Below are 55,785 nucleotides of genomic sequence, written 5' to 3' on the forward strand. Positions count from 1 at the left end.
GGAGCTGGCCAGGGCCGAAGCCGACAAGAAGAAGGCCGACGACGCCAAGCGCGAGGCCGACAGGCAGAAGAAGGCCGAGGCCGAGCGCGTGGCCCGTATCGAGGCGGACCGCGAGAAGCAGCTCAAGCGCATCATGGGCGAGGCCGGTGCCACCGGCGCGCCGGGCAGCACCGGGACCGCGGCGCAGACCGCCGGGCCCTCGGCCAGCTACGCGGGCCGCATCAAGGCGAAGATCATGCCCAACATCGTCTTCGCCGACGAGGTGAGCGGCAACCCGCTGGCCTCGGTCGAGGTGAAGGTCGCACCGGACGGCACGATCGTCGGCCGCCGGCTCGTCAAGAGCAGCGGTGTCGCGGCCTGGGACGACGCGGTGCTGCGCGCGATCGACAAGACCGAGGTCCTGCCGCGCGACACCGACGGCCGCGTGCCGCCGGCGATGGTGATCGACTTCAGGCCGCGCGACTTCTAGCCGTAGCACCCATCGCCGGGCCGGCGCCGCCCGACAGCTTCGGCCACAGCCACGCGTCGACAGCCAGCTTGCCCGGCCCCCACAGCACCACCGCCGCCAGCAGGCAGCCCCACAGCTCGTGCTGGGCCAGCGCGGCCGGCGCGATCTCCTCGAGGCTCAGCACCGCGATCACGTTGACGACCGACAGGCCCAGCGCGCCGAAGCGGCCGAACAGGCCCAGCACCAGCAGCACCGGCAGCACCAGCTCGCCGCCCGTGCCCATCAGCGCGGCGACGTGGGGCGACAGCAGCGGCACCTTGTACTCGTCCTGGAACAGCGCGAGCGTCGTCTCCCAGTCGGCGATCTTGGTCAGGCCCGACCGGAAGAAGGCCGCGCCGACGTAGAGCCGCGCCGCCAGCAGCGCCACGGGTTGCAGGGCGTCGAGCGCGCGCGTCGCCAGCCGCGCCAGGGACAGCGGCGCTTCGAGCCAGGTCGGGGTCATGATGGGTTCTCCTCGGGGGATTCGTCGATGGGCTCGGCCTTCCACAGCCAGCCTTGTTGCAGGGCCCGGACCAGCCAGGCGTTGAAATCGAAGTCGTCGCCGGCCGCGGCCAGCGCGACGGCCACCGACCGGCCATCGTGCAAGGCGCGCATCCAGGCGTGGGACGCGGCGTCGAGCGCGCTGACCTGGGCGCGCCAGCCGGCCCGCGCCACCACCACCGACTCGCCGCGTCCGGCGGCCAAGGCCTCGCGCACCGGCGCGAAGGCATCGTCGCCGGTGGCGTCGCCGCGATCCTGGTGGGCGGCATGCAGGGTCGCGATCGGCCAGTCGCTCGCCAGCAACTGCAGCGACGGCACGAAGCGCAGCCGCAGCGACTCGGGCGGGCGTTCGGCCAGCAGCGCCAGCGTCTCGCGCTGCAGGTCGGCATCGGCCGCGGACTCGCAGCGCTGCACGGCAGCGTCGAGCCGCGCGCAGTCGCCAAGATAGGGCCAGGGGTCGAAGTCGCGCTCGGCCTCGATGAAGGCCGGCAGGTCCTGGCCCCATTGCGCCAGGTCGCCGCGCGGCGGCGGCGAGGCGCGCCACAGCGCGCGGGCCAGCACGGCGAAATCTTCCACGCCCACCAGCGCCTGCACCGTCGGGTGGGCCGCGGCCAGCGCCCGTTCGGCGATGCCGGCGGCGTTGGCGCGGTAGGCACCGAGGCCGCGCTGCAGGCGGTGGTCGCGCTCGCGCAGGTCCGTCGCCAGCACGGCGACCGCCGGATCGACAGCCAGCAGCGCGCCCAGCAGGCGGCTCTGGCGCTCGGCCTCGCGCAAGGCCGTCATGCGGCCGCCTTCCGCGGCGACGCTTCGCGCTGCACGGCCGCAGCGCGTTGCGCCTCGTCCAGCAGCACCTCGAGCGCCGGCACGTCGGTGTCCCACTCGATCAGCGTCGGCACGCGGCCGAGCCGTTGCACGGCATGGCGATAGACGGCCCACACCGGCTCGTGGACGCGGCTGCCGTGGTCGTCGATCACCAGGTCGCCGGTGTCGCAGTAGCCGGCGAGATGGATCTCGCCGATCGCCGCCGCCGGCAGCGCATCGACAAAGGCGCAGGCCGCGGCGACCGGCTCGCCGGCCGATGCGTCGGCGCGCTGCGCATTGATCGCATTGACGACGAGGTTGTTGACGTCGAGCAGCAGGCCGCAGCCGGTGCGGCGGGTCAACGCGGCCAGGAACTCGGGCTCGGCCATCGCGTCGGCGTCATCGAAGCTGAGGTAGGCGGACAGGTTCTCGACGAGCAGCGGCCGCCGCAGCCGCTCCTGCACGCGCTGCACGTTGGCGCACAGGATGTCCAACGAGGCCGGCGTGAAGGCGATCGGCAGCAGGTCGGCGCCGTGCACGACCGTGGTCGACCCGGGCAGCGGCGCGCGCGCGAAGCAGGCGTGGTCCGAGACGCGGACCGGCTCGACGCGGTCGACCAGGCGCGCCAGGCGCTCCAGGTGCCAGTCGTCGATGCCGACGACCGAGCCGAGCGCCAGGCCCACGCCGTGCACGCTGACGGCATGCGTCTCGCGCACGCCCGACAGCACCGCCAGCGCGGCCCCGCCGTCGGCGAAGAAATTCTCGGAATGGACCTCGACGAAGCCGAGCGCCGGTCGGCGCCCGGCCCAGTCGCGGTAATGCGGCTGACGCAGGCCGATGCCCACGTCGATGCCGGCTCCGGAAGCGGGCGAGTTCATCGCGAGCCCGTCAGCGTCCGGTACGCCGCATCACTGCCTGGATCACTTCTTGGTCTTGGCCTTGGCTTCGGCAGCGCTCAGGCCGCCGGCGGCCTTGCAGGTGCCCTTGGCGACGTACTTCCACTCGCCGGAGTCGTTGTCGGCCTTGGACTGGCCGGCGCACGAGTGCGAGCCCGACAGGTTGGCGCAGTCGTTCTGCCCCGCCTTGGCGATGCCGTAGCACTTTTCCTTGCCCGAGTCCTGGGCGGCGGCCGGGCCGATCAGGCCGAGCGCGAGGATGGAAGCAAGGGCGGACGATGCGATCAGACGTTGGCTCATGGGTCACTCCTTTGAGGTTGCGCGCCGCGACATGGGCGACAGCAGTCTGTCGGACGTGCCGAAAGATTCTTACACTGCGCGTCCATGACCGACCTGCCCGCCCTGCTGGAAACGCTGCGCCCGCAACTGCTGCGCTACGCGCAGCTGCAGTTGCGCAACCCGGCCTGGGCCGAGGACGCGGTGTCGGAGACGATGCTGGCGGCCCTGGAGAAGCCCGAGTCCTTTGCCGGCCGCGCGCAGCCCAAGACCTGGCTGATCGGCATCCTCAAGCACAAGCTCGTGGACCAGGTGCGCAAGCACTCGCGCGAGGTCCAGGTCAGCATCGACGACGACGACGGCCAGGCGCTCGAGGACGGCCTGTTCGACGAAGGCGGCCACTTCCGCGAGACGCCGGCCGAGTGGGGCGACCCGCAGGCCGTGGTCGGGCAGACCCAGTTCATCAAGGTGCTCGACGCCTGCGTGGAAAAGTTGCCCAATCAGCTGGGTCGCGTCTTCCTGATGCGCGAGTGGCTGGAACTCGACACCGACGAGATCTGTAAGGAGCTGTCGGTCACGCCGACGAACCTGTGGGTCATGCTGCATCGAGCCCGGTTGCGGCTGCGGGAATGCCTGCAGATCAACTGGTTCGGCCAGCCTGCCCTTGCACCATCAGCCCCAGCCAAGCCGAAGACCCGATGAAGATCTTCCTTCGCCGCACCTGCCGGGAAGCAGCGTACCTGACCACCTCGCGGCGCGACCGCGAGCTGGCGCTGGCCGACCGCGTCGCCCTGCGGCTGCACCTGATGGCTTGCAAGGCCTGCCCGCGCTTCGAGCGGCAGATCAAGCTGATGGACAGCGCGATGGGCAGCTGGCGCGGCTACGTCGAGGGTGACGGGCGCTTGTGACCCTCGGGGCAGCTCGGTCCCGCTCACCGCTCCCGCGCGGCTTCGCTTCCGATTCGTTGGATCGGCGACAGCAGGTACTCTCCCTGACTAGTACTTGGCTTGAGGACTCGCTCGACAAAGCTCGCGGTCTTGTAGGTTTGAGCTGCAAACGCCGGGCCGGATAGAAGGCGTGGGCGAGAGGCAATCGGCGGACAGGAGTGCTCGGCCGCTTCGAGCCAGGGTGAACGCCCGCCCGAGATGTTTCCCTGACCGCGGTCCATCATGTAGCCCACCCGCTCGGCGATCACTTCCCTGGTCTGCAGGTCGATCACCTTGAGAGAGCTACCGGCTATCCAGTGCTCGCGCTCGCCGCGCGTGGAGATGTCGTCGTAGGTCACGCCATAGCGCGGCGTGGCACTTGACCCTGGCACCTTGCTAACGACGAACTCCGTCCTCTTGAACTTCTCGCCATTGCCTCCGACCAGTGGGCTTGCGACCGATTCGTACTCCTGAACGGACCCCGTGTACCTGTACCTCTGGCCGTCCGCGACGTCGATAGCGTCTACGTAACGGTAGCCCTTCAAAGGGGGTGGTGCGCCAGCGACCGGAAGTCCCTTGCTTGCAGCCTCTCTGTGGCTGCCGGCCAAAAACGTCTGGATGTAGCCCACACCGCCGAGGTCCCGGCCATAGGGATCGTCCAAAGCGAACTGCCGTTCTTGGCTGTGTCCAAAGTTGATCGTGTTCGGCCGCAGCTTGAGGAGAAAGATGCCTTCGACGTTGTCCACTGTCCGATGGATGAACTCCCCAGCCTTCTTGCAGCGCTCCGCGAACATCGCCTCGGCCCGGGCCAGGCGCTCCTTCCCCTGGGCACCTGGGCCGCTGCTGCAGGCCGTGAGCCAGGGCAAGGCGAGGCAGGCCAGCAGCCACGGCCATCGGGGCCGGCATCCGCCTCCTGCGCTCATGCCGCGCCGTAGCCGCCGCCGCCCGGCGTCTCGATCACGAACACGTCGCCCGGCTGCATCTCGACCGAGCCGATGTGCGCCAGCGGCTCGACTCGGCCGTCCGCCCGCTCCACGCGGTTGATGCCGACCGCGCCCGGCAGGCCGCCGGCCATGCCGAAGGCCGGCACGATGCGGCCGTTGGACAGGATCGAGGCGGTCATCGGCTCGAGGAAACGCACGCGCCGCACGCCGCCGTCGCCGCCGCGGTGCGCGCCGGCGCCGCCGGAGCCGGCGCGGATCGCGTAGCTGTCCAGACGCACCGGGAAGCGGAACTCCAGCACCTCGGGGTCGGTGAGGCGCGAGTTGGTCATGTGGGTCTGCACGACGCTCGTGCCGTCGAAGTCCTGGCCCGCCCCGCTGCCGCCGGAGATGGTCTCGTAGTACTGGTGGCGCGCGTTGCCGAAGGTGAAGTTGTTCATCGTGCACTGGCTGGCCGCCATCACGCCCAGCGCGCCGTAGAGCGCATTGGTGATGCAGGTCGAGGTCTCGACGTTGCCGGCCACCACCGACGCCGGCGGCCGCGGGTTGAGCATCGAGCCTTCGGGGATGATGACGCGCAAAGGCTTCAGGCAACCGGCGTTGAGCGGGATGTCGTCGCCGACCAGCGTGCGGAAGACATACAGCACCGCCGCCATGCACACCGCGGTGGGCGCGTTGAAGTTGTTCTCCAGCTGCGCACTGGTGCCGCTGAAGTCGATCTCGGCGCTGCGGGCGGCGGCGTCGACGCGGATCGCGACGCTGATGCGTGCGCCGTTGTCCAGCGGCAGCGTGAACGCGCCGTCCTTCAGCTTCGTGATGACGCGGCGCACCGACTCCTCGGCGTTGTCCTGCACGTGGCCCATGTAGGCCTGCACGACGTCGAGCCCGAACTGCGCGACCATGCGGCGCAGCTCCTGCACGCCTTTCTCGTTGGCGGCGATCTGCGCCTTCAGGTCCGCCAGGTTCTGTTGCGGGTTGCGCGACGGATGAGGCCCGCTGGACAGCAAAGCGAGGATCTCGGCCTCGCGCAGTCGGCCGGCCTGCACCAGCTGGACGTTGTCGATCTGCACGCCCTCCTCCTCGATGCGCGTCGAGAACGGTGGCATCGAGCCGGGCGTCACGCCGCCGATGTCGGCGTGGTGGCCTCGGCTGCCGACGTAGAACAGGATGGCCTGCCCGGCTTCGTCGAAGACCGGAGTGACGACGGTCACGTCGGGCAGGTGGGTGCCGCCGTGGTAGGGGTCGTTGAGCGCGTAGACGTCGCCCGGCTGCATGCGCCCGGCGTTGCCGGCGATCACCGTCTTGATCGACTCGCTCATCGAGCCCAGGTGCACCGGCATGTGCGGCGCGTTGGCGATCAGCTGGCCCTGGGCGTCGAACAGCGCGCAGGAGAAGTCCAGCCGCTCCTTGATGTTCACCGAGTAGGCGGTGTTCTGCAGCTGCAGGCCCATCTGCTCGGCGATGTTCATGAACAGGTTGTTGAAGACCTCCAGCATCACCGGGTCGACCGTCGTGCCGATCGCGAGTCGCTGCTCGCGCGGCTGCACGCGCTCGAGCACCAGGTGGTCGAGCGCGGTGACCCGCGCGCGCCAGCCGGGCTCGACGACCGTGGTGGCGTTCTTCTCCGCGATGATCGCCGGGCCGTCGACGAAGAGGCCCGGCCCGGCCTGCTCGCGGACGACCAGCGCCGCGTCGTGCCAGCGGCCGCCGCTGAAGAGCTTCACCGTCTGGGCCACCGGGGCCGCGGCCGGCGGCGCCATGGCCTGCGCGGCCTCGGACGGCAGCTCGCCGGCACCGACGGCCTCGACCGACACCGCCTCGACGACCAGCGCGCGCTCGGCCATCAGGAAGGCGAAGCGCCGCCGGTAGGCCGCCTCGAAGGCCGCGCGCAGGTCGTCGGGGGCGCCGAAGGGCACGACCAGCGCCGAGTCCGTGCCCTCGTAGCGCAGGTGCACGCGGCGATGCGTGCGCACGGCGCCGCTGCCGATGCCCTGGCGGCGCAGTTCGGCCTCGGCCTCGCCGGCCAGCGCGTCGAGCCGCTGCACGACGGCGGGAAGCGCGTCCGCCAGGCGCTGCTCGACGGCGGCCTCGCGCATCACGCTCTGGTCGGCCAGGCCCATGCCGTAGGCCGACAGCACGCCGGCCAGCGGGTGCGCGAACACCCGGTCCATGCCCAGCGCATCGGCCACCCGGCAGGCATGCTGCCCGCCGGCGCCGCCAAAGCACTGCAGCGTGTAGCGCGTGACGTCGTAGCCGCGCGCCACCGAGATCTTCTTGATCGCATTCGCCATCGCGCCGACCGCGATGTCGATGTAGCCCTCGGCCACTTCTTCCGGCGCGCGCTTCGTGCCGGTGGCCTGCTCGATCCGCGCCGCCAGCTCGGTGAACTGCCGGACCACGACCTCGCGGTCCAGCGGCGCGTCGGCCGCCGGGCCGAAGACCTTGGGAAAGTAGGCCGGCTGGAGCTTGCCGACCATGACGTTCGCGTCGGTCACGGCCAGCGGCCCGCCGCGCCGGTAGCAGGCCGGGCCCGGATTGGCGCCGGCGCTCTGCGGCCCGGCCCGCAAGCGCGCGCCGTCGAACGACAGGATGGACCCGCCGCCGGCCGCAACCGTGTGGATGCTCATCATCGGCGCGCGCATGCGCACGCCGGCCACCTGGGTCTCGAAGGCGCGCTCGAACTCGCCGGCGTAGTGGCTGACGTCGGTCGAGGTGCCGCCCATGTCGAACCCGATCACGCGGTCGAACTCAGCCAGCTGCGCCGTGCGCACCATGCCGACGATGCCGCCGGCCGGGCCCGAGAGGATCGCGTCCTTGCCCTGGAAGGCGTGCGCGTCGGTCAGGCCGCCGGACGACTGCATGAACAGCAGCCGCACGCCCGGCATCTCGCCCGCCACCTGGTCGACGTAGCGGCGCAGGATGGGCGAGAGGTAGGCGTCGACCACCGTCGTGTCGCCGCGACCCACCAGCTTCATCAGCGGACTGACCTGGTGCGACACGCTGACCTGCGTGAAACCCGCCTCGCGTGCCAGCCGCGCCGCCGCTTCCTCGTGCGCCGTGTAGCGGTAGCCGTGCATGAAGACGATCGCCACGCTGCGCAGGCCGGCGTCGAAGGCGGCCCAGAGGCGCTCGCGCAGGTGGGCTTCGTCTAGAGGCATCACCACGCTGCCGTCGGCGGCCAGCCGCTCCTGCGCCTCGATCACGCGGCAGTACAGCAGCTCGGGCAGCACGATGTGGCGGTCGAAGAGGCGCGGCCGGTCCTGGTAGGCGATGCGCAGTGCATCACGGAAACCCCGGGTCGTGACCAGCAGCGTCGGCTCGCCGCGGCGCTCGAGCAGCGCGTTGGTGGCGACGGTGGTGCCCATCTTCACGCACTCGACCCGGTCCGGCGTGATCGGCTCGGCGGGCTTCAGGCCCAGCAGGTGGCGGATGCCGGCGAGCGCCGCGTCGCGGTACTGCTCGGGGTTCTCGGACAGCAGCTTGTGGGTCACGAGGCTGCCGTCCGGGCGCTTGCCGACCACGTCGGTGAAGGTGCCCCCGCGGTCGATCCAGAACTGCCAGCGCGTCGTCGCTTCCATGCTGCGCACTCTACTAGCGGCTGAAGACCCCGCAATTCCGGCTTTCGGCGCGGGCCGCCGCTCCTAGCATCGCCGCCATGACCGACCTGTCGTCCCCGCCGCTGACCCTGGTGAACCTGCCGGGCGCCGACCCGCGCCCGGACGATGCGTCGACCTCGTCGACAAAAACGCGCCACGCCCCGTTCTGCTGGCCGACGCCGCCGTTCGCCGCCTACCCGCAGACCGGCGAGCAGACCCAGGCCCAGCCCTGCACCATCGAGGGCCTGAACGGCAAGCTGGTCCACGGCCGGCTGATCCAGTTCGTGCCCGAGGAGAGCGTCGCCAACGTGCAGGTGCCGCCGGCCCGCACGACGCTGCCGCTGCAGTTCGGCCAGTTCCGCAGCCTCGCGCTGACCGAGCCGCTGCAGCCCACCGCGTCGCACGGCGACGACCCCCACGCCGCGATGCTGGGCCACCGGCCCCGCACGCGATTCCGCCTGATGCTGAAGGCCGGTGCGCCGCTGGAAGGCGAGACCATCGGCCATGTCGAGACCGCCTTCGGCCTGTTCCTGTTTCCGCCCGCCGACGACAGCGACGCGGTGATCCGCCTCTTCGTGCCGGCCGAGGCGCTGGTCGCCACCGAGATCGGCCCGCGCCTGGGCGAGCTGCTGATCGAGAGCCGCGCTGCCACACCCGAGCAGGTGCAGGAGGCCGCGCAGATGCAGCAGCAGCTGCGCAGCCAGAAGCTGGGCGACATCCTGGTCACCCAGCGCATCGTGACGTCGGACCAGCTGCTGGCCGCGATCGCGCAGCAGAAGCAGATGCCGATGGTGCGCATCGGCGAGGCGCTGATCGCGCTGAAGCTGATCAACGCCGCGCAGCTGGACGAGGCGCTGGAGCAGCAGAAGGCCGACCGCAGCGTGCCGATCGGCGAGCTGCTGATCCGCCTGGGTCGCGTCTCGCGCACCGATCTGCAGACCGCGCTGGCGCGCAAGATGGGCTATCCGCTGGTCGACGTCGGCGCCTTCCCGATCGAGGCCGATGCGCTGCGCAAGCTGCCGCATCCGGTGGCCGAGCGCCTGAACGCGCTGCCGCTGCTGCTGCGCGAGGGCACGCTGGTCGTCGCCGTCGAAGACCCGTCGCGGCGCGCCGCGATCGACGAGATCGAGTTCGCGAGCCAGTGCAAGGTCGCGCCGGTGCTGGCGCGTCCGCACGACATCGAGGCCGCGCTGCGCGAGGCCTACGCACGCATCGGCATCGAGATCGCCGGCCACAGCGCGCCGATCGACGCCGGCGGGTTCGACTTCGGGCCGGCCGACACCAACAAGCTGCTCGAGAGCCTGGAGCGCGAGAACGCCGACCAGCAGAAGCGCGAGCTCGGCGAGAAGCAGATCGAGCAGAGCGACAACTCGCTGGTGCGCCTGATCCACACGATGATCATCGAGGCGCACAACCAGGGCGTCTCCGACATCCACATCGAGAACTACCCCGGCAAGGACAAGCTCAAGATCCGCTTCCGCAAGGACGGCCTGCTGCGTCCCTACCTGGAGCTGCCGCACACCTATCGCAACGCGATGATCGGGCGCATCAAGATCATGTGCGACCTCGACATCTCCGAGCGCCGCAAGCCGCAGGACGGCAAGATCAACTTCGCCAAGTTCTCGGCCGGCCACAAGCTCGAGCTGCGCGTCGCCACCATCCCCACCAACAACGGCCTCGAGGACGTGGTGATGCGCCTGCTGGCGTCGGCGCGGCCGGTGCCGGTCGACAAGCTGGGCCTGAGCGCACGCCACCTGGCGCAGCTCAAGGACGCGATGGAGCGGCCCTACGGCCTGGTGCTGTGCGTCGGCCCGACCGGCTCGGGCAAGACGACCACGCTGCACTCGGCGCTTTCACACATCAACGTGCCCGAGCGCAAGATCTGGACCGCCGAGGACCCGATCGAGATCACCCAGCCCGGCCTGCGCCAGGTGCAGGTCAACCCCAAGATCGACTGGACCTTCGCGAAGGCGCTGCGCGCCTTCCTGCGCGCCGACCCGGACGTCATCATGGTCGGCGAGGTGCGCGACGAGGAGACCGCGCGCATCGCGATCGAGGCCTCGCTGACCGGTCACCTGGTGCTGTCCACGCTGCACACCAACAGCGCGCCCGAGACCGTGACGCGCCTGCTCGACATGGGCATGGACCCGTTCAACTTTGCCGACTCGCTGCTGCTGGTCGCGGCGCAGCGCCTGGTGCGCCGCCTGTGTGCCGACTGCCGCAGCAGCCGCCCGATGAGCGACGAGGAGGTCGAGGAACTGCTCGACGACCACCTGTTCGTGCAGCATCCGCAGGATCCGGTGGCCGCGCGCACCGCGCTGCGCGAGGGCTGGCTGGGCCGCTACGGCCGCGACGGGCGGCTCACGCACTTCCACAGCCCGGGCTGCCACGCCTGCGGCCACACCGGCTACCGCGGCCGCTGCGGCATCCACGAGCTGATGCCGATCTCGCGCGAGCTGCGCCGCCTGATCCAGACCGGCGCGCGCGCCGAGGAGCTGCAGCAGGTCGCCCTCACCGAGGGCATGCACACGCTGCGCCAGGACGGCATCGAGAAGGTACTGCAGGGCCTGACCTCGATCGACGAGGTCCGGGCCACCAGCAACGTCTAGCGCCGGCTCAGGCGGCGGCTGCGCGCGTGCCCTGGCCGCGCAGCCAGCGCAGCTGCAGCACCAGGCCGACCACGTAGATCAGCATCAGCGTCCCGTAGATCGGCTTGAACTCCGGCGCCTCAGCGTTGGGCAGCACGGGCGCGCCCAGCGGCACGCGCGTCAGCGTCTCGGTGAAGGCCGGGATCATGTGGAACAGCATCGTCGACGTGTAGGCGATCGCCTGGGCCTGGCGCGACCACGCGCCCAGCAGGCCCTTCAGCTCGATCGCCGCGCCCGCGGCCAGCGCCAGGATCGTCAGGATGGACAGCACGTGCGGCGGTCCGAAGCCGCCGTGCTGGAAGATGCCCAGGCCGGTCAGCGCCGTCAGCAGCGTGGTCACGACATAGGTTTTGCCGGGCGGTCTGGCGAGCGCGATCTCCTTGTGGCGCGCCAGGGCCCACACACCGGTCGCGACGGCGACCAGGCTGATCAGCGTGTGCACGATGCCGAGGGAAGTCAGTCCGAACATCGAAGGCTCCTCGCGAGAGTGGACAAACGGACCCGCTGCAGGAAGACGCGGCTAGACCGGCACCAGGAAGTCCCTGCTGATGCCGACGCCCAGGTCGCCGACGCGGTCGAGGAACTGCGTCAGGAAGGCGTGCAGGCCGGTGGCCAGGATCTCGTCGATGCGACCGAAGCTCAGGTCGGCGCGCAGGCGGCCGGCGCGGCGCAGGGTCTCGTCGCTCTGCTCGTTGGCCACCATCTTGAGGTTGCCGACGAGCTCGTTCATGCAGGCCGCCAGCGAGCGCGGCATGTCGGCGCGCAGGATCAGCAGCTCGGCGACCTTGTCGGGCCGGATCACGTTGCGGTAGACCTTGCGGTAGACCTCGAAGCCGGACACGGTGCGCAGGATCGCGCTCCAGTAGTAGAAGTCGACCTCGACCGGCTCGCGCTGCTCGCGCACGCCGAAGAACTCGCTCTGGGCGCCATGGAACTTGACGTCCAGCAGCCGCGCCGTGTTGTCGGCGCGTTCGAGGAAGGTGCCGATGCGCAGGAAGTGGAAGCTCTCGTCCTGCAGCATCGTGCCCAGCGTCACGCCGCGCGACAGGTGCGAGCGGAACTTGACCCACTCGAACAGCTCCGACGGGTCGCGGTGGAAGTCGCCGCCCGCCACCAGGCGCTTGAACTCGAGCCAGGTGGTGTTGGCGGTCTCCCAGACCTCGGTGGTCAGCGTGCCGCGCACGGCGCGCGCGTTCTCGCGCGCGGCGCTGAGGCAGGAGTAGATGCTCGAGGCGTTGGTCTCGTCGCGCACCATGTAGTCCATCACCTCGCGCGCGTTCACGCTGGTGTGCTTGCGGTGGTAGTCGCGCGTCAGCTCGCTGATCGACAGCAGGCCGCGCCAGCCCTGCTCGGTGGCCTCGCTGGATTGCGGCAGCAGCGAGGTCTGGTAGTTGACGTCGAGCATGCGGGCGGTGTTCTCGGCGCGCTCGGTGTAGCGGGCCATCCAGAACAGGTGGTCGGCGGTGCGGGACAGCATGGTTCTCTCCTCCCTCAGGCCTCGAGCATCCACGTATCTTTGGTGCCGCCGCCCTGCGAGGAGTTGACGACCAGCGACCCCTCCTTCAGCGCGACGCGCGTCAGCCCGCCGGGCACCATCTGCACCGTCTTGCCCGACAGCACGAAGGGCCGCAGGTCGATGTGGCGCGGTGCGACGCCGCTCTCCACGTAGGTCGGGCAGGTCGACAGCGCGAGCGTGGGCTGGGCGATGTAGTTGCTGGGGTTGGCCAGCAGCTGCGCACGGAAGGCCTCGACCTCGGCCCGGCTGGCGGCCGGCCCGACCAGCATGCCGTAGCCGCCGGCACCGTGCACTTCCTTCACGACCAGCTCGGACAGATGCGCCAGCACGTACTTCAGGTCCTCGGCGTCGCGGCAGAGGTAGGTCGGCACGTTGTTCAGGATGGGCTTCTCGCCGAGGTAGAACTCGATCATCTTCGGCACGTAGGGGTAGATCGACTTGTCGTCCGCGACCCCGGTGCCGACCGCGTTGGACAGGTTGACGTTGCCGGCACGGTAGACGTCCAGCAGGCCGGCGCAGCCGAGCGTGGAGTCGGGCCGGAACACCTTGGGGTCGAGGAAGTCGTCGTCGACGCGGCGGTAGATCACGTCGACGCGCCGCGGCCCCTGGGTCGTGCGCATGTACAGGTAGTGGTCCTTGACGAACAGGTCCTTGCCCTCGACCAGCTCGACGCCCATCTGCTGCGCCAGGAAGGCATGCTCGAAGTAGGCGCTGTTGTACATGCCCGGCGTGAGCACGACGACGGTCGGCTCGTTGACGCCGCTGGGCGCCACCGCCCGCAGCGTGTCGAGCAGCAGGTCGGGGTAGTGCGCCACCGGCGCCACGCGGTGCAGGCTGAACAGCTCGGGGAAGAGCCGCATCATCATCTTGCGGTTCTCGAGCATGTAGCTCACGCCGCTGGGCACGCGCAGGTTGTCCTCGAGCACGTAGTAGCTGCCGCTGCCGTCCGGGTTGGCGGCGCGGACGATGTCGATGCCGGCGATGTGCGAGTACACGTCGCCGGGCACCGAGACGCCCATCATCTCGGGCCGGAACTGCGCGTTCTTGAAGACCTGCTCGCCGGGCACGATGCCGGCCTTGATGATCTCCTGGTCGTGGTAGACGTCGTGGATGAAGCGGTTGAGCGCGTTGACGCGCTGCTTCAGGCCCTTCTCCATCTCGCGCCATTCCTGCGCGGGGATGATGCGCGGGATCAGGTCGAAGGGGATGAGCCGCTCGGTGCCCGAGCCGTCCTCGTCCTTGGCGCCGTAGACGGCGAAGGTGATGCCGACGCGGCGGAAGATCATCTCCGCCTCTTCGCGGCGCGCCTTCATGGCCTCGGCCGGCTGCTGCGCGAGCCAGCGGTCGTAGCCAGCGTAGTGCGCCCGCACGGCACGGTCCGCAGCGTGCATCTCGTCGTACTTCGTCATCGTGTCTCCCACGCGCCGAGGTTTAGCAGGGATTGTGCCAAGCGGTCCTCTGCCGGTGATGGTGTCAGGCCGGGCGCGTGGAGACGCGCACGGTGAGTGTGTGCCGTCCGCCGCCGCGGATCACGCCGCTCAGGGGCGTGACGTCGCGGTAGTCGCGGCCATGGGCCACCCGCACGTGGCCGGTCCCGGCCACGCAGTCATTGGTGGGGTCGAGTTCCAGCCAGTCGCTGCCGCTGCCGTCGGCGCGCGGCAGCGCCACCGCCACCCAGGCATGCGAGGCGTCGGCGCCCTGCAGGCGCGGCTGGCCCGGCGGCGGGTCGGTCAGCAGGTAGCCGCTGACGTAGCGCGCCGCCAGCCCCAGCGAGCGCAGCGCGCCGATCATCACGTGGGCGAAGTCCTGGCAGACGCCGCGCTTCTGCTCGAAGGCCTGCAGCATCGGCGTGTCGACCTCGGTGCTGGCCGGCTCGTAGGTGAACTCCTCGTGCAGCCGGTGCATCAGCGCGCAGGCGGCTTCGTCCAGCGGCCGGCCCGCGACGAAGGACGGCGCCGCCCAGGCCTGCAGCACGGCAGCCCGCCCCACCAGGCCGGAGTCGTAGACGAACTCCGCCGCCGCATCGAGCGGCCGGCCGGCCTGGTAGCGCCAGTGCTCGCGCGCGGCCTCCCAGGGCATCGCCGGCGGCAGCGGCGGCGACGGCGCGAGCCGGACGCGGCTGACGGCGCGCACGCACAGCGACTCGTGCGGCACCGTCAGCGAGAAGTGGCCGAGCGCATTGCCCCAGGTGTCGACGCGCTGCTGCACGCGTGCCGGAGCCGGGTCGATGTGCAGGGCGAAGTCCAGCAGCTCCTGGGCGCCGTCGCCGCGCGGCTCGAGCATCGCGATGTGATGGGCCAGCTCGACCGCACTGCCGTAGGCGTAGGTGGTCTCGTGCTCGACGATCAGTTCGGCCGGCCCGGCCCCGGCCGGTGTCGGCGCCGGGGCTTCCGTCGCCTCAGACCGCAAGATGCTGTTCATGCGATCCGGCCAGCGCGAAGTAGCGCCGGCCCACCTCGTCGGACAGCCGCATGCCGGCATCGGCCAGGCGGTCGGCCAGCGCCACCACGCGCGCGTCGTCGACCTGGGTCTCGTCGCCGCCCTGGTGGGCCTGCTCGCACAGCTCGACCAGCGTCGCGCCGGCGCCCGCCGCCGGCAGCAGGGCCAGCAGGCCCGCGGCGGCTTGCGGGCCGCCGGGCAGCTTGCCGATCTCGGTGCGCAGGCGCCGCAGCACGCAGCCCAGCGCCCGCGGGTTGGCCTCGTCGATCACCAGCAGGTCCAGCAGCGCCAGCGCCTCCTGGCGGCCGGGATAGCGGGCGCGGTAGGTGATGCTGCTGTCGAACAGGCGCAGCAGCAGGTCGAAGCCGTGCGTGGTGTGCACCGCGCCGCCCTCGAAGAAGGCCCCGAGCGCACCGCCCATCGCGATCAGGCGCTCGGCCAGGCGGCCGATGGTCAGCAGGCGCCAGCCGTCGTCGCGGGTCATGCGGTCGCTCTGCGCGCCGGTCACCGCCGCGAGCTGCTGCGCCAGGCGCTCCAGCGCGGCCTGCAGTTCGTCGCTGGCGAAACCGACGCCGGTCGGCTCGGGGCCGGGCGCGATGCCGGCCCACAGCATGCGCGCGTTGAAGTCCTCGGCCATCGCGCGCACCAGGGCGGCGTGCTCGGGCGACAGCCGGTCGCGCAGCGCGCCGACGGCGCGGTCCAGCGCGGCCAGGTTGTAGGCGATGCTCTGCTGCTCGTGCGCGTCGGCCAGCCCGGCCACGACGGCGCGCTCGAACACGCGCGGCGACTGCGTCAGCGAGGGCACGCCCCAGGGCGCCAGGCCGCTCAGCTGCGCCAGCAGCGACATCGCGTCGAGCACCGGTGCCGGCGTGTCGTCGTCCTCCTCGACCAGCGTGACGCTGGCCAGCGCGATGCGCACCAGGTGTTCGGTGCGCTCGGTGTAGCGGCCCATCCAGAACAGGTTCTCGGCGGTGCGGCTCGACACGGCGCGGCGGTGGCCGGCGATCTCGTCGGGCCTGAGGCGCTGCGGCAGCATCGAGTAGGTGTCGACCGGGCCGTCGCGCAGCACCCAGGTGTCGAGGCTGGCGCCGCCCTGCTGCATGGACACCGCATGCGGGTCGCGCGCCGCGATGCGCGTCATGCCGCCGGGCAGCACGCGCCAGCCGCCGCGGCCGTCGGCGATGGCGTAGACGCGCAGCATCGCCGTGCGCGGCCGCAGCGCGCCGCCCTGCCACCACGGGGTCTGCGAGAACGGCAGGTAGCGCTGCAGCGTGTGCAGGTCGGGGTCGGCCTCGATGCGCGCGCGCCAGGCCTCCAGCTGGTCGTCCGACAGCGTCGATCCGATCGCCGGCTCGAAGTCGCGGCCCGGCACGCCGGGGAAGGTCGGACGGATGACGCGCGCGGCCAGCTCGTCCTGCGTGGCCTGCCAGGCGGCGTCCTCGCCGCACCACCAGGTCGGCAGCGCCGGCAGCGCGAGCGGCTCGCCGAGCAGCCGCTCGGCCAGCGCCGGCAGGAAGCCCTGCAGGCCGGGCGACTCGAGGAAGCTCGCACCCAGCGCATTGGCCATCGCCAGCTTGCCGGCGCGCAGCACCTGCAGCAGTCCGGGCACGCCGAGCGCGGAGTCGGGCCGCAGCTCGAGCGGGTCGCACCAGGGGTCGTCCAGTCGCCGCAGCAGGCCGTGCACCGGCTCCAGTCCCTGCACGGTCTTGAGGTAGAGCCGCTCGTCGCGCACCGTCAGGTCGCCGCCCTCGACCAGCGACAGGCCGAGGTAGCGCGCCAGGTAGGCCTGCTCGAAGTAGGTCTCGTTGTACGGCCCCGGCGTCAGCAGCGCGAGCCGCGGCGAGGCGCAGCCGTCGGCCGCGGCGATGGCCTGGGCCGGCAGCAGCAGGCTGTCGACGAGGCAGCGGTAGCTGGACGCGATGTGCTCGACCTGCAGCTCGCGGAAGGCCTCGGGGAACTGGCGCGAGACGATCAGCCGGTTCTCCAGCACGTAGCCCAGGCCCGACGGCGCCTGGCTGCGCTGCGAGACGATGGACCAGCTGCCGTCGGGGCCGCGCGCGATGTCGAAGGCCTGCACGTGCAGGCGCACGCCGCTGGCGGGCTCGATGCCCTGCACCGCGCGCAGGTAGCCGGGATGCCCCAGCACCAGCGCAGCCGGCAGCAGGCCTTCGCGCAGCAGCCGCCGCTCGCCGTAGCAGTCGGCCAGCACTGCCTCGAGCAGGCGCGCGCGCTGCGCGATGCCGGCCTCGATCTGCCGCCAGTCGGCCGGCTCGATCAGCAGCGGCAGCGGCCCCAGCGACCAGGGCCGCTGGCTGGAGCCGCCCTCGCCGAGGGCCTGGTAGACGTTGTAGGTGACGCCGTCGCGGTGGATCTGCTGGGCGATCTGCTCGACGCGGCGGTCGAAGCCCTCGAGGCCCTCGTCGCCGATCAGCCCGAAGAAGCGTTGCCAGGGTTCGCGCAGATGCTCGCCCTTGGGGTCCAGCAACTCGTCGTAGTGGCCGCTCTCGGCCGGCATCGCGGCCCAGAGCACGCCCTTCGCCACCGCGGCCCTGGCGTCCGCGGTGTCGGCTTCTGGCGAGGACTGCGGCACCGCAGCGGCGGGGATGGCGTTCAGAGCTGGCGCAGGTCGAGGGTGAACGGGAACTCGAGGCTCGGCGGGACCGCGGCCACCTGCATCCTGCCCGGCGTGTGGCCGAGCTTGAAGAAGCGCGCCAGCCGCCGGCTTTCGGCCTCGTAGGCGTTGACCGGGAAGCTGTCGTGGTTGCGACCGCCGGGATGCGCCACATGATAGCGACAGCCCCCGAGCGAACGGCCCACCCAGGTGTCGACGATGTCGAAGGACAGCGGCGCGTGGGTCGGGATCGTCGGGTGCAGCGCCGAGGCCGGCGCCCAGGCCTTGTAGCGCACGCCGGCCACGTGCTCGGCGACGCGCCCGGTCGGGTGCAGCGGCAGCGGCGCGCCGTTGACGGTGACGACGTGGCGGTTGCCGTTCAGGCCGCCGGCCTTGACCTCCAGGCGCTCGAGCGACGAGTCGACGTAGCGCACCGTGCCGCCCGGCGCGCCCTCCTCGCCCATCACGTGCCAGGGCTCGAGCGCGGTCCGCAGCGTCAGGTGGATGCCGGCCACCGAGACCTCGCCGATCATCGGGAAGCGGAACTCGAAGTGCGGCGCGAACCACGCGGCGTCGAAGCCGAAGCCCTGGTCGCGCAGTTCGGCCAGCACGTCGTTGAAGTCCATCTGCACGAAGCTCGGCAGCAGGAAGCGGTCGTGCAGCTCGGTGCCCCAGCGCGTCAGGCGCGTCGTGCCGCGGCCCGTGTACGGCGTCTTCCAGAACCAGGCCACCAGCGCGCGCAGCAGCAGCTGCTGCACCAGGCTCATGCGGGCATGCGGCGGCATCTCGAAGGCGCGCAGCTCCAGCAGGCCCAGGCGGCCGGTCGGCCCGTCGGGCGAGTAGAGCTTGTCGACGCAGAACTCCGCGCGGTGGGTGTTGCCGGTGACGTCGATCAGGATGTTGCGCAGCGTGCGGTCGACGAGCCAGGGCGGGATCTGGCCGGGCTGGCCGTAGGTCGCGGTCTGGCGCTCGATCTCCTGCAGCGCGATCTCGAGCTCGTAGACCTGGTCGTTGCGCGCCTCGTCGATGCGCGGCGCCTGGCTGGTCGGCCCGATGAACATGCCGCTGAACAGGTAGCTCAGCGACGGGTGGTTGTGCCAGTAGGTCAGCAGGCTGGCCAGCAGGTCCGGCCGGCGCAGGAAGGGGCTGTCGGCCGGCGTCGCGCCGCCGAGCACGAAGTGGTTGCCGCCGCCGGTGCCGGTGTGGCGACCGTCGAGCATGAACTTCTCGGTCGACAGCCGCGTCTCGTGAGCGGCCTCGTACAGGAATTCGGTGTGGTCGACCAGCTCGTCCCAGCTGGACGCCGGGTGGATGTTGACCTCGATGACGCCGGGATCGGGCGTGACCTGCAGCATCTTCAGGCGCGCGTCGCGCGGCGGCGGGTAGCCCTCGAGCACGATCTTCACGCCCAGCGACGCGGCGGTGGCCTCGACGGCGGCCAGCAAGTCGAGGTAGTCGTCCAGCACGGCCAGCGGCGGCATGAAGACGTAGAGGATGCCGCCGCGCGCCTCGACGCACATCGCGGTGCGGGTGATCCAGTGCGCCGACTCGAAGCGGTCGGGCATGTGCGTGAGGCCACGCGCCGCGGCGCCCCGGCCGTTGCCGTCACCGCCCGCGCGGCCCGCGGCCGCACCGCTGCCCGCGTTCGCAGCCTCGCCGGCCGCCGGCCGCAGCGCGTGACTCCCGTACTGCGCGCGCAAGGCCGCCACCGAGCGCAGCCGCCCGGCCGGCGCGAAGGGGTCGGTCTCGATCAGGTAGGGGTAGTCGGCCTTCGACACCCAGGGCAGCGAGTCCAGCGGCAGCCGGTAGCCCATCGGCGAGTCGCCGGGGAAGAGGTACATCCGTTCGTCGCGGAAGAACCAGGGTCCGGTGGTCCAGCTCGGGCCGGCGAGGCCCGGTGCGCCGTTCTCCCGCTTGATCGGCAGCATGTAGCCGACGACCTTGGTCAGGCCCTGGTCGAAGACCTTGCGCAGCCGTGCGCGCTCCATCTCGTCGTCGAGCCGCGCGTCGAAGGGATCGACGTTGACCGGCAGGCGCCGCTCGCGCCACAGGTAGTACCAGGTGTCCTCGTAGCCGGCCTGGATGTAGTCGGTCGCGAGGCCGAGCTTGGACGACAGCCGCTCGATGAAGGCCTTGGCGTCGACCTCGGTGCACGACGAGGGCTGGCGCTCGTCGGCGAACAGCGTCGGGTCGATCCAGCAGGGCTCGCCGTCGGCGCGCCAGAAGATGCTGAGCGCCCAGCGCGGCAGCTGCTCGCCCGGGTACCACTTGCCCTGGCCGAAGTGCAGGAAGCCGCCGGCGCCGTAGCGCGCGCGCAGCTTCTGCACCAGCTCGTTGGCGTAGCCGCGCTTGGTCGGCCCCAGCGCGGCGGTGTTCCATTCGGCGCCGTCGCGGTCGGTCACCGAGACGAAGGTCGGCTCGCCACCCTGGGTGAGCCGCACGTCGCCGGCCGCCAGCCGCGCGTCGACCGTCTTGCCGAGCGCCACCACGCCGGCCCATTGCGCGTCGGTGTAGGGCTTGGTGACGCGCGGCGATTCGAAGATGCGCGTGACGCCCATCGTGTGGGTGAACTCGACCTCGCTCTTGTCGACCGCGCCGGTCACCGGTGCGGCGCTCGACGGCTCGGGGGTGCAGGCGACCGGGATGTGGCCCTCGCCGGCCATCAGGCCCGAGGTCGGGTCCAGGCCGATCCAGCCGGCGCCCGGCAGGTAGACCTCGCACCAGGCGTGCAGGTCGGTGAAGTCGGTCTCGGCGCCGGAGGGACCGTCGAGCGCCTTCACGTCGGGCTTGAGCTGGATCAGGTAGCCCGACACGAAGCGCGCCGCCAGACCCAGGTGGCGCAGCGCCTGCACCAGCAGCCAGCCGGTGTCGCGGCACGAGCCGGCGGCCGTCTCCAGCGTCTGCTCGGGGGTCTGCACGCCGGGCTCCATGCGGATCAGGTAGCGGATGTCCTGCTGCAGCCGCTGGTTGATGCCGACGAGGAAGTCGATGGTGCGCTGCGTCTTCAGCGGCACGCTGTCGAGGAAGGCCTTGAACCGGGGCGTCAGCTCGCCCTTCACCAGGTAGGGCGCGAGTTCGCGCTTGAGGCCGTCGTCGTAGACGAAGGGAAAGTTCTCGGCGCTGGGCTCGAGGAAGAAATCGAAGGGGTTGTAGACCGCCATCTCGGCGACCAGGTCCACGGTGATCTTGAACTCGGTCGTCTTGTCGGGGAACACCAGCCGCGCCAGGTAGTTGGCGAACGGATCCTGCTGCCAGTTGATGAAGTGGCCGACCGGCTCGATGCGCAGCGAATAGCTCAGGATCGGCGTGCGGCAGTGCGGCGCCGGGCGCAAGCGCACGACCTGCGGCCCGAGCGCGATGCGCCGGTCGTAGCGGTAGTGCGTGACGTGGTTCAGCGCGACATGGATGGACAAGAGGCTCTCCTTCGGGACGGCGGCCCCGAACCGGCCTGCTCAGTCGGACGGTTCGGACTCGGCGGGAATAGCAACTTCCACGCCATTGTCAGGGCGATCCGTGTGCTGCCAGTAGCGTCTGCGCGTCTCGCGCCAGCAGGTCGATCCGTCCGGGCCGTGTCGCCAGGCGCCGCAGCGCGGGCTGTCGATCACCGCGATGCCGCGCTCGCGCAAGCGTGCCATCACCTCGGCCGCCGGATGCCCGAAGCGGTTGCGATAGCCGGCCTGCAGCACCGCCACGCGCGGCGCGACGGCGTCGAGCAAGGCCGCGCTCGACGAGGTCTTGCTGCCGTGGTGCGGCACCAGCAGCACGTCGCTGGCGAGGGCCGCCGGCGGCAGCGTGGCCAGCCGCAGTTCCTGCTCGCGCTCCAGGTCGCCGGTCAGCAGCACGCGCCGCTCGATGCCGCCCCAGCGGCCGACGACGCGCAGCACGCAGCTCAGGGTGTTGGGCTTGATGCGTTCGTGCTCGGCGCGGTCCAGCATCGCGGCCGGCGGGTGCAGCAGCTCGAAGGACACGCCGTCCCAGTCCCAGCGCTGGCCGGCGGCGCAGGCATCGACCGGCACGCCCTGCTGCCGCGCCAGCGCCAGCAGCGGGTGGGCGCGCTCCAGCGAGCCGGACAGCCGCGCCACCGGCAGGCCGCGCAGCAGGGCCGCGGCGCCGCCGACATGGTCGGTGTCGCGATGGCTCAGCATCAGCGTGTCGATGCGACGTTCGCCGAGCGCACGCAACAGCGGCAGCAGCACGCGTTCGCCGGCGTCGGTCTCGCGCGAGTACTGCGGGCCGGCGTCGTACAGCAGCGTGTGGCGTGCGGTGCGCAGCAGCACCGCGGTGCCCTGCCCCACGTCGACCGCGGTCAGCTCGAAGGCGCCCTCCGGCGGCCGCGGCACCTGCGGCCACAGCAGCGGCAGCAGCAGGGGCAAGGCCAGCGCCCGCACGCGCCAGGGCAGCGGCAGCAGGGCCACGGCCGCGCCGAGCAGGCCGCTGGCCACGGCCCAGGGCGCTGCAGCCGGCACGGTCCACGACGACCAGGCCGGCGCCGCCAGCACCTGCAGGCCGGCGTTGAGCGCGGCAACGATCCACGCGCCCGCGCTCCACAGCACCGGCAGCACGGCGCCCAGCAAGGCCAGCGGCGTGACCAGCAGCGTCACGACCGGGATCGCCGCCAGATTGGCCGCGAAGCCGACCAGCGACAGCTGCTGGAAGAACACCAGCGTCAGCGGCGCGAGCCCCAGCGTCGCGACGACCTGGGTGCGCAGCGCGCCGCCCAGCAGCGGCCCGAGGCCGGCCAGCCACTCGCGCCAGCGCGGCCGGTCGGCGACGGCGTCGAGGCCGCTCGACGCGCCGACCAGCGCGCGCGCCTCGCCCGACGCCATCAGCAGGCCCACCGCGACGAAGGACAGCCAGAAGCCCGGCTGCAGCAGCGCCCAGGGGTCGATGGCGGTCACGACGACCATCGCGCTGCCCCACACCAGCGGCCAGCTCCAGCGCAGCCCGGCTGCGCCGACCACCGTGACCGTCGCGAGCATCAGCAGCGTCCGCTGCGCCGGCACGCCCCAGCCCGCGAACACCGCGTAGGCAGCGGCCGCCGCCAGGCCGCCCCAGCGCGCAGCCAGCGGCGCCGGGCAGCGCAGCATCAGCCACGCGCTGCGGCGCCACAGGGCGCCGAGGCCCAGTCCGGCGAGCCACGCGAACATCGTGACGTGCAGACCGCTGATCGACATCAGGTGGGCGACGCCGGTGGCGCGGTACAGCGCCCAGTCCTCGCGCTCGATCGCGGCCTGGTCGCCGACCGCCAGCGCGGCCAGCACACCGGCAGCCGACGCGTCGGGCACGCGTGCGGCGATCGCGTCGCGCACCGTCTGGCGCGCCCGATCCACCGCGTGGCCGGCGTCGTCGCCCAGCAGCCGGTGAGCGCCGGGGCGTGCCGCGCGCACGTAGCCGGTCGCGCGCACGCCCTGCTCGAAGAGATGCAGTTCGTAGTCGAAGCCCTGCGGGTTGGCCAGGCCGTGCGGTCGCTTGAGCCGCAGCGTCAGTTGCCAGCGCTGACCGGCGCGCAGCGCGGGCAGCGCCTCGGTGCCGGACGCGTACCAGCCCAGCGACAGCCGCGGCGGCAGCGCGATGGGTGTGTCGCCGAGCCGCGCCGACTCGACCTCGAAGCGAAAGCGCCAGGCTTCGGGCGAGCGCTGCGGCAGGCTCGCGACGACGCCGACCACGGCGAGGTCGCGGCCCTCGAGTTCGGGCGCCAGCGGTGCCGCCAGCCGTGCCCCGGCGCGCCATCCGGTGCTGCCGAAGGCACAGGCGGCGCAGGCCGCCACCAGCACGATCAGCGCGGCGGCGCCGCGTCGGCGCCCTGCCAGCACGAGCGCCAGCCCCAGCACCCCGGCGCCGACCAGCGCCGCGTAGCCGGGCACCGGCCACAGCGCGCCCTGCTGCAACTGCAGGGCGGCCCCCAGCACCCAGCCGAGGCCGGCGGCCAGCCCTGTCGTCCCCGCCGTCGCCGCTGTGCCGCGCATCGATCCAGTGTAGGAAGCGACGCCGCCGGCCGCATCCTCGCGCGGTAGGATGCCGGCCACTTCCACGGCGCCTGCGGAGCCTCTCCATCATGTCGATACAGCAACGCCTCCAGGACCTCGGCATCGTGCTGCCGCCGGTCGCCGTGCCGGCCGCGGCCTACGTGCCCTTCGTGCGGACCGGCTCGCTGGTCTTCGTGTCCGGCCACATCGCGCGGCGCGACGGCAAGCCGGTGGTCGGCCAGCTCGGCAAGGACATGGACACCGAGACCGGCAAGGCCGCGGCGCGCGGCGTCGCGATCGACCTGCTGGGCACGCTGAACGCGGCGGTCGGCGGCGACCTCGAGCGCGTGAAGCGCATCGTCAAGCTGCTGAGCCTGGTCAACAGCACGCCGGCCTACACCGAGCACCACCTGGTGACCAACGGCGCCTCCGAGCTGATCGGGCAGGTCTTCGGCGAGCGCGGCGCCCACGCGCGCAGCGCCTTCGGCGTGGCGCAGCTGCCGATGGGCGCCTGCGTCGAGATCGAGTTGATCGCAGAGATCGCGTGAAGGCGACGAGCCGCCCGACCAGCGTCTTCCACCGCATGCCGCGCGGCGTGCTGGCGCTGGTGGCGCTGCTGTCGCTGGCCGCGGTCGGCAGCGCGCTGGTGTCGCAGCATGTCTTCGGCATGCTGCCCTGCCCGTGGTGCATCTTCCAGCGCGTGCTCTACCTGGTGATCGCCATCGTGGCGCTCGCCGGCTGGCTGGCGGGCGCCCGGCCGGTGACCCTGCTCACGACGCTGGGCGTGCTGGCGCTGGCGCTCGGCGGCATCGCCTCGGCGGTGTTCCAGCACCAGGTCGCGGCGCGCGACAGCAGCTGCGCGTTCACGCTGGCCGACCGCTTTCTGAACGCGACGGGCCTGGAGACCGCGGTGCCCTGGCTGTTCCAGGTCACGGCGACCTGCATGGAGGCCGCGTCCTACCGCCTGCTCGGCCTGCCTTTCGAGATCTGGAGCGGCCTGCTGTTCACGCTGATCGCCGCCGCGTCGCTGCTGCTGCTGTGGCATTGGAAGGCCCGCGCCTGACCGGGGTCAAGACCGCGACACGCGAGAGGACTAAGCTGTGGCCCGAGACACCGGCGAGGTGTCGTAGGAGACGGCCATGACCCCCTGGCACCGCTTCTGGTTCCCCCACGGCGACGAGACCCCGGCCGCGACGCGCGATGCCGCGCTGTGGACGCCGCAGGCGATCGCGGAGACGCAGCGCGCACTGTGGCAGCACGCCGCGCAGGCGGCCGAGGACTGGTGGCGCTACTGGCGCACCGCCTGGCCCGGCGTGCCGCTGCAGCCGCCGGTCGGCGTCGTCGTGCCGCCGCCGGCCAAGCCGGCCGAAGAGCTGGCCGTGGAACACGCGCCCCGCAAGGCGGCGCGCAGCAAGGCGCGGCCCGCCCCGGCCAAGGCCGCCGCGGCAGGCGCGGGCGGACGGCGTCCGCAGCGCGCGGCGCGCGGCAAGTAGCTCGGCGCCTCAGGCGCGCAGCAGCAGCGTCGGCTTGAGACCCAGGTCGGCCGCCTTGCCCTTGCGCGCCCGCGCGCCCTTGTAGGACGACAGCGCGGCCGCGCCGAACACCTCGTCCTTCGGCTTGCCGCCGCGCAGCGCGGTGCCGACGACGCGCAGGGTCTTGTCGAAGGCCGCCACGCTCACCAGCGCGTCCTTCGCATCGAGGTCCATGAGCGTCAGCCCGCGCCCGCCCTTGGGCTGCAGCTTCAGGTCGGCCAGCGCGAACACCAGCAGTCGACCGGACAGGCTGAGGCAGGCGATCTGCTGCGCGCCGTCGGCACGGCTCGGCGGCAGCGGCTTCTCGCCCTCGGCCAGCGCGAGGAAACTCTTGCCGCCGCGCTGACGCGAGACCAGGTCGCCGGCCTGGGCCAGCAGGCCGTAGCCGCCGGTGTTGGCCAGCAGCAGCGTCGCGTCGGCCGGGCCGGCGAAGTAGTGCTGCGGCTGCGTGCCGGACTCGAGTTCGATCATCGAGGTGATGGGCTGGCCGTCGCCGCGTGCCCCGGGCAGGCCGCTGACGCCAACGCTGTAGACGCGCCCGTTGCTGCCGAAGACCAGCAGCGTGTCCACCGTGCGGCACTCGAAGGTCCCGTAGAGCGCGTCGCCGGCCTTGAAGGCGAAGCTCGCCGCATCGTGGCCGTGGCCCTGGCGGGCGCGCACCCAGCCCTTGCCGCTGATCACCACCGTGACCGGCTCGTCGACCACCTTGACCTCGGCCACCGCCCGCTTCTCGGCCTGGATCAGCGTGCGGCGTTCGTCGCCGTAGGCCTTGGCGTCGGCCTCGATCTCCTTGACCATCGTGCGCTTCAGCGAGGCCGGGCTGTCCAGGATGTCCTGCAGCTTCGCCTGGTCCTCGCGCAGCTCCTTGAGCTGCTGCTCGATCCGGATCGCCTCCAGCCGCGCCAGCTGGCGCAGCCGGATCTCGAGGATGTCCTCGGCCTGCCGCTCGCTCAGGCGGAAGCGCTCGATCAGCGCCGGCTTGGGCTCGTCGGCGTTGCGGATGATGCGGATCACCTCGTCGATGTTCAGCAGCACCAGCTGCCGGCCCTCGAGGATGTGGATGCGGTCCAGCACCTTGTCCAGGCGATGGCGCGTGCGCCGCTCGACCGTGAGCCGGCGGAAGGCGATCCACTCCTGCAGCATCTGCCGCAGCGACTTCTGCGTCGGCCGGCCGTCGGCGCCGACCATCGTCAGGTTGACCGGCGCCGAGCTCTCCAGGCTGGTGTGCGCGAGCAGCACGTTGATCAGCTCCTGCTGCTCGACCGTGCGCGTCTTGGGTTCGAACACCAGGCGCACCGCGGCGTCCTTGCCGGACTCGTCGCGCACCGCGTCCAGCACCGCCAGCAGCGTGGTCTTCAGCTGGGTCTGGTCGGCCGTCAGCGCCTTCTTGCCGGCCTTGACCTTGGGGTTGGTCAGCTCCTCGATCTCTTCCAGCACCTTCTGCGCGCTGGTGCCCGGCGGCAGCTCGGTCGCGACCAGCTGCCACTGGCCGCGCGCCAGGTCCTCGATCTTCCAGCGCGCACGCAGCTTCAGCGACCCGCGGCCCGTGCGGTAGGCCTCCTGGATGTCGACCTCGGCACTGATGATCTGGCCGCCGCCGGGGTAGTCGGGGCCGGGCAGCAGCGCGAACAGGTCCTCGTCGGCGAGCTTCTCGTTCTTCAGCAGCGCGACCGCCGCAGCCGCGACTTCGCGCAGGTTGTGGCTGGGCACCTCGGTCGCCAGGCCGACCGCGATGCCGCTGGCGCCGTTGAGCAGCACGAAGGGCAGGCGCGCCGGCAACTGCTTGGGCTCGGAGGTCGAGCCGTCGTAGTTGGCCGCGAAGTCGACCGTGCCTTCGTCGATCTCGTCGAGCAGCAGGCGCGTGATCGGCGCGAGGCGCGCTTCCGTGTAGCGCATCGCCGCGGCGCCGTCGCCGTCGCGCGAGCCGAAGTTGCCCTGGCCGTCGATCAGCGGGTAGCGCTGGCTGAAGTCCTGCGCCATCCGCACCATCGCGTCGTAGGCGGCCTGGTCGCCGTGCGGGTGGTAGCGGCCCAGCACGTCGCCGACGACGCGCGCGCTCTTCATCGCCTTCGGGCCGGACGCGGTCGTGAAGGCCAGGCCCAGGCGCTCCATCGCGTAGAGGATGCGGCGCTGCACCGGCTTCTGGCCGTCGCAGACGTCGGGCAGCGCGCGGCCCTTGACGACCGACAGCGCGTACTCGAGGTAGGCGCGCTCCGCGTAGTGGGCGAGCGTGATCGCGTCGCCGCCGTCGCCGCCCATCGCGGCGCTCAGTTCCAGTTGATCCATTCGTTTCTCGGAAGCGAGGGGCGGCTCACGCGGCCGCTTCCTCCGTGCCCGCCTCCAGGCGGGCGTGGTACTCGGTCTCCAGCATCGACATCACGATCAGCGAGTCGTAGCCGGCGTCGGTCTTCACGCACTCGCGCAGCCGCCCTTCCTCGACGAAGCCCTCGCTGTCGTAAAGAGCCTTGGCGCGCGTGTTGTAGGCCTTCACGTCGAGCCAGAAGCGGTGGGCATGCAGGTCGCGGAAGGCCATGCGCTTGAGCTGCCGCAGGCAGGCGCGGCCCAGGCCCTGCCCCTGGGTCTTGATCACCATGCGCTTGAGCTCCACTGACCGGTGCCGGCTGCGGCAGCCCTGCAGGATCACGAAGCCCACCGCCTCGGTGCCGGCACCGGCCTCGACGATGAAGTGGCGGAAGTCCGGGAAGCGCACCGCGCCTTCGTGCTGGGTACGCTCCCAGGGCGTGATGTAAGGGCGGCAGGCCGGGTCTTCCTCGACGCTGAGCACGAAGTCGAGGTCGGAGAGCATCGTGGGGCGCAGGCGCACGCCGGCGACGGCCGCGCTCACACGTCCACCTCGATCGTGTCGCCGTGGATTTCCATCAGCTCGCGCCGCGCCGCCGCTTCGCCCTTGCCCATCAGCTTGTTGAACGAGCCTTCGGTCGCGGCGATATCGACCTGGCCCCAGGCCACGGGCAGCAGCCGGCGGGTGTCCGGGTTGAGCGTCGTGTCCCACAGCTGCTCGGCGCTCATCTCGCCCAGGCCCTTGAAGCGGCTGATGGTCCAGGCGTTCTCGCGCGCGCCTTCCTTGCGCAGCTTGTCGAGGATGGCGGTCAGCTCGCCGTCGTCCAGCGCGTAGAGCTTGGCCGCGGGCTTCTTGCCGCGCGCCGGCGCGTCGACGCGGAACAGCGGCGGTCGCGCGACGTGGATGTGGCCGCGCTCGATCAGCCTGGGGAAATGGCGGAAGAACAGCGTCAGCAGCAGCACCTGGATGTGCGAGCCGTCGACGTCGGCATCGCTCAGGATGCAGACCTTGCCGTAGCGCAGGCCGCTCAGGTCGGGTTCGTCGGCCGCGCCGTGCGGATCGACGCCGATCGCCACCGAGATGTCGTGGATCTCGTTGTTGGCGAACAGCCGGTCGCGCTCGACCTCCCAGGAGTTGAGCAGCTTGCCGCGCAGCGGCAGGATGGCCTGGGTCTCCTTGTCGCGGCCCATCTTGGCACTGCCGCCGGCCGAGTCGCCTTCGACGAGGAACAGCTCGTTGAGTCCGAGGTCGCGGCTCTCGCAGTCGGTCAGCTTGCCGGGGAGCACGGCCACGCCGGAGCCCTTGCGCTTCTCGACCTTCTGGCCGGCGCGCTGGCGCGCCTGCGCCTGGCGGATCACCAGTTCGGCGAGCCTGCGGCCATGCTCGACATGCTGGCTGAGCCACAGCTCGAAGGCCGGACGCGTGTAGGTCGAGACCAGCCGCAGGGCGTCGCGCGAGTTGAGGCGCTCCTTGGTCTGGCCCTGGAACTGCGGGTCCAGGACCTTGGCGCTCAGGACGAAGTTCGCGCGCGAGAACACGTCGTCGGGCATCAGCTTCACGCCCTTGGGCAGCAGGCTGTGCAGGTCGATGAAGCCCTTGATGGCCTGGAACAGGCCATCCTTCAGGCCGGACTCGTGGGTGCCACCGGCCACCGTGGGGATCAGGTTGACGTAGCTCTCGCGGACCGCGTTGCCGTCCTCGGTGAAGGCCACGCACCAGGCGGCGCCTTCGCCTTCGGCGAAGTTCTCGGTCTCGCCCTCTTCCGCGTAGTGCGCGCCCTCGAAGAGCGGAATCACCGGATCGGCCACCAGCGTCTGCATCAGGTAGTCGCGCAGGCCGCCTTCGTAGCGCCAGGTCTGCCGCTCTTCTTCATGACGACCGGTCTTCTCGTGCGTCAGCGTCACCGTGACGCCGGGCATCAGCACGGCCTTGCTGCGCAGCAGGTGCACGAGTTCGGCCTTCGGCAGGTCGGCGCTCTCGAAGTATTTCGCGTCGGGCCAGACGCGCACCGTCGTGCCCTGCGCACGATCGTCGGCGCGCGCCTTGCGGGTGGCGACCGGCTCGACCACGTCGCCGCCGGAGAAGGCGATGCTCGCGACCTTGCCGTCGCGGTAGACGGTGACGGCGAGCCGCGTCGACAGCGCATTGGTGACGCTGACGCCCACGCCGTGCAGACCCCCCGAGAAGCTGTAGGCACCGCCCGCACCCTTGTCGAACTTGCCGCCGGCATGCAGGCGCGTGAAGACGATCTCGACGACCGGCAGCTTCTCGTCCGGGTGCAGGCCGTAGGGGATGCCGCGACCGTCGTCCTCGACGCTGATCGAGCCGTCGGCGTGCAGGGTCAGTGCGATGCGGGCGCCGTGGCCCGCCAGCGCCTCGTCGGCGGCGTTGTCGATCACCTCCTGCACGATGTGCAGCGGGTTGTCGGTGCGGGTGTACATGCCAGGACGCTGCTTCACGGGCTCCAGGCCCTTGAGCACGCGGATCGAGGCTTCGCCGTAGCGGCCGGGTGAGCTTGTCTTGCTGGCTTTGGTGGACATGTTGCCGGGGATTCTAGGGACGCCCCCGTGACGCTCCGGGCCGGGTCGCGCGGTCGACAGCAGGATTCACGGCCTTTGGCTACAGTGACCGGCGATGAACACTGCCTCCCCGCCCAAGACCTTGTCGATGACCCAGGTGCTGATCTGCGGCGCCGCGATCGTCACCCTGTCGATGGGCATCCGCCACGGCTTCGGCCTGTGGCTGCAGCCGGTCACGATGGACCGCGGCTGGACCCGCGAGACCTTCGCCTTCGCGCTGGCGGTGCAGAACCTGATGTGGGGCATCGCCGGGCCCTTTGCCGGCATGCTGGCCGACCGCTACGGAGCCTTCAAGGTGCTGCTCGCGGCGTCGGTGATGTACGCGCTGGGCCTGGTCGGCATGGCGCTGGCGACCTCGGGACTGGCCTTCACCGGCAGCGCCGGGCTGCTGATCGGCATGTCGCAGGCCGGCTGCACCTACGCCATCGTGTACGGCGTGATCGGCCGCAACGTCGCGCCCGAGAAGCGCTCCTGGGCCATGGGCATCACGGCTGCGGCCGGGTCCTTCGGGCAGTTCCTGATGGTGCCGGTCGAGAACTGGCTGATCGCCAGCTTCGGCTGGCAGCAGGCGCTGATCCTGCTGGGCTGTGCGGCGCTGGCGATGATGCCGCTGGCCCTCGGCCTGAAGGAAGCGCCGTTCGCCACGACGAGCGCCGGCCACCAGCAGAGCATCGGGCAGGCGGTGCGCGAGGCCTTCGCCTACCGCAGCTTCCAGCTGCTGATGGCGGGCTACTTCGTCTGCGGCTTCCAGGTCGTCTTCATCGGCGTCCACATGCCGAGCTACCTGAAGGACCAGGGCCTGGGCCCGGAGGTGGCGACGACCGCGCTGGCGCTGATCGGCCTGTTCAACGTGTTCGGCACCTATGCCGCCGGCGTGCTGGGTCAGAAGCTGGCCAAGCGCCACATCCTCGCGGCGATCTACGCGCTGCGCTCGGTCGCGATCGTCGCCTTCCTGGTGCTGCCGCTGACGCCGATGTCGGTGTACGTGTTCTCGTCGGTGATGGGCGTGCTGTGGCTGTCGACCATCCCGCCGACCAACGCGGTGGTGGCGCAGATCTTCGGCGTCAAGCACTTCTCGATGCTGGGCGGCTTCGTCTTCTTCTCGCACCAGATCGGCAGCTTCCTCGGCGTGTGGCTGGGCGGCAAGCTCTACGACAGCACCGGCAGCTACGACGTGGTCTGGTGGATCGCCGTGGCGCTGGGCGTGTTTGCCGCCCTCGTCAACCTGCCGGTGCGGGAAACCGCGATCCAGCGGCCGCTGCCGGCCGCGGCATGATCGGGCCATGGTCCTTCCGTCGACGCTCAAGCGCGCGCTGCTGTGGTTCGCGGCAGGTCTGGCGCTGAGCCTGGTCTTCTTCAGCTACCTGCAGCCGGACCTGATGGTGGACCTGGCGAACCGCGTGTGGAGCTGTTTCTAGCGTGACGGCGCAGGTCATCGTCATCACCGGCGCCTCGGATGGCATCGGCGCCGAGATGGCGCGCCAGCTGGCGGCGCGCGACGGCACCCGGCTGGCGCTGGTGCTGGCCGCGCGCGGCGAGGACAAGCTCGCGCAGGTGGCTGCGCAGTGCGCCGCGCACGGCAGCCAGGTGCTGGTGCGCCGCTGCGACGTGTCGGTCCGGGCCGACTGCGAGGCCCTGGTCGCCGCGGCGGTCGAACGCTTCGGCCGCATCGACACGCTCGTCAACAACGCCGGCATGTCGGCCCACGCGCTGCTCGAGGACACGCCCGACCTGGCCTGGACCGAGCAGCTGATGCGCATCAATCACTGGGGCAGCGTCTGGTGCACCCACGCCGCGCTGCCGCACCTGAAGGGCAGCCGCGGCCGCATCGTCGCGGTGTCCAGCCTGGCCGGGCTGGTGGGCGTGCCGGCACGCACCGCCTACTGCGCCAGCAAGTTCGCGATGACCGGCTTCTTCGAGGCCCTGAGGACCGAGCTCGACCCGCAGGGCGTCAGCGTGACGATCGCCTACCCCGGTGTGGTCGCGACCGAGATCCGCCGCCGCGGCTACGACGCCGCCGGCCAGCCGGCCGGCCGCAGCGGGCTGGACGAGCGCGACGCGATGCCGGTCGACGAATGCGCGCGCCTCATCGTCGACGGCATGGACCGGCGCCGCCGCGACGTGGTGATGAGCACCAAGGGCAAGCTCGGCCGCTGGCTGAAGCTGATCGCGCCGTCACGGGTGGACGCGATGGCGCGCGCCGCGCTGAACCGCGACGCCGCATGACGCCCGCGCATGCCGGGCAGGATCCGTCGCCCTGGGTCCGGCGCTGGGCGGCGCTGCTGCCGCGCGCGGCCAGCGTGCTGGACGTCGCCTGCGGCTCGGGCCGGCACCTGCGCTGGCTGGCCAGCCTGGGCCATCGCGTGACCGGCGTCGACCGCGACGCTGCGGCACTCGCCGCGCTGCAGGGCCAGGGCGAGCTGATCGTCGCCGACATCGAGGCCGGCGCTTGGCCGCTGGCCGGTCGACGCTTCGATGCGGTCGTCGTCACCCACTACCTGTGGCGGCCGCTGATGCCGACGATCGTCGCCAGCGTCGCGCCCGGCGGACTGCTGGTCTACGAAACCTTCGCCGCCGGCAACGCCAGCGTCGGCAAGCCGTCGAACCCGCACTTCCTGCTGCGCCCCGGCGAACTGCTGGACGCGGTGCGCGGCGACCCGGCCGGCGACTGGCGCGTGCTGGGCTACGAGGACGGTTTCCTCGACGCGCCGCCGCGCTTCGTGCAGCGCATCGCCGCCGTGCGCGAGGCCCTGTCGGCCGACGCCGCACCACCGCGTTATCCCCTGTAGCCGCCCCGTCAGGCTGGCCCGGGCGGCTGGCTAAAATCGCCGCTTCTACAGGAACCCCCATGAAGCCCATCATTGGCAGCATCGTCGCGCTCGTCACGCCGATGCACGAGGACGGCAGCGTCGACTACCCGGCGCTGCGTCGACTGATCGACTGGCATGTCGCCGAGGGCACGGACTGCATCGGCATCGTCGGCACGACCGGCGAATCGCCAACGGTCACGCCCGACGAGCACTGCGAGATCATCCGCGCCGCGGTCGAGTACACGGCCGGCCGCGTGCCCGTGATGGCCGGCGCCGGTGCCAACTCGACCGCCGAGGCCATCGAGCTGAGCCGCTACGCCAAGAAGGTCGGCGCCGACTGCACGCTGCAGGTCGTGCCCTACTACAACAAGCCCACGCAGGAGGGCCAGTACCGCCACTTCAAGGCCATCGCCGAGGCGGTGGACATCCCGGTGGTGCTCTACAACGTGCCCGGCCGCACGGTGGCCGACATGCAGCACGAGACCGTGCTGCGGCTGGCCCAGGTGCCCGGCATCGTCGGCATCAAGGAAGCCACCGGCAACATCGATCGCGCGGCCTGGCTGATCAAGGAAGCCCCGAAGGGCTTTGCGATCTACTCGGGCGACGACCCGACCGCGCTGGCGCTGATGCTGCTGGGCGGCCAGGGCAACGTCAGCGTGACGGCCAACGTCGCGCCGCGCGCGATGCACGACCTGTGCATGGCCGCCGTGGCGGGCGATGCGCGGCGCGCCGTCGAGATCCACATGCGCCTGCTGCCGCTGCACAAGCAGCTGTTCTGCGAGCCGAACCCGATCCCCGTCAAGTGGGCGCTGCAGCGCCTGGGCCGCTGCGGCGGTGCCCTGCGGCTGCCGCTGACCCCGCTCGGCGAAGCTCAGCAGCCCGTGGTCGAGCAGGCGCTGCGCGACGCCGGCCTGCTGTGAACCTCCCCCTGAACTCGTCCGGCGCTGCCGCGTCTCACCCGTGCCCCTGCCTGGCCGCGCTGCGGCCGGCAGCGCCCGACCTTCGGAGTAGCTTCCCGTGAATTTCCCGCGTCTTCCCCTTCCGTCCCGCCTGCTGGTGCTGGCCCTGGCCGTCGGCCTGACCTCCTGTTCGACGGTCAACAACGCGCTCCAGGGCGACAAGGTCGACTACAAGTCCAGCGCCTCGAAGTCCGTGTCGCTCGAGGTGCCGCCCGACCTGACGCAGCTGGCGCGTGACTCGCGCTACCAGCCGACCGGCGGCACGATCAGCGCCTCGACGCTGCAGCAGGCAGCGCCGGCGGGCGCTGCGGCCGCGACCGCCGCGCCCGGAGCCGTCACCGTCGCGCCGGCGGTCGTCGGCGACGTGAAGCTCGAGCGTGCCGGCAGCCAGCGCTGGCTGGTGACGAAGCAGACGCCGGAACAGCTGTGGCCGCAGCTGCAGGCTTTCTGGGCAGAGCGCGGCTTCCAGCTCGACGTCGAGCAGAAGGACACCGGCCTGATGGAGACCAACTGGAACGAGAACCGCGCCAAGCTGCCGCAGGACTTCATCCGCAACACGCTGGGCAGGGTGTTTGAGAGCATCTACGACACCGGCGAGCGCGACCGTTTCCGCACGCGCATCGAGCGCAGCACTGACGGCGACACCGACATCAACATCAGCCACCGAGGAATGTTCGACTTCTACACGACCGAGCGCAAGCAAAACACCGTCTGGCAGCCGCGTCCGGCCGATCCGGAACTCGAGGCGGTGATGCTGTCGCGCCTGATGCAGAAGCTCGGCGCCAAGGAAGAGCAGGCGAAGGCCGCCGCCGCTGCCGCCGCGCAGCCGACGGCCGCCGCCGCGCCTGCCCCCGCCCCGCGCGCGCGCCTGCTGGCCGGCGGGCCGGGCGCCGGCCTGCAGGTGGACGACGGCTTCGACCGCGCTTGGCGGCGCGTCGGCCTGGCGCTGGACCGCAGCGGCTTCACCGTCGAGGACCGCGACCGCGCCCAGGGCCTGTACTTCGTGCGCTACGTCGATCCGGCCAAGGCCGGCAAGGAGGAGCCCGGCTTCTTCAGCAAGCTCTTCGGCGCCAAGGAAGATCCGCAGGGCGGCCTGGAGCGCTACCGCATCGCACTGAAGACGCAGGCCGACTCGACCGTCGTCACCGTGCTCAACAACCAGGGCGCGTCCGAGACCGGCGACGCGGCCAAGCGCATCCTCGACCTGCTGGTCACCGACCTGAAGTGACGCCGCGCTGAGCGCGCCCGGCATGCGCTTCTGCAGCCTCGGCAGCGGCAGCAGCGGCAACGCGACGCTGGTCGAGGCCCGCGACGGCGCGCGCACCACGCGCCTGCTGATCGACTGCGGGTTCACGCAGAAGGAGTTCGACGCGCGGCTCGGTCGCATCGGCCTGGACACGGCCGACGTCGACGCGATCTTCGTGACGCACGAGCACGGCGACCACATCGGCTGCGCCGTGGCGCTGGCGCGCCGGCACCGCATCCCGCTGTGGATGAGCCGCGGCACCTGGCGGGCGATCGGCGCGCCCGAGTTCGACGACGGCCTGCTGCAGTTCGCGCGCGACGGCGAGAGCATCGAGGTCGGTGCGCTGCAGCTGCAGCCCTACACCGTGCCGCACGACGCCGCGGAGCCGCTGCAGCTGTGCTGCAGCGACGGCGCGGCGCGCCTGGGTGTGCTGACCGATGCCGGATCGATCACCGGCCACCTGCTGGCAGCGCTGCAGGACTGCGCGGCCCTGCTGCTGGAGTGCAACCACGACCGAGGCCTGCTCGCCGCATCGAGCTACCCCGCATCGCTGAAGGCCCGCGTCGGCGGCCGGCTCGGCCATCTGGCCAACGACAGTGCCGCCGAGGTGCTGGCAAGCTGCCGCCACGACGGCCTGCGTCATGTCGTCGCGGCTCATCTGAGCGAACAGAACAACCGGCCGGCCCTCGCCGCCGCGGCGCTGGCCGGCGCGCTGGGCACGAGCCCCGACGAGGTGGTCGTCGCGACGGCGCGCAACGGCTTCGCCTGGCTGTCCCTCGGCTGAAGCTTCGCGGCGCCCAAGGCAGAAGGCCACCCCGAGGGGTGGCCTTCTGCTTTCGATGGCGCAGGGCTCGCGCCCTGTCGCGCTGCTGCTTACTTCTTCGCGGCGTCGATCGCGGCCGAGGCGGCACCGGCGGCAGCCGAGGCGGCATCGGCAGCGGCGGTGGCAGCCGTGGCGGCGGCACCGGCGGCGGCCGAGGCGGCAGCGTCGGCAGCACCGGCGGCAGCGCCAGCGGCGGCCGAGGCGGCATCACCAGCGGCGGACGCGGCGGTGGCCATGGCGGCCGACGCGGCGGCGGCGGCGGGAGCAGCCACTTCTTCCTTCTTGCCGCAGGCGGCGAGGGCGGCGGCGGCGATCAGCGAAGCCAGCAGGAGCGACTTAGTCATCTTGAGATCCTTGTGAACGGAGGGTGGCAAACATACCGGTAGTTGGCAGAACCCGCGCGTGCGCGCCGAGTTCCGTACAAGACCAGGACCGCTCGAGCAGTCCTATGCCTAGCCCGGCATTCTAGCCGTACCCCGGGCATACCCTCATAGGCCGAGAGTCGTGACGGGAAAGCCTTCCTCCGAGCGTTGCGACAACGCATCGACCAGCTCCCGGCACCGCAGCAGGTCGGCCGGTTCGCGCAGCACGCGACCGCGATGGCGCTCGCGGTCGAACAGCCGCACCGCCACCCGGTCCGGCACGAACAGCAGGCAGGGCAGCTGCGCCACGAACTCCTCCTGCACGACGAGGCACTGCACGACGTGCGACCACTGCTGGCGCCAGGCGATCCAGCGCGGGAAGCGCTGCGGGAACAGTGCGTAGTCGGCCGCCAGCAGCGTGAGGCGCCGGCGCGAGCTGGCCCAGCGCGCGAGCGCGTCGACCACCGCCGGCTGGCCGAGCGGCCAGGCGTCGAAGTCGAGGTCCGCCATCCACAGCTGCGGGACGCCGGCTGCAGCCCCATCCTCCAGGGCGGCCAGCACCTCGCGCTGGAAGTCCTTGCGGCCCTCGATCGGCGTCACTGGCTCGGGCCGGTTCGCGTCGTCATCAGTCATCGTCGACTCCCAGTGGCTGCAGCCAGCCGTCCTCGGTCCATTGCATCAGCAGTTCGCGCGCGGCGTCGCTCGCGCGCGCGATCTCGGCAGCCGTCAACACCCGGCGATCGGCCAGGCGCCGCATCAGGGTCGCGTCGCGGCCGGCGGCACGCCACGACTCGCCGTTCACGAACACGTGGGCATCGTCGTACATCATCCGCGACCGCGGATCGAGGCGCAGCCCGTGCGCGATCGTCGCCGTGTCGGACGATCCGAACCAGACCTGGGGCTTGGGCTCGCTCAGGGCCTCGCCCAGCGCCGCCTGCAGCGCGTGGCGCTCACGCACCGCGCGCACCACCGCCGCCGCGGCAAAGCGCTGCAAGGCCTCGGGGATGCGTCCTGGCGTCGCCGTCGCACCCTGCGACGGGTCGCGGTACCGCTGCGGCGGGTCCTCGTCGCTGCGTTCCAGCAGGCGGCCCAGCACCTCGCGCGCCAGTTCGTCGCGCGCCGGTGCACGAAAGCCGATCGAGGCCGTCAGGCACTCGCCCTCGGCGACGCCGTCGTGTGCCCAGCCCGGCGGCAGATAGAGCATGTCGCCCCGCTCCAGCAGCCACTCCTGGGTCGGCGCGAAGCGCGCCAGGATCTTCAGGGGCTGGTCCGGCTGCAAGGCTCCATCGCCGGCCGGGCCGATGCGCCAGCGGCGGCGGCCCTGCACCTGCAGCAGGAAGACGTCGTAGGAGTCCACGTGCGGACCGACGCCGCCGCGATCGCTGGCCCAGGACAGCATCAGATCGTCGAGGCGCGCCTCGGGCACGAAGCGGAACATCGACAACAGCTCGCGCGCCGCCGGCACGTGCAGGTCGAGGCCCTGCACCAGCAAGGTCCACCCCGGACGCGACACCGGCGGCAACGCGCGCCGCGGCAGCGGGCCGCGTCGCAGGCGCCAGGACTCGCGTTCGCGCACGACCAGACGCGACTCGACGTCCTCGCTGCCGGCCAGCGCGAACAGTGCCGCACGACCCAGCGGCGCCTGCACGCCTGGCACGGCCTGGCGCACCAGCAGGGGCTGCTTCTGCCAGTGGCGGCGCATGAACGCTCGCGGGCTCAGGCCGCCGAGCAAGGGGGTCCGCGCGTCGATGTCCGGAGGCTGGCTCATGCATTCATTGTGCGATCATCTCCGCATGCAGATCGACCCGCCCTGCGTCGTCAGCCTCACCTGGCGACTCGAAGATGCCCAGGGCCAGCTGATCGACGAGCTGGCCGAGCCGGTGGAGTTCTTCGTCGGTGGCGACGACCTGCTGTCCAAGGTCGAGGAAGCGCTGGTCGGACAGAGCGAAGGCTTCGAAGCGACCCTGCATCTGGAACCCGAACATGCCTTCGGCGAGTACGACGCCGACCTGGTGTTCTTCGAGGACCGCAGCGTCTTTCCCGAGCACATTGAAGAGGGCATGCAGTTCGACGGCCTGCCCGAAGGCGCGACGACGCGCGACGTGCCGACCGATGCGGTCTACACCATCACCGAGGTCTACGACAGTCATGTCGTGCTCGACGGCAACCATCCGCTCGCGGGCATCGCACTGGTGCTGGCACTGAAGGTGCGCGACGTGCGCACGGCCAGCGCCGAGGAAGTCGAGCACCGTTCGGTCGCGACGTCGCCCTTGTCGGTGCTGAGCACCCTGCCCCCGCCGCCGCAGCTGCACTGAGGTCGTCGACCGGCGGCCTCAGGCCTTGCCGGTCGAGCCGAAGCCGCCCTCGCCGCGCGCCGAGGCCTCGAAACTCTCGACGACGCGGAACGCCGCCTGCACCACGGGCACGATCACCAGCTGTGCGATGCGCTCGAGCGGCTGCACCGTGAAGGCCTCGCGGCCACGGTTCCAGCAGCTCACCATCAGCGGGCCTTGGTAGTCGGAGTCGATCAGGCCGACCAGGTTGCCCAGCACGATGCCGTGCTTGTGACCCAGGCCCGAGCGCGGCAGGATCATCGCCGCCAGGCCCGGATCGCCAAGGTGGATGGCCAGGCCGGTCGGGATCAGCTGGGCCTGGCCGGGTTCCAGCACCAGCGGCACGTCGAGGCAGGCGCGCAGGTCGAGGCCGGCGCTGCCCGGCGTCGCGTAGGCCGGCAGCTGGTCGGCCAGGCGCGCGTCGAGCACGCGGACGTCGATGGTCGTCATGCGGCGTCGGTGGCCCGGCGGCGCGCGATCTCGGCCACCAGCTGGCGCGCGAGCGTCAGCTTGTCGGCCGTGCCGCCATCGGGGGGCAGTGGTCGCTCGCCCTGGGCATCGACCAGCAGCAAGGCGTTGTCGTCGCGGCCGAAGGTCGCCGGCCCGAGGTTGCCGACCACCAGCGGCAACTTCTTGCGCACCAGCTTCTCTCGCGCGTGACGCGCCAGCTGCTCGCTCTCGGCCGCGAAGCCGACGCAGAACGGTGGGCGCGGCAGCGCCGCGACCGTCGCCAGGATGTCGGCGTTCTCGCTCAGCTCGACGCCCGGCGGTACCTTCTTGCCGTCCTTCTTGATCTTGTGATCGGCCAGCTTCGCCGGCCGCCAGTCGGCCACCGCCGCAGTGGCGATGAAGAGTCCGTGCGTGGCCGCCAAGGGCAGCACCGCGTCCAGCATCTGCTCGGCGCTCTGCACGTCGATGCGCGTCACGCCGCGCGGCGTCGGCAGGTGCACCGGCCCGGCGACCAGCGTGACCTGCGCGCCAGCTTCGCGAGCCGCGCGCGCCAGCGCGAAGCCCATCTTGCCGCTGGAGCGATTGGTCAGGCCGCGCACCGGGTCGATGGCCTCGAAGGTCGGGCCGGCGGTGATCAGCACGCGCTCACCGGCCAGGGGCTTGGGCGACAGCGCGCTAACGATGTCCTCGAACAGCTCTTCGGCCTCGAGCATGCGGCCGTCGCCGGTCTCGCCGCAGGCCTGGTCGCCGTTGCCGGGCCCGAGCACGATCGCGCCGTCGTCGCGCACCTGCGCCAGGTTGCGCTGCGTGGCGGGATGCGCCCACATCTCGCGGTTCATCGCCGGCGCCAGCAACAGCGGGCAGTCGGCAATCGGGCGCGCCAGGCACAGCAGGCTCAGCAGCTCGTCGGCCCGGCCCTGGGCCAGCTTGGCGATCAGGTCGGCGCTGGCGGGGGCGACGACCACGGCATCGGCCTCGCGCGTCAGGTTGATGTGCGCCATGTTGTTGGGCTGGCCCGCGTCCCACTGGTCGCTCAGCACCGGCTGACCCGACAGCGCCTGCATCGTGACCGGCGTGATGAACTGGCGCGCTGCCTCGGTCATCACGACCCGGACCTCGGCGCCGGCCTTGACCAGCAGGCGCAGCAGTTCGGCCGCCTTGTAGCAGGCGATGCCGCCAGACAGGCCCAGGACGAGACGCTTGCCGGCAAGGTCGAGACGTTCACTCATGATTCCGATTATCGACGGCCGAACGCAGGGCTGCGCGCTACAGTGCCTGACCGATGGCCTGAAGCACCCCGATGGACGCACTCCTGCTGGCCCGAGCGCAGTTCGCCGCCAACATCACCTTCCACATCCTGTTCCCGACGATCACGATCGCCCTGGGCTGGCTGCTGCTGTTCATGCGCTGGCGCTGGCTGCGCACGCAGGACGGCGCCTGGCTCGCCGCCTATCGCTTCTGGACCAAGGTGTTCGCGCTGTCCTTCGCGCTCGGCGTGGTCAGCGGCATCACGATGAGCTTCCAGTTCGGCACCAACTGGCCCGGCTTCATGGAGAAGGCCGGCAACATCGCCGGGCCGCTGCTGGGCTACGAGGTGCTGACCGCGTTCTTCCTGGAGGCCGGCTTCCTGGGGATCATGCTGTTCGGGCACGGTCGCGTCAGCGAGCGCGTGCACCTGATGGCGACCTTCTTCGTCGCCTTCGGCACCACCGTCAGCGCGTTCTGGATCCTGGTCCTCAACTCCTGGATGCAGACGCCGGCGGGCCACGAGATCGTCGACGGCGTCTTCCACGTCAAGGACTGGGTCGAGGTGCTCTTCAACCCGTCCTTCCCCTACCGCTTCGCGCACATGCTGCTGGCCTCGGCCCTGACCTGCTCCTTCCTGCTGGCGGGCCTGTCGGCCTGGCAGCTGCTGCGCGGCAAGGCCGAGCGCTCGGCTCCCCGGGTGCTGCGCCTCGGCCTGACGGTGGCGGCGGTCCTGATCCCGGTGCAGATCTTCGTCGGCGACATGCACGGCCTCAACACGCTGGAGCACCAGCCCCAGAAGATCGCCGCGATGGAAGGCGTGTGGCACACCGAGAAGGGCGCCCCGCTGCTGCTGTTCGCCTGGCCCGACGGCGAGGCGCGCAAGAACCACTTCGAGGTCGCCATCCCCAAGATGGCCAGCTTCATCCTCACGCACGACTTCGACGGCGAGATCAAGGGTCTCAACGAGTTCCCCGGCGCGCACCCGCCGGTCGCGCCGGTGTTCTGGGCCTTCCGCGTGATGGTCGGCATGGGCATGCTGATGCTCGCGGTCAGCTGGGTCGGCTGGTTCCTCGGGCGCCGTGCCGGCTGGCGACCGGAACGCCTGCCGCCGGCGATGCTGTGGGTGCTGGCCGGCATGAGCTTCTCGGGCTGGGTCGCCACGGTGGCCGGCTGGTACGTCACCGAGATCGGCCGCCAGCCCTTCATCGTCTACGGCCTGCTGCGCACCGCCGACGTCGCGGCGACCACGGTGCCGTCGCCGATGATCGCGTTGAGCTTCGCGCTCTACCTGACGCTCTACATCGCGCTGATCTTCGCCTACGTGACGGTGCTCAAGTACATGGCCGAGAAGCCCGAGGACGTGCTGCAGCCGAATGCGGTCGAGGCCGCGCAGGCCCATGCGGCCGGCGTGCTGGCCGGGGAGGAAAGCGCATGACGACCCGGGAGCAGGCATGAGCTTCGACGCCGCGCTGCCGGTGATCTTCATGGCCCTGATGGGGCTGTCGATGCTGATCTACGTGATCAGCGACGGCTACGACCTCGGCGTCGGCCTGCTGATGCACCGCGCCACACCCGAGGAGAAGGACGTGCTGATCGCCTCGATCGGCCCGTTCTGGGATGCCAACGAAACCTGGCTCGTGCTGGGCGTCGGCATCCTGCTGGTGGCCTTCCCCAAGGCCCATGGCCTGGTGCTGACGCAGCTCTACCTGCCGGTGACGCTGATGCTGATCGGTCTGATCCTGCGCGGCGTGGCCTTCGACTTCCGCGTCAAGGCCAAGTCGGGCGCCAAGCCGATGTGGGACCGGCTCTTCTTCGCCGGCTCGATGCTGGCTTCGCTGTCGCAGGGCTGGATGCTGGGCCGCTACATCAGCGGCTTCGGCGACGACGGCTGGAACTATCCGGTCTTCGCCGCGGCCATCGCGCTGGCGCTGCCGGCGGCCTACGCGCTGCTCGGCGCGGCCTGGCTCATCATGAAGACCGAGGGCGCGCTGCAGGAAAAGGCCGTGCACTGGGCCAGGACGGCCTGGGCGCCGGTGGTGGTCGGCATGCTGCTGATCTCGCTCGCCACGCCGTGGATCAGCGAGACCGTGCGCGAGCGCTGGTTCACGCTGCCGGCGTTCATCGCGCTGATGGTGATCCCGCTGGCGACCGGCATCGCGCTGGTCGTCACGCGCGTGGTCCTCGACAAGGCCATCGTGCGCGGCGCGCTGTGCTGGCTGCCCTTCGTGCTGCTGGTCGCGGTGTTCTGCCTCGGCTTCGTCGGCCTGGCCTACAGCATCTATCCCTACGTGGTGATCGACCGGCTGACGATCTGGCAAGCCGCCAGCAGCCCGGCCGCGCTGAAGGTGATCCTCGTCGGCGTGTGCATCTCGGTGCCCGCGATTGCGGCCTACACCGTGTTTTCGTACCGGGTGTTCTGGGGCAAGGCGACGGAATTGCGCTACGGCTGACGATCCGGCCCCCGCGGCGGCTCTATGCTGGCCGCCATGACGCAACCCCGGCCGGGCTGGCCGACCTTCCTGGCGTTGCCGCTGCTGCACTTCCTCAGCGTCAAGCTGACCTTCCTGTGCGCCTACTCGCCCGAGAACGAGGTGGTGGTCTGGCTGCCCAACGCGGTGCTGCTGGCCGCCTTGCTGCACTACCGCGGGCAGCGTGGCTGGCTGCTGGCGACGCTGACCTTCAGTTCCGACCTCGTCGCCAACCTGCCGGTGTTCCCGGCTCGGCAGGCCGCCTTGCTGAGCCTCATCAACGTGGCCGAGGTGACGCTGACCTACCTGCTGATGCGACGCGCCGGCGTGTCGCCCGGGCTCGAGCGCATCCAGGACCTGGGCAAGTTCGTCGTCAGCGGCCCGCTGATCGGCGCGCTGTGCGGCGGCTTGCTGGCGGGCACCGTGTTGCGGACGCTCGATGGCGTCAGCGCGCCGTACCCGACGCTGGTCTTGCTGTGGTGGTTCGGTGACGGCCTGGGACTGCTGATCTACACGCCGCTGCTGCTGGCCCTGGTGCAGCCGGCGCGTGAAACCGTGCGCCTGCGCTGGCAGGACGGCGCGGTCCTGCTGTTCACGGTCGCCCTGGCCTGGCTGATCCTGTCGGGCCAGGCAGAGAAGCTGGGCGGCGTGTCGCTCACGCCCAACCTGCTGCTGCCCTCGGTGCTGTACATGGCGGTCCGCTTCGGCACGCGCTGGACCTCGCTGGCGGTGGCGCTGATCTCGCTGGCGACGGCCAGGGCCCAGACCACCGGCCACCAGCCCTTCGGCGACGCGCCTCCGCACGAACTGATCCTGCGCACCCAGGAGTTCATCCTGACGCTCAGCATCGTCGGCATGGGCTTTGCCGTGCTGTTGAGCGAACAGCGGGCGCTGACGCGCGGCCTCGAGGACAAGGTCCGCGAGCGCACCCAGAAGCTGGAGGAATCGAACAGCAAGCTCGGCGCCCTGAGCGCTACCGACGGCCTGACCGGCATCGCCAACCGCCGGCGTTTCGACGAGTTCCTGTCCAGCGAATGGAGTCATGCAAGGCAGAGCGGCCAGTCGCTGGCACTGGCGCTGCTCGATGTGGATCTGTTCAAGAAGTACAACGACCACTACGGCCACCAGGCCGGGGACGACTGCCTGCGCCTCGTCGCCCAGGTGCTCAACGCCAACGTGCGCCGCGCCGGAGACCTGGTGGCACGCTACGGCGGCGAGGAGTTCGCGCTGGTCGCGGTGGCCGCCGACGAGCCCAGCGCACTCGCCATGTCCCACAACATCTGTCAGGCGATCCAGGACCTGGGGCAGGCGCATGTCCTGTCGCCGTTCGGTGTCGTCACGGCCAGCATCGGCGTGGCGGTACTGACGCCGGCGCCGGGCGACGAGGACTCGCACGAAGCCCTGATCCGCCAGGCCGACCAGGCGCTGTACCAGGCCAAGGCACGCGGTCGCAATCAGGTGGTGCTGGCCGGCGCCCCGAGCGCCTGAGCCGCGGTCTGCGACCTCAGTGGGTGCACAGCAATATGATGGTCGTCATACTCGTGCTAGACTTCGGGCATGGATCGTGAACCCAGCCGCAAGCAAGTCACCCACGACCGCATCGTGGAGACGGCGGCGCGGGCGATCCGCCGGGGCGGCTTTGCCGGCGTCGGCGTGGCCGACATCATGAAGGAGGCCGGACTCACGCACGGCGGCTTCTACGCCCACTTCGCGTCCCGCGACGCGCTGTTGTGCGAAGCGCTCGAGCGTGCGGGCACGGACAGCGCCGCCCGCGTCGTGACGGCCGTCGCCGCTCGTCAGGCGCGCGGCGCCAGCGCCCTGCGTGCGCTGGTGGAGCAGTACCTGTCGGAAAGTCACCTCGTCTCGACGGAGAACGGCTGCCCGGTCGCCGCGCTGGCGTCGGAGATGCCGCGCCAGTCCCGCGAGGTCGGCCAGGTGGCTGCGGGGCGCGTGCGTGGCCTGATCGCCGCGGTGCAGCGCGCACTGCCCGCGGATGCTGCTGGCGACAGTGCCGCGGTCATCGCGAGCCAGATGGTCGGCGCGCTGCAACTGGCGCGCGCCCTCGGCCCCAACGCCGAAGGCAAGGCCCTGCTGGCCGCCACGCGCCGCGCCCTGCTGGCGCAGCACGACGCCCCTCCGGACCGCTGAGTCATGCACCGCCGCGCCGCCCCGAGCGGCCCGCTTTCGCCGTCCATGATTATGATGTTCGTCATATCAAGGACTCTCGCGGTACCACCGCAACCCTGTTCCCAAGGATCCGAACCATGAAGCTCGACAACGCCACCGTCCTGATCACCGGCGCCAACCGCGGCATCGGCCTGGCCTTCGCCCGCGAGGCGCTCGCCCGCGGCGCGCGCAAGGTCTACGCGGCCGCCCGCGACCCGGCCAGCGTGCGGCTCGAGGGTGTCGAAGCCCTGCGGCTCGACGTCACGCGCCCCGACGACGTGGCGGCTGCGGCGCAGCGCTGCCGCGACGTGACGCTGCTGATCAACAACGCCGGCATCGCCCGGGTCGGCGGCTTCCTCGCCGAAGGCAGCATCGACGCAGCCCGCGAGCAGCTCGAGACCAACTTCTTCGGCCCCTTGCGGCTGAGCCAGGCCTTCGCGCCGGTGCTGGCCGCGCATGGCGGCGGCGCCATCCTCAACGTGCTGTCGATCGCGAGCTGGATCAACTCGCCGCTGCTGGCGACCTACGGTGCGACCAAGTCGGCCGCCTGGTCGCTGACCAACGGCCTGCGCCATGAACTGCGCGCCCAGGGCACCCAGGTGCTCGGCATGCACATGGGCTTTGTCGACACCGACCTCACGCGCGGCATCGACATGCCCAAGACCACGGCCGACGACGTGGTCCGCCGCGCGCTGGATGCCCTCGAGGCCGGCGCCGAGGAGGTGCTGGCCGACGAGATCACCCAGCAGGTCAAGCGCGGGCTGTCGGCCGATCCGGGCGTCTACCTGCAAACGATCGCACGCTAGGTCTTGCGGCCGCCACGCCATGAACGCCGCCACCCAGCAGATGCTGCACGGGCCGTTGCTGCCGACCCTGTTCCGGCTCGCCACGCCCAACGTCATCGGCCTGTTCGCCACGACCCTGGTGATCGGCTACGACGGCTACATCCTCGGGCGCCTGGGCGCCGAGGCGCTGGCCGGCGTCGCGCTCGTGCTGCCCTTGTCGATGCTGATGCTGCAGATGTCGGCCGGCGGCATCGGCGGGGCGACCACGGCCGCCGTCGCGCGCGCCCTGGGTGCCGGCCGGCGCGACGAGGCGGACCGGCTGGCGCAGCACGCCTTGCTGATCGCGGGGGTGATGGCCGTGCTGTTCACGATCGTGCTGCTGGGGTTCGGGTCCGTGGTCTACGCGGCGATGGGCGGTCGGGGCGCGGCGCTGTCGGACGCGCTGGGCTATTCGAACCTGCTGTTCGGCGGAGCCATCGTGATCTGGCTGACCAACGTGCTGGCCGCCATCGTGCGAGGTGCCGGCAACATGTTGCTGCCGTCGCTGATGCTGGTGGCCACTGCTGCGGTGCACGTCGTGCTGTGCCCGCTGCTGGTGTTCGGCTGGGGGCCGCTGACCGGGCTCGGCGCGACCGGCGCGGCCGCCAGCACACTGGCGGCCAATGGCGTGGCCGCGCTGGTCATGGTGGCTCACCTGCTGCGGCGCAGCGGCGCGGTGCACCTGGGGCGCGCGCCGTGGCGGCTGCGCACGGCGCTGCTGCGCGACATCCTGCGCGTCGGCCTGCCGGCCTCGCTGAGCCCGGTCCTCAGCAACGCGTCCATCGCAGCGGCCACGGCCCTGGTCGGCAGCTACGGCGTCGCGGCGCTGGCGGGCTACGGCATCGCGGCCCGGCTCGAGTACATCCTGGTGCCGATCGCCTTCGGCTTCGGGAGTGCACTCACGGCACTGGTCGCCACCAACATGGGCGCCGGCCAGCCCGGGCGCGCGCTGCGCGCCACGTGGAGCGGCGGCGCCGTGGTCGCGGCCGTCACCGGGCTCATCGGTATCGCGAGTGCGCTCGTGCCGACGGCGTGGCTGGGGCTGTTCACCGCCGACGCCGCCGTCATCGACTTCGGCGCGGACTACCTCAACATCGTCGGCGCCTGCTACGGCTTCTTCGGCCTCGGGCTTGCGCTCTTCTTCGCGTCGCAGGGCGCCGGTCGCATGGTCTGGCCGCTCGTCGGCAGCACGGCGCGGCTGTTGATCGTCGCCGTCGGCGGCTGGATCGGCGTGCACCTGCTGCACATGCCGGCCACCGGCCTCTTCGTCGTCGTGGCGCTCAGCCTCGTCGTCTACGGCGGCACGATCGCCGGCGCGATCCGGCTCGGAAGCTGGTCGAGATGAGGCCGGCGCTCACCCGCCGCCGCGCTGCATGTAGAGGTCGAAGTAGCGCATGAAGCGCATGCGTGCCTCGTCGGACAGCTGCTCGAAGCCGAATTCGACCTCGAGCCGCGGCATGCTCATCAGTGCGATGCGCCGCGGCGGCAGCGGCCGCCAACGCAGCACCAGCGCGCCACCGTCGATCGCGATGGCGGCACGGCGCTCGCCGATCTCGATCGGATGGCCGTTGCAGGCCCCGGCCAGGCGCCCCAGCCACTCCGCTTCGGTCCCGCCGGTGTCGCGCGTGAAGCGCGCCGGGTAGTCGGGCTGCATGGGCTGACCCCTAGCCGCCTGCGATCGGCGGCCAGATCGCCAGCACGTCGCCTTCGACGAAGGTGTGCGTCGCCCGATCGGCCGGCGCGATGTAGTGGCCGTTGACCAGCACCAGGTGCACCAGCTTCATCGGCAGCCCGTAGGGCGCGATCACGTCGGCGATCGTGGCCTCGGGCGCGATGTCGAGTTCGACCCGGTTGCCGCTGCGGGCCTCGGGCGGCAGGTAGTCGGTGAGCGTCGCGTAGAGCTTGAAGGCGATCTTCATGCCGGCATGATGGCGCAGACCGCCTCAGCGCGCGCGCGCATGCGTCTGTGCCCACTGCTGCTGGGCCTGCCCCTGCGCGATGTAGGCCTCGGCCAGCCGGGTCGGATCGGCCAGCAGCTTGTCACGCCACTCGCCGAGCCGCACCTTGCCTTCGACCAGGCCGCGCATCACGCCCACGTGCTCGGTCCAGCCGATGCTGTTGCAGCCGACCAGCTTCTCGTTGTCGAACTGCAGGCTCAGGTGCCTGAAGCCGTCGCGGTCGGTCAGCTCGACGTGCTGCCCGCCCGCCACGCCCTGCCAGTCGCCGAAGCTGGCCGAGATCAGGCCCAGCGTGTCCAGCACGTTGATCTGCGTCACGCGCTTGAGCTCGGCGCCGCGCTCCAGCATGTTGAGCGCCGCGACGGCCGCCTGGTCGGCGGCATTGGGCTGGATCGCGCTGATGACGCGCTGCCGCGTCGCCAGGTCGAAGGCCTCGGCACAGTCGCCCGCGGCAAAGATGCCGGCGACATTGGTCTGCAGGCATTCGTCGGCCAGCACGCCCTGGTTGCACTCGATGCCCGAATCCTTCAGGAAGGCGACGTTGGGCTTGACGCCGGTGGCGCTGATCACCAGATCGGCTTCGATCGTCTGGCCGTTGGACAGCCGCACGCGCATCGCACTGCCGCCCGCAGAAGACGGGGCCGCCGGCGCCGCGGCCGGCGCACTGTCGCCCATGCCGAAGAAGCTGGCGACCTTGTTCAGCAGGCCGCCCGAGGCCGGTGCCGGCGCCGCCGCGGCGGCACGCGTCGCTCCGGCCGCCTCGATCGCCTCGACCTTGGTGCCGGTGAAGACACGCACGCCCTTCTTCTCGCACCAGGCCTTGATCATGTTGCCAGCGGTCGGGCCCATCATGCGCGGCACCATGCGGTCGCCCATCTCCACCACCGTGAGCTGCACGCCGCGCGCGGCCAGCGCCTCCATGATGATGCAGCCGATGAAGCCGGCGCCCATCTGCAGGACCTTCGCGCCGGGCCTGGCCAGCTGCTCGATGTGGCGCGCGTTCTCCAGCGTCCAGCACGGGTGCACGCCGGGCAGGTCCATGCCGGGGATCGGCGGCCGCACGGGTTGCGAGCCGGTGGCGATCAGCAGCTTGTCGAAGCCGAGGATGCTGCCGTTGTCCAGGGTCACCGTGCGGCGCGCCGCATCGACCGCCGTCGCACGCCGTTGCAGCAGCTGGATGTTCAGCTTGACGCACTGGTCGGGATCGCGCCGCAGGTAGGTGCCGCTTTCCTTGACGTTGCCCACCAGCAGGTAGGGAATCGCCATGCGCGAGTACGGCGGCTCGGGTTCGTCGCCGACGACGGTGATGCTGTCGTAGGGCGCGTGCTTGCGGATCGTTTCGGCCGCGATGATGCCGGCCGGGCCGGCGCCCAGGATGATGTGTCTCATGTGTCTGTCTCCACCAAATGCGAAGGGCGGAACAAGTCGCCTCGTCCGCCCTTGTCCCTCTCGGGAACGATCAAGTCACAAGCCGAGCCTCGTGCGAGTCTCGGGCTTGAGCTGGCCGTTCGCGTCCCAGCCGCGGATCTCGTAGTACTTCGGCAGCATCTCCGGTAGCTTGTTGACCAGGCCCTTGGCCGGGCCGGTCTTGGCCGGCTCGGTCAGCAGGCGCTTGGGCAGCGTGTCGTCCTTGGCGCTGAAGCCGGCCTTGTTGTTGAAGTCGCGCTCCATGTTCCAGATGCGCTCGCCGATCTCGTTCAGCTTCTCGAGCGTGAACTCGTCGCCGCAAGCCGCCGCGACCTGCGGCTGCACGTCGGCCAGACCCCAGGCGAAGCTGGTGAAGATGCAGATGCCGGCCGAGTCGAAGGCCGCGGTCGCATCCTGGAAAGCCTTGACGAGGTCCGGCTTGCCTTCGGCCGCCAGCGGGTCGGTCTTGACGGGGATGCCCAGCACTTCGGACGCGACCGTGTAGCCGCGCAGGTGGCAGGCGCCGCGGTTGGACGTGGCATAGGCCAGGCCCATGCCCTGGATGCCGCGCGAGTCGTAGGCCGGGAACTCCTGGCCCTTGACGCTCATCGACAGGTCGGGGTGGCCGTACTTCTTGGTCAGCCGCGCCGAGCCCTGGCCGATCTCCTTGCCGAAGCCCTCGCCCTTGGCGGTGATCTCGGCAAAGTGCACCAGGGCACGCGCCGACCCGAAGGGCGCGTCGGTGCCCAGCTGCTCCTTGGTCAGCACGCCCATCTCGAAGAGCTCCATCACCGCGCCGATGGTCGCGCCGAAGGAGATCGGGTCCATGCCGTGCTCGTTGCACAGCACGTTGGCGTACTGCAGCGCGTCGAGATCGTTGACGCCGTTGGCATTGCCCAGCGCCCAGGCCGCTTCGTACTCGAGGCCGCCCGAGGCGCCCCAGTACTGCGGCTTGTTCTCGACCGAGAAGTGACCCTGGTCGATCTTCTGGATGCGGCCGCAGGCGATGGTGCAGCCGAAGCAGGCCTGGTTGGTGACCAGCGGCTTCTTGCCGTCGGTCTTGCGCGGCGTGGCCATGGCCTCGGCCGAGATGTCCTTCGCGCCTTCGAACTGCACGTCGCGGTGGTTGCGCGTCGGCGATGCACCGATCTCGTTGATCACGTTCATCAGCACCTGGGTGCCGTAGGTCGGCAGGCCCTGGCCGGTGACGGCGTTGTCGGCGAGGATCTTCTTCTTCTCGAAGGTCACCTTCATGAACTCCTTGGGGTCGGCGACATTGCCCACGCCCTTGGTGCCGCGCACCGCGATCGCCTTCAGGTTCTTGCTGCCCATCACGGCGCCCACGCCCGAGCGGCCGGCCGCCCGGTGCAGGTCGTTGACGACGGCGGCGTACAGCACGAGGTTCTCGCCGGCGCCACCGATGCTCGACACGCGGGTCAGCGGGTCCTGGTGCTGCTTCTTGATGATCTCCTCGGTCTGCCAGACGGTCTTGCCCCAGAGGTGGGCAGCGTCGCGCAACTCCACCTTGTCGTCCTCGATCGACAGGTAGACCGGCTTGGGCGACTTGCCCTCGAAGATCACCATGTCCCAGCCGGCGAACTTGAGCTCGGCGCCCCAGTAGCCGCCCGAGTTGGAGCAGGCGATGGCGCCCGTCAGCGGTCCCTTGGTCACGACCGTGTAGCGCCCGCCCGTGGACGCCATCGTGCCGGTCAGCGGGCCGGTGGCCCAGATCACCTTGTTGTCGGGCGACAGCGGATCGACCTTGGGATCGATCTCCTCCACCAGGTATTTCGAAGCCAGGCCGCGCGAGCCGAGATAGCTGCGAGCCCATTCCATCTTCAGCGGCTCGGACGTGACCGTGCCCTTGGTGAGGTTGACGCGAAGGATTTTTCCAGCCCAGGACATCTTGATCTCCTTACGCCGCAGCGGGTTGGTTGCCGAGCTTGTCGGCCCAGGCGGCCATCTTGTTCAGCCCCGTCCAGTTGGCGTCGACGTAGGTGATCGCGCCGGTCGGGCAGGCCTCGGCACAGGCCGGCTCGCCGCCGCACAGGTCACACTTCTGGACCTTGCCGGTCTCCTGCACGTAGTTCACCGTGCCGAACGGGCAGGCGATGGTGCAGACCTTGCAGCCGACGCAGGTCGTCTCGTTGACGACCTTGGCACCGGTCAGGTGGTCGATCGTGATCGCCTCCACCGGGCAGGCGTGCAGGCACCAGGCCTCGTCGCACTGCGTGCAGGTGTAGGGCACCTTGCGGCCGGTATGGTGGAAGTCGAACACCTTGATGCGCGACTTGCTGGGCGCGTAGGTGGCGTAGTTCTCGAAGGAACAGGCCATTTCGCACTGCAGGCACCCGGTGCACTTCTCCGGGTCGAGGTGGAGGGTCTTCTGCATGGCTCGCTGTCTCCGCTGGCGTTGTGAAGATGACTCGGGCGCCCGACGGCCGCCACCAGCCCGCCATAGGAACCACGATGCCTATGTTCTGGACTCGGCAGCGCCGTTCATATCCGGGGATAACCCTGATCTGGCACGGTACAAAGCGCTGCGCCGGCCGATGACGCCGTTCCCACCCCGCAGGCGGGAGCATGTTCCAGCGCGGCGCAGGATGCTGACGGCAAGCCCGTTCCGGCGTGCGGGCCTTGCTGCGAAATTGAACAGCACTTCCATATCTTCTAGCATCCGCCCTTCCACAATGGCTCGCGGACCGCATCCAGGTCTGCCGTGCCTCCGTACCACCGGCAGGCCTCACAAGAAGACCGAAGAAGACCGGGACAAGCCGCCGCGGCGGCATGAAAGGACCCAGGATGTCCAGCCAGAGCGTGCAACCCGCCCCGTCCGCCGGACGTCGGCGCCGCGACGAATCGATGGAGCGTCCGATTGCCAGCGCCCTGCCGCTGGACGGCGAGCACGTGCTGTCGATCAACGAGTCGCACGAGCGTTGCGCTGCACTGGGCCTGAGCCGCATCGGCGCACCCGACTACACCCCCGTGGGCCGGGCCGACTTCAGCCTGATCCGCGAACGCAACCGGCGCCTCTTCACCCACGCCGCGCCGGTGATGGAGCTGCTCTACGGTCAGGTGGTGCGCACGCAGAGCATGGTGGTGCTGACCGATGCGCAGGGCACGATCCTGCATTCGCTCGGCGACGAGGACTTCCTCGAGAAGGCCGGCAAGGTGGCGCTGGCGCCGGGCGTGAACTGGGCCGAGTGCAACAAGGGCACCAACGGCATGGGCACCGCACTGGTCGACGAGACCGCGGTGCTGGTGCATGCCGATGAGCACTTCATGCACGCGAACCACTTCCTGACCTGCCAGGCCGCGCCCATCCTCGACCCGCGCGGCAACATCCTCGGCGTGCTCGACGTCTCCGGCGACCGCCGCGGCTACCACCCGCACACGATGGGCCTGGTGAAGATGTCGGCCCGCATGATCGAGAACCACTGGCTGAACGACGACTTCAGCGACTCGCTGCGCCTGCACTTCCACCCGCGCATGGAGTTCATCGGCACGCTGATGGAGGGCATCCTCGCGGTCGACCGCGACGGCCGCATCCTCGGTGCCAACCGCAGCGCGCTCGACCTGCTGGGCCTGTCGGGCGCGGCGCTGCGCATGCACACCGTGACCAGCCTGCTGTCGACGCCGATGGGGGCCATCGTCGACCGCGGTCGCTCCCTGCTGGTCGCGCCGATGCGCATGGCGCTGCCCAGCGGCCAGTCCATCCACGTCCAGGCCCGCTGCAACTGGCCGCTGTGGCAGGGCGGCTGGACGGCCGTCAGCGACGCGCCGGCCGGCGCGATGCCGGCCGCCCCCGAGCTGGTCGGCAAGGCCGTCGACGCGGGCACACCGACGTCGCCCCTCGTCGCCGAGGCCACTGCACCGAAGGCCCCGACCCCCACCTTCGCGCGACTGCTGTGCGGCGACCCGCAGGTCGAGACCGTGATCGGCAAGCTGCGCCGCGTGCTCAACCGCGACATCCCGGTGCTGATCCTCGGCGAGGCCGGCAGCGGCAAGGAGATGCTGGCGCGCGCGATCCACGCCGAGTCGCGGCGCGCCGCGCGGCCCTTCGTGTCGGTGCAGTGCGCGTCGACCGCCGAGGCCCAGCTCGAGGCCGAGCTGTTCGGCTACGCCGAGGGGGCCTTCCCCGGCACGCGGCGCCAGGGCGCCGTCGGCAAGCTGGTGCAGGCCTCCGGCGGCACGCTCTTCCTCGACGAGGTCGGTGGCCTGCCGTCGGGCCTGCAGGCCCGGCTGCTGCGCGTGCTGCAGGAGCGCCAGGTGACGCCGCTCGGCGCGATGCAGCCGGTCGACATCGACGTCGCGCTGGTCGCCGCCACCGACCGCAACCCGCGCGAGCTGATCGACAGCCACTGCATCCGCGAGGATCTCTACTACCGGCTCAACGGACTGGCGGTCAAGCTGCCGCCGCTGCGCGAGCGCTCCGACCTGATGGCGCTGGTGCGCCGGCTGCTGTCCGAGGAGTCGCCGCATCGTGACCTCGGCCTGGTGCCCGAGGTCGAGACCCTGCTGCAGCGCTACGACTGGCCCGGCAACCTGCGCCAGCTGGCCAACGTGCTGCACACCGCCGCGGTCATGGCCGCCGGCGAGAGCCTGATCACGCGCGAGCACCTGTCCGACGACTTCCTCGAGGAAGCGCTGCAACGCGCCGGCGCGGAGATCGGTGCCGTCGCCGCATCCGAAGCCGCGGTGGTCAGCCGCGCCGCGGTCGGCGCCACCACCGGCGCGACGCTCGAGGAACTGGAGCGCGAGATGATCCGCCAGGCGGTCGAGGCCGCCGACGGCAACATCTCGGTCGCGTCCAAGCGGCTGGGCATCAGCCGCAACACGATCTATCGCAAGCTGCGCTGGCGCGCGCCGGAGTAGGCCGCCACCTCGGCCGCCCAGTCGCGCGCGGCCGCGGCCAGCGCGGGCGCCAGCAAGGGGTCGCTCATGCGGTGCCCCGCGCCACGCACGGCGAGCGCACACGCACCGGGAAGCCGCGCGACCAGTGCGTGCGCCACGGCCGGATCGCAGGTGGCATCGGCCTCGCCCCACACCACGCTCACCGGTGGGTCGCCCGGCGACCACGCCAGCGCCTCCTCGTCACCACCCCAGCCACCCAGCGCGTAGTGCGCGTGCACACGCCAGCCGGCGCGCATCGCCGGGGTCGCGGCCGGCAGGCGCGCTGCCTCGAAGCGCGCCGCGGCCCGCGCGACAAGGCCCCCGGGCTGCGACTGCAGGTCGTCGTAGGCCGACCAGGCCCGGGCGACGCGCTCGTCGTCGATGCCACTCGGCGTTAACCCTGAGCCAACGCGGCGCGCCGCTGTCGCGCCATGAAACAGCGCCTCGGCCGCGTCGGCGACGGCCTCGCCCAGCCACGCCCGCCCGTCCGCGCCCAGCCAGCGCCGCCAGGGCGCGATGTAGCGCCGCGTCTCGGCTTCGGTGCCGGTGAACGGGCTCCGCAGGAACAGCCCGTCGACCCGCTGCGGCCACCGGCTCGCATAGGCCAGCGCCACGCGCGCGCCCCATGACCCGCCGGCCAGCGCCCAGCGCGCCAGGCCCAGGCGCTCGCGCAGGCGCTCCATGTCGGCCAGCAGCGCGGGCAGCTCGTTGTGCGCGGTCTCGCCCGGCGGCGTGCTGCGCCCGCAGCCCCGCTGGTCCAGCACGATCCAGCGCACCGCCAGGCCTGCGAACCAGCGTGTCGGCTCGATGCGGCTGGCACCGCCCGGCCCGCCGTGCACGACCAGCACCGGCAGGCCCTGCGGATCGCCGCCTTCGGCCCACCAGACGCGATGCCCGTCGCATTCCTCCAGCCAGTCGCCCGGCGGCAGGCCCGGGGCCGGCTCTGGCGAGGTTCGCGAGGCGTCGCTCATGGTTTTCTTCACAGGGTCTGTGCGGGGTTGCGGCGACCTGCTCGCGTCGGCCACTCTCTCGCGGATGAGGAGCCCGATTCTTGCCCGGCGCCGTGTGCGCCGCCTGTCGCGATGAAAGTCCTGGTGCTGGGTGCGGGGGCCGGTGGCGGCTGCCCGCAATGGAACTGCAATTGCGCGATGTGCGCCGCGACCCGCGAAGGCTCGCGCCTGATCCGCCCGCGCACGCAGAGCTCCATCGCGGTATCGCCCGACGGCCAGCGCTGGGTGCTGCTGAACGCATCTCCCGACATCGGCACGCAGCTGCGATCGCAGCCGGCCCTGCATCCGAAGCAGGGCCTGCGCGACTCGCCGATCAAGGCCGTGGTCCTGATGGACGCGCAGATCGACCACGCGACCGGCCTCTTGAGCCTGCGCGAAGGTCCGCCGCTGGAGCTGTACGTCACGCCCTGCGTATTCGAGGACCTGACGACCGGGCTGCCCATCCTCACCGTGCTCGAGCACTACTGCGGCGTGCGCTGGCACATGCTGCCGGTGGCCGGTGAACAGAAGCTGGCCGAGTTCGCCATCGACGGCTTCGAGACCTTGCGCTTTCGCGCGATCGCCATCCCCGGCAAGGCGCCGCCCTACTCGCCGCACCGCCACGACCCCAAGGTCGGCGACAACATCGCGCTCGAGATCACCGACCGCGCGACCGGCAGGCGGCTCTTCTACGCCCCGGGCCTCGCCGATGTCGGCCCCGCCGAACTGGAGTGGATGCAGGACGCCGCCTGCGTGCTGGTCGACGGCACCTTCTGGACCGAGGACGAGATGCTCAAGGCCGGCCTGGGCAGCAAGCGCGCCTCCGACATGG

At 71.1% G+C, this 55,785-nt stretch carries 49 protein-coding genes and 1 pseudogene (2 of these 50 only partly in view); 23 read left to right on the top strand and 27 right to left on the bottom strand.

Annotation, left to right across the window (positions count from 1 at the left end):
- Window positions 1-469, top strand: a pseudogene (gene tolA, locus QZV97_RS00435) (cell envelope integrity protein TolA); it begins 326 nt to the left of the window's first position.
- On the opposite strand, the gene QZV97_RS00440 reads toward tolA, so the two are convergent.
- Genes QZV97_RS00440 through QZV97_RS00455 form a run of 4 tightly spaced genes read right to left on the bottom strand, consistent with a single transcriptional unit; the run spans window position 450 to window position 2,985 of the window.
- Window positions 450-950: a DoxX family protein gene (locus tag QZV97_RS00440; protein ID WP_295636552.1), complete on the bottom strand. Its 501-nt coding sequence runs from the start codon at window positions 948-950 to the stop codon at window positions 450-452. The pseudogene tolA and the gene QZV97_RS00440 overlap by 20 nt on opposite strands.
- Window positions 947-1,771: a DNA-binding domain-containing protein gene (locus QZV97_RS00445; RefSeq protein WP_295636555.1), complete on the bottom strand. Its 825-nt coding sequence runs from the start codon at window positions 1,769-1,771 to the stop codon at window positions 947-949. The genes QZV97_RS00440 and QZV97_RS00445 overlap by 4 nt, the downstream gene beginning before the upstream one ends.
- Window positions 1,768-2,667 carry a DUF692 domain-containing protein gene (locus tag QZV97_RS00450; RefSeq protein ID WP_295636558.1) on the bottom strand — a complete coding sequence of 300 codons (900 nt, stop codon included), beginning with the start codon at window positions 2,665-2,667 and terminating at the stop codon, window positions 1,768-1,770. Before QZV97_RS00450 ends, QZV97_RS00445 begins: the two co-directional genes overlap by 4 nt.
- 42 nt (window positions 2,668-2,709) lie before the next feature.
- Window positions 2,710-2,985, bottom strand: coding sequence for a DUF2282 domain-containing protein (locus tag QZV97_RS00455; protein WP_295636561.1), 276 nt, complete (start codon window positions 2,983-2,985; stop codon window positions 2,710-2,712).
- Between the two features lie 84 nt (window positions 2,986-3,069).
- Between QZV97_RS00455 and QZV97_RS00460 the strand changes: the two genes are divergently transcribed.
- Window positions 3,070-3,663: a sigma-70 family RNA polymerase sigma factor gene (locus tag QZV97_RS00460; RefSeq protein ID WP_295636564.1), complete on the top strand. Its 594-nt coding sequence runs from the start codon at window positions 3,070-3,072 to the stop codon at window positions 3,661-3,663.
- On the top strand, window positions 3,660-3,869 hold the full coding sequence (locus tag QZV97_RS00465; protein WP_295636567.1) for a zf-HC2 domain-containing protein: 210 nt from the start codon (window positions 3,660-3,662) through the stop codon (window positions 3,867-3,869). The genes QZV97_RS00460 and QZV97_RS00465 overlap by 4 nt, the downstream gene beginning before the upstream one ends.
- 23 nt (window positions 3,870-3,892) lie before the next feature.
- Here QZV97_RS00465 and QZV97_RS00470 read toward each other — a convergent pair whose 3' ends face one another.
- Both QZV97_RS00470 and QZV97_RS00475 read right to left on the bottom strand, forming a co-directional pair.
- Entirely contained in the window at window positions 3,893-4,681 is a 789-nt protein-coding gene (locus tag QZV97_RS00470) for a hypothetical protein (protein ID WP_295636570.1), read from the bottom strand.
- A gap of 125 nt (window positions 4,682-4,806) precedes the next feature.
- The gene (locus QZV97_RS00475) at window positions 4,807-8,406 is read right to left on the bottom strand and encodes a hydantoinase B/oxoprolinase family protein (protein ID WP_295636574.1); all 3,600 of its coding nucleotides are present in this window, start codon (window positions 8,404-8,406) and stop codon (window positions 4,807-4,809) included.
- Window positions 8,407-8,483: 77 nt separating this feature from the next.
- Here QZV97_RS00475 and QZV97_RS00480 point away from each other — a divergent pair, with 77 nt between their 5' ends.
- Window positions 8,484-11,033 (top strand): ATPase, T2SS/T4P/T4SS family, encoded by a 2,550-nt coding sequence (locus tag QZV97_RS00480; protein WP_295636577.1) that lies wholly within the window; start codon window positions 8,484-8,486, stop codon window positions 11,031-11,033.
- 7 nt (window positions 11,034-11,040) lie between these two features.
- Here the strand turns inward: QZV97_RS00480 and QZV97_RS00485 are convergent, their stop codons facing one another.
- From QZV97_RS00485 to QZV97_RS00515, 7 genes are all read right to left on the bottom strand, one after another.
- Entirely contained in the window at window positions 11,041-11,541 is a 501-nt protein-coding gene (locus tag QZV97_RS00485) for a hypothetical protein (protein WP_295636579.1), read from the bottom strand.
- A 51-nt stretch (window positions 11,542-11,592) separates the two neighbouring features.
- Window positions 11,593-12,549 carry an alpha-E domain-containing protein gene (locus QZV97_RS00490; RefSeq protein WP_295636582.1) on the bottom strand — a complete coding sequence of 319 codons (957 nt, stop codon included), beginning with the start codon at window positions 12,547-12,549 and terminating at the stop codon, window positions 11,593-11,595.
- 14 nt (window positions 12,550-12,563) lie between these two features.
- On the bottom strand, window positions 12,564-13,997 hold the full coding sequence (locus QZV97_RS00495; protein ID WP_295636586.1) for a circularly permuted type 2 ATP-grasp protein: 1,434 nt from the start codon (window positions 13,995-13,997) through the stop codon (window positions 12,564-12,566).
- Window positions 13,998-14,061: 64 nt separating this feature from the next.
- Window positions 14,062-15,009 (bottom strand): transglutaminase family protein, encoded by a 948-nt coding sequence (locus QZV97_RS00500; protein ID WP_295636589.1) that lies wholly within the window; start codon window positions 15,007-15,009, stop codon window positions 14,062-14,064.
- Window positions 14,987-17,617, bottom strand: a complete 2,631-nt coding sequence (locus QZV97_RS00505; RefSeq protein WP_295636591.1) for a circularly permuted type 2 ATP-grasp protein — start codon at window positions 17,615-17,617, stop codon at window positions 14,987-14,989. Before QZV97_RS00505 ends, QZV97_RS00500 begins: the two co-directional genes overlap by 23 nt.
- Window positions 17,618-17,637: 20 nt before the next feature.
- Window positions 17,638-21,051: a DUF2126 domain-containing protein gene (locus tag QZV97_RS00510; RefSeq protein WP_295636594.1), complete on the bottom strand. Its 3,414-nt coding sequence runs from the start codon at window positions 21,049-21,051 to the stop codon at window positions 17,638-17,640.
- Between the two features lie 39 nt (window positions 21,052-21,090).
- Entirely contained in the window at window positions 21,091-23,604 is a 2,514-nt protein-coding gene (locus tag QZV97_RS00515; RefSeq protein ID WP_295636597.1) for a DNA internalization-related competence protein ComEC/Rec2, read from the bottom strand.
- An 89-nt stretch (window positions 23,605-23,693) separates the two neighbouring features.
- Between QZV97_RS00515 and QZV97_RS00520 the strand changes: the two genes are divergently transcribed.
- From QZV97_RS00520 to QZV97_RS00530, 3 genes are all read left to right on the top strand, one after another.
- Complete coding sequence (locus QZV97_RS00520) at window positions 23,694-24,152, top strand: RidA family protein (protein ID WP_295636600.1); 459 nt, start codon at window positions 23,694-23,696, stop codon at window positions 24,150-24,152.
- Entirely contained in the window at window positions 24,149-24,667 is a 519-nt protein-coding gene (locus QZV97_RS00525) for a disulfide bond formation protein B (RefSeq protein ID WP_295636604.1), read from the top strand. The genes QZV97_RS00520 and QZV97_RS00525 overlap by 4 nt, the downstream gene beginning before the upstream one ends.
- A 76-nt stretch (window positions 24,668-24,743) precedes the next feature.
- Window positions 24,744-25,097, top strand: coding sequence for a hypothetical protein (locus QZV97_RS00530; RefSeq protein WP_295636607.1), 354 nt, complete (start codon window positions 24,744-24,746; stop codon window positions 25,095-25,097).
- 9 nt (window positions 25,098-25,106) lie between these two features.
- Here the strand turns inward: QZV97_RS00530 and parC are convergent, their stop codons facing one another.
- From parC to QZV97_RS00545, 3 genes are read right to left on the bottom strand one after another with little or no spacing between them, the layout of a single operon-like run.
- Window positions 25,107-27,422, bottom strand: coding sequence for a DNA topoisomerase IV subunit A (gene parC, locus QZV97_RS00535; RefSeq protein ID WP_295636611.1), 2,316 nt, complete (start codon window positions 27,420-27,422; stop codon window positions 25,107-25,109).
- Window positions 27,423-27,447: 25 nt separating this feature from the next.
- Window positions 27,448-27,981, bottom strand: coding sequence for a GNAT family protein (locus tag QZV97_RS00540; protein WP_295636614.1), 534 nt, complete (start codon window positions 27,979-27,981; stop codon window positions 27,448-27,450).
- The gene (locus tag QZV97_RS00545) at window positions 27,978-29,978 is read right to left on the bottom strand and encodes a DNA topoisomerase IV subunit B (protein ID WP_295636617.1); all 2,001 of its coding nucleotides are present in this window, start codon (window positions 29,976-29,978) and stop codon (window positions 27,978-27,980) included. The genes QZV97_RS00540 and QZV97_RS00545 overlap by 4 nt, the downstream gene beginning before the upstream one ends.
- 94 nt (window positions 29,979-30,072) lie before the next feature.
- On the opposite strand from QZV97_RS00545, the gene QZV97_RS00550 reads away from it, so the two are divergent.
- The 7 genes from QZV97_RS00550 (at window position 30,073) to QZV97_RS00580 (ending at window position 35,816) form a co-directional block, all read left to right on the top strand.
- Complete coding sequence (locus QZV97_RS00550; protein WP_295636620.1) at window positions 30,073-31,293, top strand: MFS transporter; 1,221 nt, start codon at window positions 30,073-30,075, stop codon at window positions 31,291-31,293.
- Window positions 31,294-31,300: 7 nt separating this feature from the next.
- Complete coding sequence (locus tag QZV97_RS00555; RefSeq protein ID WP_295636623.1) at window positions 31,301-31,435, top strand: hypothetical protein; 135 nt, start codon at window positions 31,301-31,303, stop codon at window positions 31,433-31,435.
- 1 nt (window position 31,436) lies between these two features.
- Complete coding sequence (locus tag QZV97_RS00560; protein ID WP_295636626.1) at window positions 31,437-32,243, top strand: SDR family oxidoreductase; 807 nt, start codon at window positions 31,437-31,439, stop codon at window positions 32,241-32,243.
- Window positions 32,240-32,806, top strand: coding sequence for a class I SAM-dependent methyltransferase (locus QZV97_RS00565; RefSeq protein ID WP_295636630.1), 567 nt, complete (start codon window positions 32,240-32,242; stop codon window positions 32,804-32,806). Before QZV97_RS00560 ends, QZV97_RS00565 begins: the two co-directional genes overlap by 4 nt.
- Window positions 32,807-32,865: 59 nt before the next feature.
- Entirely contained in the window at window positions 32,866-33,747 is an 882-nt protein-coding gene (gene dapA / locus QZV97_RS00570) for a 4-hydroxy-tetrahydrodipicolinate synthase (protein ID WP_295636633.1), read from the top strand.
- A 97-nt stretch (window positions 33,748-33,844) separates the two neighbouring features.
- Window positions 33,845-35,014 carry an outer membrane protein assembly factor BamC gene (bamC, locus tag QZV97_RS00575; protein WP_295636636.1) on the top strand — a complete coding sequence of 390 codons (1,170 nt, stop codon included), beginning with the start codon at window positions 33,845-33,847 and terminating at the stop codon, window positions 35,012-35,014.
- A gap of 22 nt (window positions 35,015-35,036) precedes the next feature.
- Complete coding sequence (locus tag QZV97_RS00580) at window positions 35,037-35,816, top strand: MBL fold metallo-hydrolase (protein ID WP_295636639.1); 780 nt, start codon at window positions 35,037-35,039, stop codon at window positions 35,814-35,816.
- 89 nt (window positions 35,817-35,905) lie between these two features.
- Here QZV97_RS00580 and QZV97_RS00585 read toward each other — a convergent pair whose 3' ends face one another.
- The 3 genes from QZV97_RS00585 to QZV97_RS00595 form a co-directional block, all read right to left on the bottom strand.
- Entirely contained in the window at window positions 35,906-36,199 is a 294-nt protein-coding gene (locus tag QZV97_RS00585) for a hypothetical protein (RefSeq protein WP_295636642.1), read from the bottom strand.
- A gap of 144 nt (window positions 36,200-36,343) precedes the next feature.
- Entirely contained in the window at window positions 36,344-36,850 is a 507-nt protein-coding gene (locus tag QZV97_RS00590) for a hypothetical protein (protein WP_295636645.1), read from the bottom strand.
- Window positions 36,843-37,985, bottom strand: coding sequence for a cupin domain-containing protein (locus QZV97_RS00595; protein ID WP_295636648.1), 1,143 nt, complete (start codon window positions 37,983-37,985; stop codon window positions 36,843-36,845). The genes QZV97_RS00590 and QZV97_RS00595 overlap by 8 nt, the downstream gene beginning before the upstream one ends.
- Window positions 37,986-38,010: 25 nt before the next feature.
- Here QZV97_RS00595 and QZV97_RS00600 point away from each other — a divergent pair, with 25 nt between their 5' ends.
- Window positions 38,011-38,532, top strand: coding sequence for an FKBP-type peptidyl-prolyl cis-trans isomerase (locus QZV97_RS00600; RefSeq protein WP_295636651.1), 522 nt, complete (start codon window positions 38,011-38,013; stop codon window positions 38,530-38,532).
- Between the two features lie 18 nt (window positions 38,533-38,550).
- On the opposite strand, the gene dut is transcribed toward QZV97_RS00600, so the two are convergent.
- Both dut and coaBC read right to left on the bottom strand, forming a co-directional pair.
- Window positions 38,551-39,000 carry a dUTP diphosphatase gene (gene dut / locus QZV97_RS00605; RefSeq protein WP_295636654.1) on the bottom strand — a complete coding sequence of 150 codons (450 nt, stop codon included), beginning with the start codon at window positions 38,998-39,000 and terminating at the stop codon, window positions 38,551-38,553.
- Window positions 38,997-40,229 (bottom strand): bifunctional phosphopantothenoylcysteine decarboxylase/phosphopantothenate--cysteine ligase CoaBC, encoded by a 1,233-nt coding sequence (coaBC, locus tag QZV97_RS00610; protein ID WP_295636657.1) that lies wholly within the window; start codon window positions 40,227-40,229, stop codon window positions 38,997-38,999. Before coaBC ends, dut begins: the two co-directional genes overlap by 4 nt.
- 71 nt (window positions 40,230-40,300) lie before the next feature.
- Here coaBC and QZV97_RS00615 point away from each other — a divergent pair, with 71 nt between their 5' ends.
- The 6 genes from QZV97_RS00615 to QZV97_RS00640 all read left to right on the top strand — a co-directional run bounded on the left by QZV97_RS00615 (window position 40,301) and on the right by QZV97_RS00640 (window position 47,051).
- A complete protein-coding gene (locus tag QZV97_RS00615; protein WP_295636659.1) occupies window positions 40,301-41,683 on the top strand; it encodes a cytochrome ubiquinol oxidase subunit I in 1,383 nt (460 codons plus the stop codon).
- Between the two features lie 16 nt (window positions 41,684-41,699).
- Window positions 41,700-42,698, top strand: coding sequence for a cytochrome d ubiquinol oxidase subunit II (locus QZV97_RS00620; protein ID WP_295636663.1), 999 nt, complete (start codon window positions 41,700-41,702; stop codon window positions 42,696-42,698).
- A gap of 36 nt (window positions 42,699-42,734) precedes the next feature.
- Window positions 42,735-44,204, top strand: coding sequence for a diguanylate cyclase (locus QZV97_RS00625; protein WP_295636667.1), 1,470 nt, complete (start codon window positions 42,735-42,737; stop codon window positions 44,202-44,204).
- A 69-nt stretch (window positions 44,205-44,273) separates the two neighbouring features.
- Entirely contained in the window at window positions 44,274-44,864 is a 591-nt protein-coding gene (locus QZV97_RS00630; RefSeq protein ID WP_295636670.1) for a TetR/AcrR family transcriptional regulator, read from the top strand.
- Window positions 44,865-44,980: 116 nt separating this feature from the next.
- The gene (locus QZV97_RS00635; protein WP_295636673.1) at window positions 44,981-45,688 is read left to right on the top strand and encodes an SDR family oxidoreductase; all 708 of its coding nucleotides are present in this window, start codon (window positions 44,981-44,983) and stop codon (window positions 45,686-45,688) included.
- A 19-nt stretch (window positions 45,689-45,707) separates the two neighbouring features.
- Complete coding sequence (locus QZV97_RS00640; RefSeq protein WP_295636678.1) at window positions 45,708-47,051, top strand: MATE family efflux transporter; 1,344 nt, start codon at window positions 45,708-45,710, stop codon at window positions 47,049-47,051.
- A 9-nt stretch (window positions 47,052-47,060) separates the two neighbouring features.
- Here QZV97_RS00640 and QZV97_RS00645 read toward each other — a convergent pair whose 3' ends face one another.
- The 5 genes from QZV97_RS00645 to QZV97_RS00665 all read right to left on the bottom strand — a co-directional run bounded on the left by QZV97_RS00645 (window position 47,061) and on the right by QZV97_RS00665 (window position 51,463).
- A complete protein-coding gene (locus QZV97_RS00645) occupies window positions 47,061-47,360 on the bottom strand; it encodes a hypothetical protein (RefSeq protein ID WP_295636681.1) in 300 nt (99 codons plus the stop codon).
- Window positions 47,361-47,370: 10 nt separating this feature from the next.
- Entirely contained in the window at window positions 47,371-47,625 is a 255-nt protein-coding gene (locus QZV97_RS00650) for a MoaD/ThiS family protein (protein WP_295636684.1), read from the bottom strand.
- A gap of 24 nt (window positions 47,626-47,649) precedes the next feature.
- Window positions 47,650-49,053: an FAD-dependent oxidoreductase gene (locus tag QZV97_RS00655; protein ID WP_295636689.1), complete on the bottom strand. Its 1,404-nt coding sequence runs from the start codon at window positions 49,051-49,053 to the stop codon at window positions 47,650-47,652.
- Between the two features lie 75 nt (window positions 49,054-49,128).
- A complete protein-coding gene (locus QZV97_RS00660) occupies window positions 49,129-50,976 on the bottom strand; it encodes an aldehyde ferredoxin oxidoreductase family protein (RefSeq protein ID WP_295636692.1) in 1,848 nt (615 codons plus the stop codon).
- A 10-nt stretch (window positions 50,977-50,986) separates the two neighbouring features.
- The gene (locus tag QZV97_RS00665; RefSeq protein WP_295636696.1) at window positions 50,987-51,463 is read right to left on the bottom strand and encodes a 4Fe-4S dicluster domain-containing protein; all 477 of its coding nucleotides are present in this window, start codon (window positions 51,461-51,463) and stop codon (window positions 50,987-50,989) included.
- A 470-nt stretch (window positions 51,464-51,933) separates the two neighbouring features.
- Between QZV97_RS00665 and QZV97_RS00670 the strand changes: the two genes are divergently transcribed.
- A complete protein-coding gene (locus QZV97_RS00670) occupies window positions 51,934-53,946 on the top strand; it encodes a sigma-54-dependent Fis family transcriptional regulator (protein WP_295636699.1) in 2,013 nt (670 codons plus the stop codon).
- On the opposite strand, the gene QZV97_RS00675 is transcribed toward QZV97_RS00670, so the two are convergent.
- Complete coding sequence (locus QZV97_RS00675; RefSeq protein WP_295636702.1) at window positions 53,913-54,935, bottom strand: alpha/beta fold hydrolase; 1,023 nt, start codon at window positions 54,933-54,935, stop codon at window positions 53,913-53,915. The genes QZV97_RS00670 and QZV97_RS00675 overlap by 34 nt on opposite strands.
- A 111-nt stretch (window positions 54,936-55,046) precedes the next feature.
- Between QZV97_RS00675 and pqqB the strand changes: the two genes are divergently transcribed.
- Window positions 55,047-55,785 carry the 5' portion of a pyrroloquinoline quinone biosynthesis protein PqqB gene (gene pqqB, locus QZV97_RS00680; protein WP_295636705.1) on the top strand. It continues 194 nt past the right edge of the window, so the window shows 739 of its 933 coding nt (coding positions 1-739); its start codon is at window positions 55,047-55,049; its stop codon lies beyond the right edge, outside the window.

The sequence above is a fragment of the uncultured Methylibium sp. genome (assembly GCF_902826655.1).
Taxonomy (GTDB): Bacteria; Pseudomonadota; Gammaproteobacteria; order Burkholderiales; family Burkholderiaceae_C; genus Methylibium.

Coding starts and splice junctions, on each gene's coding strand:
- QZV97_RS00545 (WP_295636617.1), bottom strand. CDS start 29,978: ATGTCCACCAAAGCCAGCAAGACAAGCTCACCCGGCCGCTACGGCGAA.
- QZV97_RS00485 (WP_295636579.1), bottom strand. CDS start 11,541: ATGTTCGGACTGACTTCCCTCGGCATCGTGCACACGCTGATCAGCCTG.
- QZV97_RS00600 (WP_295636651.1), top strand. CDS start 38,011: ATGCAGATCGACCCGCCCTGCGTCGTCAGCCTCACCTGGCGACTCGAA.
- parC (WP_295636611.1), bottom strand. CDS start 27,422: ATGGATCAACTGGAACTGAGCGCCGCGATGGGCGGCGACGGCGGCGAC.
- QZV97_RS00665 (WP_295636696.1), bottom strand. CDS start 51,463: ATGCAGAAGACCCTCCACCTCGACCCGGAGAAGTGCACCGGGTGCCTG.
- QZV97_RS00620 (WP_295636663.1), top strand. CDS start 41,700: ATGAGCTTCGACGCCGCGCTGCCGGTGATCTTCATGGCCCTGATGGGG.
- QZV97_RS00530 (WP_295636607.1), top strand. CDS start 24,744: ATGACCCCCTGGCACCGCTTCTGGTTCCCCCACGGCGACGAGACCCCG.
- QZV97_RS00650 (WP_295636684.1), bottom strand. CDS start 47,625: ATGAAGATCGCCTTCAAGCTCTACGCGACGCTCACCGACTACCTGCCG.
- QZV97_RS00585 (WP_295636642.1), bottom strand. CDS start 36,199: ATGACTAAGTCGCTCCTGCTGGCTTCGCTGATCGCCGCCGCCGCCCTC.
- QZV97_RS00635 (WP_295636673.1), top strand. CDS start 44,981: ATGAAGCTCGACAACGCCACCGTCCTGATCACCGGCGCCAACCGCGGC.
- QZV97_RS00520 (WP_295636600.1), top strand. CDS start 23,694: ATGTCGATACAGCAACGCCTCCAGGACCTCGGCATCGTGCTGCCGCCG.
- QZV97_RS00450 (WP_295636558.1), bottom strand. CDS start 2,667: ATGAACTCGCCCGCTTCCGGAGCCGGCATCGACGTGGGCATCGGCCTG.
- QZV97_RS00440 (WP_295636552.1), bottom strand. CDS start 950: ATGACCCCGACCTGGCTCGAAGCGCCGCTGTCCCTGGCGCGGCTGGCG.
- QZV97_RS00465 (WP_295636567.1), top strand. CDS start 3,660: ATGAAGATCTTCCTTCGCCGCACCTGCCGGGAAGCAGCGTACCTGACC.
- QZV97_RS00630 (WP_295636670.1), top strand. CDS start 44,274: ATGGATCGTGAACCCAGCCGCAAGCAAGTCACCCACGACCGCATCGTG.
- QZV97_RS00470 (WP_295636570.1), bottom strand. CDS start 4,681: ATGTTCGCGGAGCGCTGCAAGAAGGCTGGGGAGTTCATCCATCGGACA.
- QZV97_RS00660 (WP_295636692.1), bottom strand. CDS start 50,976: ATGTCCTGGGCTGGAAAAATCCTTCGCGTCAACCTCACCAAGGGCACG.
- QZV97_RS00515 (WP_295636597.1), bottom strand. CDS start 23,604: ATGCGCGGCACAGCGGCGACGGCGGGGACGACAGGGCTGGCCGCCGGC.
- QZV97_RS00675 (WP_295636702.1), bottom strand. CDS start 54,935: ATGAGCGACGCCTCGCGAACCTCGCCAGAGCCGGCCCCGGGCCTGCCG.
- QZV97_RS00500 (WP_295636589.1), bottom strand. CDS start 15,009: ATGAACAGCATCTTGCGGTCTGAGGCGACGGAAGCCCCGGCGCCGACA.
- QZV97_RS00460 (WP_295636564.1), top strand. CDS start 3,070: ATGACCGACCTGCCCGCCCTGCTGGAAACGCTGCGCCCGCAACTGCTG.
- QZV97_RS00475 (WP_295636574.1), bottom strand. CDS start 8,406: ATGGAAGCGACGACGCGCTGGCAGTTCTGGATCGACCGCGGGGGCACC.
- QZV97_RS00555 (WP_295636623.1), top strand. CDS start 31,301: ATGGTCCTTCCGTCGACGCTCAAGCGCGCGCTGCTGTGGTTCGCGGCA.
- QZV97_RS00645 (WP_295636681.1), bottom strand. CDS start 47,360: ATGCAGCCCGACTACCCGGCGCGCTTCACGCGCGACACCGGCGGGACC.
- QZV97_RS00670 (WP_295636699.1), top strand. CDS start 51,934: ATGGAGCGTCCGATTGCCAGCGCCCTGCCGCTGGACGGCGAGCACGTG.
- QZV97_RS00590 (WP_295636645.1), bottom strand. CDS start 36,850: ATGACTGATGACGACGCGAACCGGCCCGAGCCAGTGACGCCGATCGAG.
- QZV97_RS00565 (WP_295636630.1), top strand. CDS start 32,240: ATGACGCCCGCGCATGCCGGGCAGGATCCGTCGCCCTGGGTCCGGCGC.
- QZV97_RS00455 (WP_295636561.1), bottom strand. CDS start 2,985: ATGAGCCAACGTCTGATCGCATCGTCCGCCCTTGCTTCCATCCTCGCG.
- dapA (WP_295636633.1), top strand. CDS start 32,866: ATGAAGCCCATCATTGGCAGCATCGTCGCGCTCGTCACGCCGATGCAC.
- QZV97_RS00580 (WP_295636639.1), top strand. CDS start 35,037: ATGCGCTTCTGCAGCCTCGGCAGCGGCAGCAGCGGCAACGCGACGCTG.
- QZV97_RS00640 (WP_295636678.1), top strand. CDS start 45,708: ATGAACGCCGCCACCCAGCAGATGCTGCACGGGCCGTTGCTGCCGACC.
- QZV97_RS00490 (WP_295636582.1), bottom strand. CDS start 12,549: ATGCTGTCCCGCACCGCCGACCACCTGTTCTGGATGGCCCGCTACACC.
- QZV97_RS00625 (WP_295636667.1), top strand. CDS start 42,735: ATGACGCAACCCCGGCCGGGCTGGCCGACCTTCCTGGCGTTGCCGCTG.
- QZV97_RS00550 (WP_295636620.1), top strand. CDS start 30,073: ATGAACACTGCCTCCCCGCCCAAGACCTTGTCGATGACCCAGGTGCTG.
- QZV97_RS00480 (WP_295636577.1), top strand. CDS start 8,484: ATGACCGACCTGTCGTCCCCGCCGCTGACCCTGGTGAACCTGCCGGGC.
- dut (WP_295636654.1), bottom strand. CDS start 39,000: ATGACGACCATCGACGTCCGCGTGCTCGACGCGCGCCTGGCCGACCAG.
- QZV97_RS00615 (WP_295636659.1), top strand. CDS start 40,301: ATGGACGCACTCCTGCTGGCCCGAGCGCAGTTCGCCGCCAACATCACC.
- QZV97_RS00655 (WP_295636689.1), bottom strand. CDS start 49,053: ATGAGACACATCATCCTGGGCGCCGGCCCGGCCGGCATCATCGCGGCC.
- coaBC (WP_295636657.1), bottom strand. CDS start 40,229: ATGAGTGAACGTCTCGACCTTGCCGGCAAGCGTCTCGTCCTGGGCCTG.
- QZV97_RS00495 (WP_295636586.1), bottom strand. CDS start 13,997: ATGACGAAGTACGACGAGATGCACGCTGCGGACCGTGCCGTGCGGGCG.
- QZV97_RS00445 (WP_295636555.1), bottom strand. CDS start 1,771: ATGACGGCCTTGCGCGAGGCCGAGCGCCAGAGCCGCCTGCTGGGCGCG.
- QZV97_RS00595 (WP_295636648.1), bottom strand. CDS start 37,985: ATGAGCCAGCCTCCGGACATCGACGCGCGGACCCCCTTGCTCGGCGGC.